General features: G+C 60.1%; 35 protein-coding genes and 1 pseudogene (1 of these 36 running past the window's edge). 20 read left to right on the top strand and 16 right to left on the bottom strand.

All coding sequences use genetic code 11. From position 1 onward, the window contains the following. Positions 1 to 80: 80 nt before the first annotated feature. The 8 genes from HMPREF2792_RS12510 to HMPREF2792_RS12475 all read right to left on the bottom strand — a co-directional run bounded on the left by HMPREF2792_RS12510 (position 81) and on the right by HMPREF2792_RS12475 (position 9,388). Entirely contained in the window at positions 81 to 875 is a 795-nt protein-coding gene (locus tag HMPREF2792_RS12510; protein ID WP_070534052.1) for a cytochrome c biogenesis CcdA family protein, read from the bottom strand. 81 nt (positions 876 to 956) lie between these two features. Continuing rightward, positions 957 to 1,826 (bottom strand): DsbA family protein, encoded by an 870-nt coding sequence (locus tag HMPREF2792_RS12505; protein WP_118781231.1) that lies wholly within the window; start codon positions 1,824 to 1,826, stop codon positions 957 to 959. A 176-nt stretch (positions 1,827 to 2,002) separates the two neighbouring features. Next, entirely contained in the window at positions 2,003 to 2,869 is an 867-nt protein-coding gene (gene rfbA, locus HMPREF2792_RS12500) for a glucose-1-phosphate thymidylyltransferase RfbA (RefSeq protein ID WP_070534049.1), read from the bottom strand. Between the two features lie 117 nt (positions 2,870 to 2,986). Continuing rightward, entirely contained in the window at positions 2,987 to 4,351 is a 1,365-nt protein-coding gene (locus tag HMPREF2792_RS12495) for a sugar nucleotide-binding protein (protein ID WP_070534046.1), read from the bottom strand. Positions 4,352 to 4,357: 6 nt separating this feature from the next. Continuing rightward, a complete protein-coding gene (rfbB, locus tag HMPREF2792_RS12490; protein ID WP_070534043.1) occupies positions 4,358 to 5,362 on the bottom strand; it encodes a dTDP-glucose 4,6-dehydratase in 1,005 nt (334 codons plus the stop codon). Between the two features lie 27 nt (positions 5,363 to 5,389). After that, on the bottom strand, positions 5,390 to 6,754 hold the full coding sequence (locus HMPREF2792_RS12485) for a M1 family metallopeptidase (RefSeq protein ID WP_070534038.1): 1,365 nt from the start codon (positions 6,752 to 6,754) through the stop codon (positions 5,390 to 5,392). Between the two features lie 80 nt (positions 6,755 to 6,834). Continuing rightward, positions 6,835 to 7,914 (bottom strand): alpha/beta hydrolase, encoded by a 1,080-nt coding sequence (locus HMPREF2792_RS12480; protein WP_070534034.1) that lies wholly within the window; start codon positions 7,912 to 7,914, stop codon positions 6,835 to 6,837. 37 nt (positions 7,915 to 7,951) lie between these two features. Next, on the bottom strand, positions 7,952 to 9,388 hold the full coding sequence (locus HMPREF2792_RS12475) for an alpha/beta hydrolase (RefSeq protein WP_070534031.1): 1,437 nt from the start codon (positions 9,386 to 9,388) through the stop codon (positions 7,952 to 7,954). 647 nt (positions 9,389 to 10,035) lie between these two features. On the opposite strand from HMPREF2792_RS12475, the gene lpdA reads away from it, so the two are divergent. Next, positions 10,036 to 11,448, top strand: a complete 1,413-nt coding sequence (gene lpdA, locus HMPREF2792_RS12470; protein ID WP_070534028.1) for a dihydrolipoyl dehydrogenase — start codon at positions 10,036 to 10,038, stop codon at positions 11,446 to 11,448. Between the two features lie 98 nt (positions 11,449 to 11,546). On the opposite strand, the gene ramB is transcribed toward lpdA, so the two are convergent. Beyond that, positions 11,547 to 12,953 (bottom strand): acetate metabolism transcriptional regulator RamB, encoded by a 1,407-nt coding sequence (gene ramB / locus HMPREF2792_RS12465; RefSeq protein ID WP_070534026.1) that lies wholly within the window; start codon positions 12,951 to 12,953, stop codon positions 11,547 to 11,549. Between the two features lie 401 nt (positions 12,954 to 13,354). Here ramB and HMPREF2792_RS12460 point away from each other — a divergent pair, with 401 nt between their 5' ends. The 10 genes and pseudogenes from HMPREF2792_RS12460 to HMPREF2792_RS12815 form a co-directional block, all read left to right on the top strand. Further along, positions 13,355 to 14,110, top strand: a complete 756-nt coding sequence (locus HMPREF2792_RS12460) for a succinate dehydrogenase cytochrome b subunit (RefSeq protein WP_070534023.1) — start codon at positions 13,355 to 13,357, stop codon at positions 14,108 to 14,110. A 15-nt stretch (positions 14,111 to 14,125) separates the two neighbouring features. Then, positions 14,126 to 16,147, top strand: coding sequence for a fumarate reductase/succinate dehydrogenase flavoprotein subunit (locus HMPREF2792_RS12455; protein WP_070521219.1), 2,022 nt, complete (start codon positions 14,126 to 14,128; stop codon positions 16,145 to 16,147). Then, positions 16,147 to 16,896, top strand: coding sequence for a succinate dehydrogenase/fumarate reductase iron-sulfur subunit (locus HMPREF2792_RS12450; RefSeq protein ID WP_070534020.1), 750 nt, complete (start codon positions 16,147 to 16,149; stop codon positions 16,894 to 16,896). Before HMPREF2792_RS12455 ends, HMPREF2792_RS12450 begins: the two co-directional genes overlap by 1 nt. 47 nt (positions 16,897 to 16,943) lie before the next feature. Next, entirely contained in the window at positions 16,944 to 17,315 is a 372-nt protein-coding gene (locus HMPREF2792_RS12445) for a hypothetical protein (protein ID WP_070534017.1), read from the top strand. Between the two features lie 346 nt (positions 17,316 to 17,661). Continuing rightward, a complete protein-coding gene (locus HMPREF2792_RS12440; RefSeq protein ID WP_070534014.1) occupies positions 17,662 to 18,810 on the top strand; it encodes a helix-turn-helix domain-containing protein in 1,149 nt (382 codons plus the stop codon). Positions 18,811 to 18,929: 119 nt separating this feature from the next. After that, a complete protein-coding gene (locus tag HMPREF2792_RS12435; protein ID WP_070534011.1) occupies positions 18,930 to 19,625 on the top strand; it encodes a CoA transferase subunit A in 696 nt (231 codons plus the stop codon). Positions 19,626 to 19,656: 31 nt separating this feature from the next. Next, positions 19,657 to 20,286 (top strand): 3-oxoacid CoA-transferase subunit B, encoded by a 630-nt coding sequence (locus HMPREF2792_RS12430; RefSeq protein ID WP_083306447.1) that lies wholly within the window; start codon positions 19,657 to 19,659, stop codon positions 20,284 to 20,286. After that, entirely contained in the window at positions 20,286 to 21,437 is a 1,152-nt protein-coding gene (locus HMPREF2792_RS12425) for a thiolase domain-containing protein (protein ID WP_070534007.1), read from the top strand. The genes HMPREF2792_RS12430 and HMPREF2792_RS12425 overlap by 1 nt, the downstream gene beginning before the upstream one ends. Positions 21,438 to 21,440: 3 nt before the next feature. Beyond that, entirely contained in the window at positions 21,441 to 21,671 is a 231-nt protein-coding gene (locus HMPREF2792_RS13500; RefSeq protein WP_083306445.1) for a Zn-ribbon domain-containing OB-fold protein, read from the top strand. A gap of 189 nt (positions 21,672 to 21,860) precedes the next feature. Continuing rightward, positions 21,861 to 23,243: pseudogene (locus tag HMPREF2792_RS12815) on the top strand (TIGR00366 family protein); the annotation flags it as partial. Between the two features lie 232 nt (positions 23,244 to 23,475). Here HMPREF2792_RS12815 and HMPREF2792_RS12415 read toward each other — a convergent pair. Further along, complete coding sequence (locus tag HMPREF2792_RS12415) at positions 23,476 to 24,096, bottom strand: TetR/AcrR family transcriptional regulator (RefSeq protein ID WP_158011607.1); 621 nt, start codon at positions 24,094 to 24,096, stop codon at positions 23,476 to 23,478. A 38-nt stretch (positions 24,097 to 24,134) separates the two neighbouring features. Here HMPREF2792_RS12415 and HMPREF2792_RS12410 point away from each other — a divergent pair, with 38 nt between their 5' ends. The 6 genes from HMPREF2792_RS12410 to HMPREF2792_RS12385 all read left to right on the top strand — a co-directional run bounded on the left by HMPREF2792_RS12410 (position 24,135) and on the right by HMPREF2792_RS12385 (position 28,238). Continuing rightward, complete coding sequence (locus tag HMPREF2792_RS12410) at positions 24,135 to 24,839, top strand: ABC transporter ATP-binding protein (protein ID WP_070534003.1); 705 nt, start codon at positions 24,135 to 24,137, stop codon at positions 24,837 to 24,839. Beyond that, on the top strand, positions 24,836 to 25,576 hold the full coding sequence (locus HMPREF2792_RS12405; protein ID WP_070534001.1) for an ABC transporter permease: 741 nt from the start codon (positions 24,836 to 24,838) through the stop codon (positions 25,574 to 25,576). The genes HMPREF2792_RS12410 and HMPREF2792_RS12405 overlap by 4 nt, the downstream gene beginning before the upstream one ends. 113 nt (positions 25,577 to 25,689) lie before the next feature. Beyond that, positions 25,690 to 27,024 carry a DUF445 domain-containing protein gene (locus HMPREF2792_RS12400; RefSeq protein WP_070533995.1) on the top strand — a complete coding sequence of 445 codons (1,335 nt, stop codon included), beginning with the start codon at positions 25,690 to 25,692 and terminating at the stop codon, positions 27,022 to 27,024. Positions 27,025 to 27,039: 15 nt separating this feature from the next. Continuing rightward, on the top strand, positions 27,040 to 27,483 hold the full coding sequence (locus HMPREF2792_RS12395) for a CGLAU_01105 family protein (RefSeq protein WP_070533993.1): 444 nt from the start codon (positions 27,040 to 27,042) through the stop codon (positions 27,481 to 27,483). Positions 27,484 to 27,486: 3 nt separating this feature from the next. Next, positions 27,487 to 27,777, top strand: a complete 291-nt coding sequence (locus HMPREF2792_RS12390) for a DUF2516 family protein (protein WP_070533990.1) — start codon at positions 27,487 to 27,489, stop codon at positions 27,775 to 27,777. Then, positions 27,777 to 28,238, top strand: a complete 462-nt coding sequence (locus tag HMPREF2792_RS12385) for a deoxyribose-phosphate aldolase (protein ID WP_070533987.1) — start codon at positions 27,777 to 27,779, stop codon at positions 28,236 to 28,238. Before HMPREF2792_RS12390 ends, HMPREF2792_RS12385 begins: the two co-directional genes overlap by 1 nt. Positions 28,239 to 28,241: 3 nt before the next feature. Here the strand turns inward: HMPREF2792_RS12385 and HMPREF2792_RS12380 are convergent, their stop codons facing one another. The 3 genes from HMPREF2792_RS12380 to HMPREF2792_RS12370 are packed head-to-tail and all read right to left on the bottom strand — an operon-like array spanning position 28,242 to position 30,394. Continuing rightward, a complete protein-coding gene (locus HMPREF2792_RS12380) occupies positions 28,242 to 29,042 on the bottom strand; it encodes an LmeA family phospholipid-binding protein (protein WP_070533984.1) in 801 nt (266 codons plus the stop codon). A 23-nt stretch (positions 29,043 to 29,065) separates the two neighbouring features. Beyond that, entirely contained in the window at positions 29,066 to 29,875 is an 810-nt protein-coding gene (locus HMPREF2792_RS12375) for a class I SAM-dependent methyltransferase (protein ID WP_070533981.1), read from the bottom strand. Between the two features lie 27 nt (positions 29,876 to 29,902). Beyond that, the gene (locus HMPREF2792_RS12370; RefSeq protein ID WP_070533980.1) at positions 29,903 to 30,394 is read right to left on the bottom strand and encodes a DUF2505 domain-containing protein; all 492 of its coding nucleotides are present in this window, start codon (positions 30,392 to 30,394) and stop codon (positions 29,903 to 29,905) included. 24 nt (positions 30,395 to 30,418) lie between these two features. On the opposite strand from HMPREF2792_RS12370, the gene HMPREF2792_RS12365 reads away from it, so the two are divergent. Both HMPREF2792_RS12365 and HMPREF2792_RS12360 read left to right on the top strand, forming a co-directional pair. After that, positions 30,419 to 31,528, top strand: coding sequence for a UDP-N-acetylmuramate dehydrogenase (locus tag HMPREF2792_RS12365; protein WP_070533979.1), 1,110 nt, complete (start codon positions 30,419 to 30,421; stop codon positions 31,526 to 31,528). A 75-nt stretch (positions 31,529 to 31,603) separates the two neighbouring features. Continuing rightward, positions 31,604 to 31,801, top strand: a complete 198-nt coding sequence (locus HMPREF2792_RS12360; RefSeq protein ID WP_070533977.1) for a hypothetical protein — start codon at positions 31,604 to 31,606, stop codon at positions 31,799 to 31,801. 33 nt (positions 31,802 to 31,834) lie between these two features. On the opposite strand, the gene HMPREF2792_RS12355 is transcribed toward HMPREF2792_RS12360, so the two are convergent. Continuing rightward, positions 31,835 to 32,311, bottom strand: a complete 477-nt coding sequence (locus HMPREF2792_RS12355) for an S-ribosylhomocysteine lyase (RefSeq protein ID WP_070533976.1) — start codon at positions 32,309 to 32,311, stop codon at positions 31,835 to 31,837. Positions 32,312 to 32,395: 84 nt separating this feature from the next. Between HMPREF2792_RS12355 and HMPREF2792_RS12350 the strand changes: the two genes are divergently transcribed. Next, complete coding sequence (locus HMPREF2792_RS12350; protein WP_232748550.1) at positions 32,396 to 33,580, top strand: YihY/virulence factor BrkB family protein; 1,185 nt, start codon at positions 32,396 to 32,398, stop codon at positions 33,578 to 33,580. A gap of 75 nt (positions 33,581 to 33,655) precedes the next feature. Here HMPREF2792_RS12350 and HMPREF2792_RS12345 read toward each other — a convergent pair whose 3' ends face one another. After that, entirely contained in the window at positions 33,656 to 33,859 is a 204-nt protein-coding gene (locus HMPREF2792_RS12345; RefSeq protein WP_070533974.1) for a hypothetical protein, read from the bottom strand. 164 nt (positions 33,860 to 34,023) lie between these two features. Continuing rightward, positions 34,024 to 40,486, bottom strand: the 3' portion of a protein-coding gene (locus HMPREF2792_RS12340; protein WP_070533973.1) for a type I polyketide synthase. It continues 2,450 nt past the right edge of the window; the window shows 6,463 of its 8,913 coding nt (coding positions 2,451–8,913); its start codon lies beyond the right edge, outside the window; it ends in the stop codon at positions 34,024 to 34,026.

The following is a 40,486-nucleotide window of genomic DNA, read 5'->3' as shown; positions in this document are numbered from 1 at the left end:
CCAAAAAGCCACTAGACATCCCGTCCAAAAACCTCCTGGACTCCGCGTCCAAAAAGTCCCTAGACATCACAAGCTTAGCTCTAGGCCGGCGTGCGGGAGGCCTTTACTCCTGCCACCACCGTGGCGGCGAGTGAAAGCCCGAACCAGACCCACGCATCCGCCACGCCCGCGCTGAAGGCGCGGGCTTTTTCTTGCACCGCGAACTGCGCATCTGTGCTTAAGGCCGCGGGTAGTGTTGCGCTGCCGTAGCTCAAGATAAACAGCACGCCGATGAGCACGAAGAATGCGCCCGATACGAGGGAGAGGGTATTCGTGCGCACGGGGCCCAGAGTGACTTCGCGTCCGCGAAGCCACGACCACGAACCCACATCGAGGCGCTCCCACAGCGCAGCCAGCACAAAGAGCGGCGCGGCCATGCCCGCGGCATAAGCTACCATGATGAGCCCGCCGTAGAGCGCGCTTCCCGACGCAGCGGCCGTGGTGAGGACAGCGCCCAGGAGTGGGCCCGCGCAAAAGCCGGCGAAGCCATAAACCGCGCCGAGCAGAAACACTTTGCCCCGTGCTTTGCCGGACAGGGCATCCATGCCGGGGATGCGGAAGCCACCGCCCAGGGCGGTAAAGATTCCCAGCGCAATGATGATCCAGCCCGCCACCGTGATGACCTGGCTACGATACTGCGCCAGCACGGCGGCCAGGCCCATGCCGATGGGTACGAGCGTGGTACACAGACCCAAAAAGAAGACCAAAGTCTTGAACAGCAGCTGGCGCTGCGAATCGAAGGCATAGGCAAAGAAGGCCGGCACTAACAGCGCTGAACAGGGGCTGATCAAGGTCAGCACGCCGGCGATAACGGCGCCGAAGATTCCGATGCTCACAGGCTCACCCCCACTGCATAACCGCCCAATAAGGCGGTCACAATAACCAGCGCGATGAAGACCCACACGATCAGCGGTGGTTTAGGCATTGGCCGCCTTTCCCAGCTGCTCTTGGATGATCTGTTCAAAAGCCTCGGGCGGCTGCGCACCACCGACGAACTGATCTCCGACCACGAATGCCGGGGTGCCCGTAATGCCGATCTGGGAGGCATAGCTGGTGGCCGTTTCAACGACCTCAGTGTAGGTATCATCCGTGGCCTGCTGGCGGAACTTATCCAGGTCCGCAACGCCCGCCTTCTTGGCAAACTTCATGAAGTCCTCGATGCCGAATTCCGGGTGGCCACTGATGTCCTTGCTGGCGGCATAGAGCTCGTGCTTGAACTCCTGGAACTTACCCTGCGCCGCGGCCGCGCGCCCAGCCTTGGCGGCCTCGATGGCGGCGGGGCCGTTTACAGGGTAGTCATTCCACTCGATGCGTACCAGGCCCTTTTCCACGTACTTCTTAAGGATATCCGGCTCGGTGACATTGGCGTGGCGGGAGCAGAACGGGCACTCGAAATCGGAGAACTCCGAAATCACCACGGGCGCATCCACCGCACCCACGGCGAAAGGATCGTTCTCCTTTTTGCGGTGTACCACCGTGATATCCCTAGACATGGTGTCACCGCCGGGCCCGAACATCATCGGGTCACCCTTCCCATCGGAGAACTTCGTGCCGGGCGTGGCCTTGGCGGCATCTTTCGCCAGGTCTTCGGCTGTCGCCGTGCTCGTTGCGGTCTCCTGCGCTGCGGGAGTGCTTTCATCGCCGGAAGAGGTGCGCTCTGCAAGCAGGAAGCCAATGATGACGGCCAAGATAACAACGATCACCAACAATCCCCATGCCACGGGGCTGATGGTGGATAGCGCTGATTTCTTCGAATCACTGGTGGGGCGAGAGGATGAACTAGGCATGCGATTACCTTAACGCGTTTAGACCCGTTTGGGTGAGGCGGCTCCTGATACAGGGCAGGGATGCTTAAGGACGTCCTGAAACTAGGCGGGGAGGCTTAAGCACGTACGGATCGATCAAATAAGGCCTCAGATTCCGTTGGTTTTCGGACCTTATTTGATCGATATGTACCTCGGTCTCAGCCCTCTTGGGCAGCGGCGAGAAGATAACGGCCATAGCCGGACTTCAGGAGGGGCTCTGCCAGCTCCGTGAGTGCCGCGGCATCGATGAAGCCTTCCGCAAAGGCTGCGACCTCCGGCGAACCAATGACGGTGCCGGTACGCTTCTGCATCACCTCGACGTAGGCCGAAGCCTCACTCATGGAGTCCACCGTGCCGGTATCCAGCCAGACATCACCGCGCTGCATGCGCTTGACGCGTAGCCGCCCGCGGCGCAGGTACTCCTCGTTGACGGCGGTGATCTCTAGTTCCCCGCGCGCGCTGGGCGTGATGGACTTGGCAATCTCCACCACGGAATTGTCATAGAAGTACAAGCCGACCACAGCGTGGTTGGACTTGGGCGCGGCGGGCTTTTCCTCGATGGATAGAGCCTGGCCTGCGGAGTCAAAGTCCACAACGCCATAGCGCTGCGGATCGGAGACCTCGTAGGCAAAGATGATGCCGCCGTCTGGGCGGTGGCATTCGTTCAGCGCGGTGGAGAAGCCGTGGCCGTCAAAGATGTTGTCACCCAGGACAAGGGCCACGTCATCCTCGGCGATGAAGTCTTCGGCGATGAGGAAGGCCTGGGCCAAGCCTTCGGGGCGCGGCTGCACCGCATAGTGCAGCATGAGGCCGAGCTGGGAGCCATCGCCAAGCAGGCGTTGGAAGGCGGCCTGGTCTTCTGGGGTGGTGATGATGAGGATCTCGCGTATGCCGGCCTGGATCAGGGTGGTCAGGGGATAGTAGACCATCGGCTTGTCATAGATGGGCATGAGCTGCTTCGAGATGCCCTTGGTGATGGGGTAGAGGCGGGTTCCAGAACCGCCTGCGAGAATGATGCCCTTCATGGGCTTTAAGCTTAACGGAGGGGGCTCGCGCCGGGGTGCGGCGGCGCGGGCTGGCGAGCATAACACTTAACTTCCCACATAACATAACACGTGGGAAGTTAAGTGTTATGTTGAGTGTTATGCCGGGTAAAGTCCCAGGTAGAGCGCCAAAGCGGCCCGCCAATTCATCGGCTTAAAGCCGGTGGCTTCAATCTTGGACAGATCGAAGGTGGACTCCTTCGGGCGGGGAGCCTCGGGCCCGGCGATCTCGCGGTACTGCTCGGTGCTCACCGGCGTGACATCCGCAGGGTCCTGGCCCACGCCGGTGAAGACGGCCATGGCAATTTCATCGCGTCCCACCGCATCACCGGAGTTGGAGATGTTGTACACGCCGTACTCGGCTTCGGTCTTGAGCAGGTGGATAATGCCCTTGGCCAGGTCCTCGGCAAAGGTGGGGCGCCCGCGCTGATCGTGGATGACGGAGGGCTTGACCCCCTTATTCGCCAGCGAGCGCATCGTGGACATGAAGTTGGCACCATCGCCGAAGACCCACGAGGTGCGGATGACATAGTGGCGCGGGGCGGTCTGCGCGGCGGTATCGCCCGCGGCTTTCGACGCCCCATAGGCCGACAGCGGGGAAGGCATTTCTTCCTCGGAGTGGACCTCGTTAGAACCATCGAAGATGTAGTCGCTGGACACGTGCACCAAGGTCAGGTTATTCTCCGCCGCAATGCGCGCGAGCTTCGCCGGTGCGGAAGCGTTGACCGCCCAGGCCGCGGCGCGATCGTCCTCCGCGCCGTTGACATCGTTGTACGCTGCGCAGTTGATGATGGCGGAGTACTGCTTCCACGGGCGTGCAGGCGGGTTGGTGATATCGAAATCCTCGTGCCCACAGAACTCCACCGCACCCAAGCCAGCGGAAGGCAGGAACTTCTTTAATGCGCGGCCCAGTTGCCCGTTGGCCCCGGTGACCAGGATGCGGCGAGGGGGCATGGGGGAGACGTCGGCAAGCGCGGGGTGCTCCTTGTCCTTATCTGAGAACTCCGTCGGATCCAGCGGCCAGTCCACCATGTCCAGGTTGACGCAGGTGTATTCCGCATCCGGGGACCAGTGGTCATTGACCAGGTAGGAGTAGGCGCAGGCCTCCAGCGCCTGGAAACCGTTGGCCACGCCGCGCGGCACGAAGACCGCCACGTCCTCGCACAGCTCGTGGGTCACCAGCTGCCCGAAGGTGGCAGAGCCCTCACGCAGATCGCACCACGCGCCGAAGGCCCGGCCGGAGGCCACGGAGACCAGCTTGTCCCAGGGCTCCGCGTGCAGCCCGCGCGTAACCCCCTTCTCCGCATTGAAGGAGACGTTGTTCTGCACCGGCTGGAAGTCCGGTAGCCCGGCCGCCACCATCTTTTCGCGCTGCCAGTTCTCCTTGAACCAGCCGCGGTTATCCCCGTGGACGTCGAGCTGAACAATGAGCAGGCCCTCGATGGCCGTTGACTGCACCTTCATGGCTATTTATTGTCCTTGCTTCGCGTAGTTGGCTTCGACTTCTTCCTTGCCCGCGCGCCACCACTCCTCGTGGGCGCGGTACCACTCAATGGTGGCGGCCAGGCCCTCCCGCAGATCCGTGTAGCGCGGGGCCCAGCCCAGCTCGCGGCGCAGCTTGCTGGCATCCATGGCGTAGCGCTGGTCATGGCCCGGGCGGTCCGCCACGTGCTCGAAACGCGCCCGGCCATTATCCGTCGCCCCCATGAGCTCACAGATCATCTCGATGACCTGGCGGTTATTCGTATCCTCCTGGTCGGCGCCGATGTTATAGGTCTCCCCAAGGCGCCCGCGGTCCAGGATGGCGAGCACCGCCTCATTGTGGTCATCCACGTGAATCCAATCGCGCACCTGCTCGCCGGTGCCATAAAGCTTCGCCGGCTGGCCTAGAAGCAGGTTGGTGATCTGCCGCGGAATGAACTTCTCAATGTGCTGGTAGGGGCCGTAATTATTGGAGCAATTCGAAATGGTTGCCCGCAGCCCAAAACTGCGCACCCACGCGCGCACCAGGTGGTCCGAACCGGCCTTCGTGGCCGAATAGGGCGAAGACGGGTTATAGGGAGTTTCCTCCGTGAAGTAGGTATCGGCGCCGATCTCCAGGTCCCCAAAAACCTCATCGGTGGAGACATGATGGAGGCGCACATCGTGGCGGCGGCAGGCCTCCAGCAGCACGAAGGTGCCCATGATGTTTGTGTGGAGGAAGGGCGAAGGATCCCGTAGGGAGTTGTCATTATGGGATTCCGCCGCGAAGTGCACCACGGTATCGGCGTGCGCTACGAGCTTGTCGACGACCCCCTCATCCGCCACGTCTCCCACCACGAGCTCGGCGTCCACGCCGTCGAGGTTGGCGCGGTTGCCCGCGTAGGTGAGCTTATCCAGGACGGTGATCTCCACCTCCGGGCGCTGCTGGGCCACGAGCCGCACGAAGTTTGCACCAATAAAGCCGGCGCCGCCGGTAACAAGCAGTCTGCGCATGGTCTCCCAGTTTAGAGCATGCCCTGTTTAGGCGACTGTGGGGAAATGAGGCAGCGCCGGTTGATCCAGCCACTGTGCCACGAGCTTGTCGACGTCACCCGGGTTCTCAGCAACCTTGCGCATGCGGCTGATGAGGTCCTCCGGGGTCACGACCGAGTGCTGCGCTGCGGTGAGGTAGTCCCGCACCGTGGCAAAGAAGGCCTCATCGCCTACGAGGCAGCGCAGCGCGTGGACGGTCAGAGCGCCGCGCTTGTAGACGCGGTCATCAAACATATCGCGCGTACCAGGATCACTGAGCACGATGTCCTGCTTCTTGCGGGCCAGCACCTGATAGTGCGAGCGCGCCGATTCATGTGCTGGGCGGCCATGCGCATGCTCGAACCACAGCCACTCGCAGTAGCAGGCGAAACCTTCGTTGAGCCAGATATCCTTCCACTCCGAAAGGCCCACGGAGTTGCCGAACCACTGGTGGGAGAGCTCGTGCGCGATGAGCCGCTCGAAGACGTGATCGCCCTTGACGTGGTTGGAGCCGAAGATGGACAGGCCCTGGGCTTCGAGGGGGATTTCCAGCTCATCGTCGGTGATGACTACTTGGTAGTCGGAGAAGGGGTAGTGGCCAAAGAGTGCGGAGTAGAAATCCACCATCTCCTGCTGCTGGGCAAATTCTTCGAGTACTACCTGCTTGAGGCGGGCCGGTGCCCACGCACGGACGTTGGGGCCGAGGGGAATGTCGATGTATTCGCCGACCTGGACCGTGGCCAAATAGGTGGCCATGGGGTGCTTGACGCGGTAGTGCCAGCGCGTCATGGATCCGCCCGCGCGGCGGCGAGAGACCAGCTTGCCGTTGGAGATGACAACGAAAGGATCATCCGCGGTGATGCGAATATCGTAGGTGGCCTTTGCCGACGGGGTGTCATCACAGGGGAACCAGCTGGGCGCGCCGTTGGGCTGGCTGGCCACCAGCGAGCCTGACTCTGTTTCTTCCCACCCGATGTCACCCCACGGCGTGCGCAGCGGGCGGGGTGCTCCGCCATACCGAATGCAAAGCTCAAACTCTTGGCCTTCCGCGATTACGTCGGCAAAGTTTAGGCGCAGCTTTCCGCCGGATAGGCGGAATTTGGCCACGCGCGGCGCGTGCTTCGCCGTGATGCGGCGAGCCACCATGGCGCCGCCGAGGTCGAGGGTGAGCTTGTCTAGGTCCTCCAGCGCACGAATATGGAGCACGGCTTCACCCTGGAGCAGGTTGGGCTCCACGCGGTAGGTCAGATCCAAGTCATAGTGGGTGACCTCGAAGCCGAGGTTGAAATCCACCCCCGTGTAGCTATCTCGAGTGAGTGCGGCGCGGTCGCGAGCGGCTGAGATATGCGAAAGGGCGGTGGAAAGCAGCTTCATAATGCCGCTATCCTACCGCCCTTGTCCGGCTTGTCCGAAGCCAGGGGAGCGCGCACGGTGTGACGTGCGCGGCTTGCTGTTTAGGAGTTGAAGGCTTCCTCAAAGGTAGGCCAGGACTTCACCAAGTCCTCGCGCCAGCCCGGCCAGGAGTGCGTACCCACATTGCGGAAGTTGTAGTTTGCCGGAATGTTCTGCTGATCCAGCTTTGCCTTGAGCATGTGGGTGCAGTGGTTCACGGCCGCCTCGATGACGCCGCCTTCTACCTGCAACTGAGCCGAGCCCAGATAAGCAGCCGCCGGGTTGTATCCCTTGTTGATGTAATAAGACGGCGTATCCTGCTCACCCGCGAAGCCCGATGCAGAGGAGATGTACAGCTTGGTGCCGCGCAGCTTCTCGGAGTTCATCAGGGCGTCGTTGTAGCGGTTGTAGGCAGAGCCCATCGGGCCCCACATCTGCTCCGGCTGGCCGCCACCGCGGTTGACGGTGAGGCGCAGGAACTCATACTCGGTGGGGTAGGCGGTTGCGGCACAACCGGCGAAGGAACCGACCGCGTCATAGAAGCCCTGATTGTGCTGGGCTAGCAGCAGCGAGGACGTCGCGGACATGGACATGCCGGCGATGGCACGCTTATTGCTTGCGTTCAGACGCTCCTCCAGCGGGCCAGGCAGCTCCTTGGTCAGGAAGGTCTCCCACTTCTGCGGGCCCTTGAGGTACTTGCCGTTAGGCTCTTCCAGCCAGTCGGTGTAGTAGGAGAAGGCACCTGCCTGCGGAACCACAACGTTGACGTCCTTGTTCGCGTAGAAATCCACGACATCGGACATGTACAGCCAGTCGGAATCCTGCTCGGCGGAACCAGCGCCGTTGAGCAGGTAGACCGTCGGGCGGTCCGGGTTCTTGGCCGGGATGACAGCCAGCGGAATGGCGCGGCCGTTCATCGCCGGCGACGTAGCCTCCAGCTTGAGAACGCGGGCATCATCCTTGTAGTGGTCATACCACTTCTGGCTCTCCACCTCCGGGGTGACCTGCAGGTCCGAGATCGTGGATAGGGCAGTGTCACCCGCAACCTGCTGCGGTGTGATGGTGGCAGCACCTGCAACGGGGCTGACCAGCGCGGCTGCGCTGAGCGCGCCGGCGGCGAGGAGAGAGCTAAGACGCTTCATTACGTTCCTTATTCAACAATTGGTACGGCGATTGAGCTTACTGCTCGGTCACCGCAGGATCTTCTGGCAGGGAATCAGCGAGGCCTTCGGTGTCTGCTTCCGCCTCCGCCTTTTTCGCATCCTGACTATCGGCATCGGCGGCCTTTTCGTTAGCGTCCGAATCCGCATCTGCTGAATACGCAGTCGCTACAGGCTCAGCTGGATCGACGGGAAGGCCAAAGGCGCGTGCGTAGGTAGGCCAGGAGGAGTTGACGTCATCCAACCATCCCGGCCAGGAGTGGGTACCGGTGTTGCGCAGGTTAAAGACCGCGTCGACGCCCTCGCGCTCCATCTTTGCCTTCAGGTCATGGGTGCAGGCGTTCATGGCTGCTTCGATTACGCCGCCCTCAACCACGAGGGTGGAGGAGGACTTGAAGGCCTGGGACGAGCCCAAGGCATCAATCTTGGACGAGCCCAAGTCAGTTGCCCCAGCCAAACCAGAGTTGGCGGAAACATAGACCTTGGAGTTGCCCATGTTGTTCTTCGTGGCGTTGATGAGGCCATCGTTGTAGCGGTTGTAGTCACCGCCCATCGGTCCCCACATCTGCTCGGTGCTTCCGCCACCGCGGTTCACCGTGAGCTGCGAGTAGAAGTTCGGCAGCGGCGTCGAGGTAGCAGCGCAACCGGAGTAGGAGCCGATGGCATCGTAGAAGTTCGGGTTGTGCTGGGCCAGTACCAGCGAGGAGGTAGCGGACATGGACATGCCGGCAATGCCGCGCTTGCCGTTGCCGTTAATGTGCTTCTCCAGCGGGCCAGGAAGCTCCTTGGTTAGGAAGGTCTCCCACTTCTGCGGGCCCTTGAGGTAGCTGCGGTCCGGGGTGGTCAGCCAGTCGGTGTAATAGGAGAAAGCGCCCGCCTGCGGGATGACAACGTTGACGTTACGGTTGGCGTAATAGTGAACGAGGTCCTGAGTCTTCTCCGTCTTCGGATCAAGGTCCTTGGCCACGGTGGAGACAATCCAGTCCATTCCCTGCTCGGCGCCGCCGGCACCGTTGAGCAAGTAGAGGGTAGGGCGGGAAGCATCAAAGGTGCCATCCGGGGTGATCACCGCGAGGGGAACGTCGCGGTTATCCATTGCAGGAGCGGTGGCCTTGATGGTCTTAACGATGTGGCGATAATCCCAGTACTTGAAGACGTAGCCCATCCACTTTTTGTCATCCGGGATTTTCTTGATATCGACGTTTTTAAAGGTGACCTGCTTGTCGAAGGAAGCCTCATACTGTTCGCGGGACGGCGATGGGTTGCCGGCCTCATCCTTGGGCAGGTACTCCTCGAGTTCGGTGTAAAGGTCGAGCTCGGAAATATCGGACGGTGTAGCCTCACCGCTGATTTGATCCGGTTTAACGTCGGATGCGCTGGCGATAGGGGAAACGACGGCGCCGAGGGCTAAGGCGGAGGCCGCCGCAAGCGTCGTGAGAGAGCGCGCAGTCTTCATGGAATCTCGCTTTCTAAGTGATGAGCGGAAGTGTAGGGGCAAGTTTAAAAGATGCTCCGGACAAACCACCCTTGACGTGGGCAAAAGTGCTGATAGATGGGTAATTCAGCACCCCCGAAGATAAGGGTAGTCAGATTAAACATACCAAGTTATAAAAGTGAATGGTGGTATTGAAGTGAAAACCGTGTCATAATCTTTCCGCGCCTATTCGTGGGCTATGTAACGTAACGGCCGTCTCCTTCGTTAGTGGGGCTAGGTACCGTGACCGCTTTTGGCGGCGACCGTCCTGCATCGTCGTGGCCTCGCTAGAGGACGCTGCATGAAGCCGTACGCGCCGCTAGAACAACAACAGAAAGAAGAAGAATGAACTTTTTTGACACCATCCTCGTTTCCATCAACCAGGTGCTGGGCCAGATCGCTCACTCTGGCTCCTCCACCTCCTCGAAGGCTGCCCTGGACTGGGGCCTGTTCTAAATAATTTGTTGAGGGCTGTGCCCTCGTTTTCTTTCCCTTAATCCCCTTCTTGGGGGTTAAGGGTTTATTTTTGCCCGAAGGTGTTGAAAGCATCCTGACTGCTATGCGCTGTCCAGCGGGTGCAGGGCGGGGGTGGTGGGACAGCGAGCATAAAGTTACGTATCCTGTAGAACGTGACTAATGAACATTTTGACGTTGTAGTACTCGGCGCGGGCCCCGGCGGCTACGTGTCCGCCATCCGCGCTGCCCAGCTGGGCAAGAAGGTTGCCGTTATTGAGAAGCAGTACTGGGGTGGTGTCTGCCTCAACGTGGGCTGCATCCCGTCCAAGGCTCTTCTTAAGAACGCTGAGGTTGCACACACCTTCAACCATGAGGCTAAGGCCTTCGGTATTTCCGGCGATGTTTCTTTCGACTTCGGCGTTGCGCACAAGCGCTCCCGCAAGGTGTCGGAGGGCATCGTCAAGGGTGTGCACTACCTGATGAAGAAGAACGGCATTACGGAGATCAATGGCTTGGGCTCCTTCAAGGACGCCAAGACCATCGAGATTACTGAGGGCGATGACAAAGGTAAGACCATTACCTTTGATAACTGCATTATCGCCACCGGCTCCGTCGTTCGTTCCCTTCCGGGCGTGGAAATCGGCGGCAACATCGTGTCCTTCGAGGAGCAGATCCTCAACGATGAGGCTCCGGATTCCATGGTGATCGTTGGCGCAGGCGCCATCGGCATGGAGTTTGCTTACGTTCTGGCCAACTACGGCGTGGACGTGACCATCGTGGAGTTCATGGACCGCGTCCTGCCGAACGAGGATAAGGATGTCTCCAAGGCCATCGCCAAGGAATACAAGAAGCTCGGCGTGAAGCTCCTGACCGGCTACAAGACCACCGCCATCAAGGACAACGGCGACAATGTCACCGTTGAGGTCGAGTCCAAGGACGGCTCCAAGACCGATACGCTGACCGTGGACCGCTGCATGGTCTCCATTGGCTTCGCCCCGCGCACCGAGGGCTTCGGCCTGGAGAACACCGGTGTCGAGCTCACCGAGCGCGGTGCCATCGCCATCGATGACTACATGCGCACCAATGTGGAGGGCATCTACGCCATTGGCGACGTCACCGCGAAGCTGCAGCTCGCACACGTGGCTGAGGCACAGGGTGTCGTGGCCGCTGAGGTCATCGCCGGCGCTGAGACCCAGCTGTTGGGTGACTACATGAACATGCCACGCGCCACCTTCTGCAACCCGCAGGTTGCCTCCTTCGGCTACACCGAGGAGCAGGCTCGTGAGAAGTTCGCTGACCGCGACATTAAGGTCGCTACCTTCCCATTCTCCGCTAACGGCAAGGCGGCCGGCCTGAATGAGACCGCGGGCTTCGTCAAGCTTATTGCTGACGGCGAATTCGGTGAGCTCATCGGCGGCCACATGGTGGGCTCCAACGTTTCCGAGCTGCTGCCGGAGCTGACCCTGGCGCAGCGCTTCGACCTCACCGCTGAGGAAATCGGACGCAACATTCATACCCACCCGACGCTGTCTGAGGCTATGAAGGAAGCTGCCGAGGGTATCGGCGGCCACATGATTAACCTCTAAGGCCAAGGCGAGAAGCCAAAACAAGAACGCTCCCCCTCAATCCCGGCAAAGGGATTGAGGGGGAGCGTTGGTTTTAGCGCCGTAACGCTACTGGCTCATTAGTACGGTGCGACGGCTGAACGGTGGGCGTCGACCACCAGCTCTTCATTAATGGCCGGGAAGGCGCGTTGAGCACAATTCTGGCGAGGACAAGTACGGCAGCCGGCGCCGATGGGGGTTGCGGCAGAAAGGGCATCGAGGTTGAGGCCTTGGGCATAGACCGTGCGGCTGGCGTGGCGCGCCTCGCAGCCCAAGCCGATAGAGAAGAGTTTATTGGTATCGCCGAAACGGCCCTGGGGGTAGCTCACCGTCCGTGAAATCCAGAGGTAGTTGCGGCCATCCGGCATCTGCGCCAGCTGACGCGAGATGGTGTTGGGGCGGGTGAAGGACTCATACACGTTCCATAGCGGGCACGTACCACCGGAATTGGAAAAGTGCACGCCCGTGGCCGATTGGCGCTTGGACATGTTGCCGGCGCGATCAACCCTCACGAAAGTAAAGGGGATTCCGCGCTTGTTGGGGCGCTGCAGCGTGGAGAGGCGCGAGGCAATTGTCTCGTAGCCCACGCCAAAGACGTTGCAGAGGTACTCCACGTCATACCCGGATTGCTCGGCCTCACTATGGATGAGGCTGTAGGGGAGCAGTGTGGCGGCGGCGTAGTAGTTGGCGATTCCACGCTTGGCCAGGTTGATGGAGGCGTCCGAGGTGAAGGGTTCTTCGTCCACGAGGGCGTCGATTAGCGCGCCCGCCTCGAGGAAACCCAACTCTGCCGCCATACGGAAGGCGCGCTGGCCCACGCTCAGGCGGCTGGCAAGGCGAAGGGTGCCACTCTCCTTGTCGAAGCGATGCAGGGTGCCATCCATCCGATCGGTCGTGAGAATCTCCACGCCGTGTTTGGAAGTGAGCCGCTCATTAAGCGCCTGTTCAATGTCGCGAATGTGGAAGGGGATGACGTTGAGCTCCGAGGCAGTTTCTTCTGCGTGGATATCCAACTCGTCGAGATAGTTCTGCCGGGCATAAAAGAAGTCCCGCACTTCGTCGTGAGGCATGGACAGTGCCTGGTTCCCGTCCGAGCGTCGGGTATCGGTGGCGAGCGAGAGCTTGTCACGAATATTGCGGTAGCGGCGGTGGATATCCACGAGCGTGCGGGCAACGGTGGGGTGGTTGTAGACCAATTCGGACAATTCCTGAAGCTCCACGGGGGAGGGGCAGATTTCCTGGTCTTGGACGACATCCTGGATTTCCGCAAGCAGGCGTGAATCATCATCGCGGGAGAAGAACGTGGCATCCACACCAAAGGCTTCAGTGATTTTCAGCAAGACCGGGACGGTAAGGGGGCGCACGTCATGCTCAATCTGATTGACGTAGCTAGCTGAAAGCCCCAGCGTAGCGGCGAGAGTAGCTTGGCTGAGATCACGTTCGCGGCGCAGCTGGCGCAGGCGCGAACCCACGTATGTCTTGCTCATGTGAGCTAGGTTACCTAGTGCCTTTCGGTCATAACAATTGTTTTGCAAGGAATGTGTGAAGTATTTTAACTCCGCTGCGAAGTGGGGGTGCTGGCGGGGTGCCGAGCGGGCGATAGGGGTGTATACCAAGCGAAAGTTTGACACCTAAAGGGGTAGGATCGTCACTCAGGCCACACCCTGTGACAAAAGTCTCATCCGTGAAATGTTTTCGCAAGGTCAATATTGCGTAAAAGGAAGTGATCAAGGTAGAGCGGTCAAAGAGGTGTGGTGCCTAAGGTGATCCTTGCCTTAACTCGTTTAAATACGGGGACCATAGGAGGGGGAGGGGGTATGCAAAGCAAAGATATAACTAGTGGTCAGCGCAAAGGTCTGCGTAAGGTAAGGGCGACAATGGAGGTGTCATGTCTGTAAAAAATCCTGACCGTGAAGCCCTCGCTCACGGCCGTATTACTAATGAAACGATTCGTCCTAAGCCAGGAATTCCGTCCTGGGCTTTGAAACTGACGATGGCAATTACCGGTCTGTTCTTCGCGCTCTTCGTTGTGGGACACATGGCCGGCAACCTGAAGCTTTACTTGCCGGCTCACGACGGCCAGGAAGCACTCGATGCCTACGGCGCTTACCTACGTAATCTTGGTGCGCCACTGATCCCGAGCGGTCACGCACTGTGGATCATTCGCATCGTCCTGCTGGCCTGCGTGATCGCTCACATTTACGGCGCTTTTGCTTTGACCGCTCGCTCGAAGGCATCCCGCGGCAAGTTCAAGCGCACGAACCTGATGGGCGGCATGGATTCCTTTGCCACCAAGAGCATGCTGGTTACTGGCGTCGTGCTTCTCCTGTTCATCATCTTCCACCTTCTGGACCTGACGATTGGTGTCCAGCCGGTTGCAGCAGAAGCTTTTGCTCACGGTGCCGTTAAGGCCAACATGATCGCAACCTTCTCGCGCTGGCCGGTGACCATCGTCTACATCGTCGCCATGCTCTGCCTCTTCCTGCACCTGACCCACGGTATCCGCCTTGCGGCTTCTGACCTGGGCATCACCGGTGCAAAGTGGCGCGAGGTTTTTGTTGTCCTGGCGTACATCGTCCCGGCCGTCGTGTGCCTGGCAAACATTGTTATGCCGTTGTCCGTCGCCCTGGGCTGGGTCAGCTAAAGGAGTTTTGAACCCATGACTAACGCGAACACTGAACTCAAGCGCGAGCACCCTGACTTCTCGCACCCGCAGTCCATCGTCCCGGGCGTTAAGCCGGGCCGCATCCTGGAGTCCCACGAGCCGCACGGTGTCCCGATGAAGGACATGTGGAGCTACCAGAAGGACCACATGGAGCTCGTCTCCCCGCTGAACCGCCGCAAGTTCGAGATCATCGTTGTCGGTACCGGCCTGTCCGCTGGTTCCGCCGCCGCTGCTCTCGGCGAGCTGGGCTACAAGGTCAAGGTCTTCACCTACCACGATTCACCGCGCCGTGCGCACTCCATTGCTGCGCAGGGTGGTGTGAACTCCTCCCGCCACAAGAAGGTGGATAACGACTCCGCTTACCGCCATACCAAGGACACCGTTAAGGGTGGTGACTACCGCTGCCGCGAGTCCGACTGCTGGCGCTTGGCTTATGAGTCCATCCGCGTCATCGACCACATGAACGCCATCGGCGCTCCGTTCGCTCGCGAGTACGGCGGCACCCTGGCTACCCGTTCCTTCGGTGGCGTGCAGGTCTCCCGTACCTACTACACCCGTGGCCAAACAGGCCAGCAGCTGCAGCTGTCCACCACGTCTGCGCTCTACCGCCAGATTGGTCTGGGCAACGTGGAGCTCTTCGCTCACCACGACCTGCAGGACATCATTACCTACACCGACGGCGGCAAGAAGCGCGCCGGCGGCATCGTGACCCGTAACCTCATCACCGGCGAGCTCAAGGCCTTCACCGGCCACGCAGTCATCCTCGGTACCGGCGGTTATGGCAACGTCTACCACATGTCCACGCTGGCCAAGAACTCGAACGCTGGTGCCATGATGCGTGCGTACGAGAACGGTGCTTACCTGGCTTCCCCGGCATTCATTCAGTTCCACCCGACTGGCCTGCCGGTCAACTCCGAGTGGCAGTCCAAGACCATCCTCATGTCCGAGTCGCTGCGTAACGACGGCCGCATCTGGTCTCCGATCAAGGAGAAGGATGACCGTCCTGCCAACGAGATTCCGGAAGAGGAGCGCGATTACTTCCTGGAGCGCCGCTACCCGGCCTTCGGTAACCTCGTCCCGCGTGACGTGGCTTCCCGCGCCATCTCCCAGCAGATCAACAAGGGTCTGGGCGTTGGTCCGCTGCACAACTCCGTGTACCTGGACTTCCGCGACGCCATCGAGCGCCTGGGCAAGGACAAGATCCGCGAGCGCTACTCCAACCTCATCGAAATGTACGAAGAGGCTATTGGTGAGTCCGCTTATGAGACCCCGATGCGTATCGCTCCGACCTGCCACTTCACCATGGGCGGCCTGTGGACGGACTTCAATGAGATGACCACCATCGACGGCCTCTTCGCCGCCGGTGAGTGCTCCTGGACGTACCACGGTGCGAACCGCCTGGGTGCTAACTCCCTGCTGTCCGCTTCCGTCGACGGCTGGTTCACCCTGCCGTTCACCATCCCGAACTACCTGGCCCACCACCTGGGTGAGGCCAAGCTGGCTGAGGACTCGGCAGAGGCCAACGAGACTGTTGCTCGCGCACAGGCTCGCATCGACCGCCTCATGTCCATCCAGGGTCAGGATCCGCACGGCCCGGCGTACTACCACCGCCAGCTGGGTGACATCCTCTACTGGGGTTGTGGCGTGTCCCGTAACGTCGAGGACCTCAAGGTTGCCATCGAGAAGGTTCGCGCACTGCGCAAGGAATTCTGGGCTAACGTGCGCATTACTGGCGACGCCAATGACATGAACCAGGTTCTCGAGTACGGTCTGCGCGTTGCTGACTACATCGACCTGGGCGAGCTCATGTGCATCGACGCTCTCGACCGCGACGAGTCCTGTGGTGCTCACTTCCGTGATGACCACCTCTCCGAGGACGGCGAGGCCGAGCGTGATGACGAGAACTGGTGCTTCGTCTCCGCATGGGAGCCGGGCGCTGCTGAGGGCGAGTTCATCCGCCACGCCGAGCCGCTGTACTTTGATTCGATCCCGCTGATGACAAGGAACTACAAGTAATGAAACTGACACTTGAGATCTGGCGTCAAGCCGGACCGACGCAAGAAGGCAAGTTTGAAACCGTGCAGGTTGACGACGCCGCCGAGCAGATGTCCATCTTGGAGTTGCTCGACCACGTCAACGACGGCCTCATCGAGGCCGGCAAGGAGCCGTTCGCATTCGCTTCCGACTGCCGTGAGGGCATCTGTGGTACCTGTGGCCTTCTGGTCAACGGTCGCCCGCACGGCCCAGGCCAGAACACCCCGGCCTGCCAGCAGCGCCTGTTCCAGTTCAAGGACGGCGACACCATCAAGCTGGAGCCTTTCCGCTCCGCTGCCTACCCGGTGATCAAGGACATGATCGTGGACCGCTCCAAGCTGGACCACGTCATGGAGCAGGGCGGCTACGTGTCCATGGATGCGGGTACCGCTCCGGATGCTGACACCCTGCACATCAACCACGAGACCTCCGAGTACGCCCTGGATCACGCTGCCTGCATCGGCTGCGGTGCCTGCGTGGCATCCTGCCCGAACGGTGCTGCTCACCTGTTCACCGGTGCCAAGCTGGTTCACCTCTCCCTCATGCCGCTGGGCAAGGAAGAGCGTGGCCGCCGCGCACGCAACATGGTGGACGATCTGGAGCAGAACTTCGGCCACTGCTCGCTCTACGGCGAGTGCGCTGATGTGTGCCCGGCTGGTGTGCCGCTGACCGCGGTTTCCGCGGTTACCCGCGAACGTGCACGTGCTGCTTTCCGCGGCAAGGACGACTAAGCTATAGTCATTCACAGGATTAACAGGAACGAGAGAAAGTTTCAGCCATGAGCGACCTCAACCCGGCAGTAGCTGATCACCACAGCGAGACCTACCCGGAGTTCTCCGGCAAGATCCAGGACTCCTACATCGAGGGCTACGAGCCCGTATCCTACGGTGCACCGCACTCTTCGTTGCTGCGCACCTCCACCTGGGTGGGCATGGGCCTGATTCTCTCGCTCCTGCCGGCAGCCGGCATCCTCATTTGGGGCCTCGGTACGTGGCTCTACCCGGATGGCACCGCTGGTGCTGACTACCAAATCAACATCATCGTCGGCGCTATCGCGCTCGTCGTTGTTGCCATCCTGGCAGTCGGCTCCGTCCACTTCGGCCGCCGCTACTACCGCCAGTACCGCAAGGAAACCGGCCGCATCAACTAGGCACCTCCTAGGACGTTGAACGCCTAAGTTTCTGTACTGACACCACCACAACCCCCACCTCCAAACACACATGGGAGCCCATGTGCGGAGGTGGGGTTGTTGGCATTGGTGGAAGGGGACAGAGCAACAGGCAATGCACACGAGATGGCTTCCAGACGGGAAGCTCAATTTTTTGTGTATGGGGTGGCCTGACGAGGGCCGTCTTTTGGGATGAGAGCACTGGTTTTCAACCCGCAGTTCTCGAAAATCCTAAAAAGGAAAGGCAGATTGCTCTGCGGTGTTGGTACAGCGTGTGCTGTTTCTGTAATCGTCCAAATCGATAGAAAACGATGACTAGATTTGAGACATGGATTCTACACAAGGGTTCGACCCTATTCTTGTTTCCCTTGAAACGCAGCGAAAAAGTCTAAAAATCCAAACGTCGGAAGAAATATATCGGAACTTTAGCGCCTATGAGGGAGTGCCTCTTGACAGCTTGACACTATCGGTTGATAGCAATCTCGATTGGTCGTTGCGAGCACTTGAGCGGGGGTATGCCCCGACTGCCGAAGAAATGGATTCTGCAGAGGAAGTTACTTCACTGCGGTTTGAGCAAGGCGTCTCTTTTGGCGAAGTTATTCTTGCCTTTCGGGTGTCGATCAGAAGAATTCATGAGGCTTACGTTGCGTTAGGGGCGCAAGTACTGCCAAGGAGTCTCTTTGCAAGTGGTTCACGAATCCTATGGCAAGTTGGCGATGCCTTTCTCCTTAGATCGGCGACAACGTTTCACGAGTTGGAGATTAGCAAAGCCCAAAGGGATGCCGAAGAACGGGCGCATTCCCTCCGGGCCGTGCTTTCAGGGGCTTTCGATGAGGAGGATCTCGAGAGGGTTGGCTTCAACAAAGCACAGCGATATGCCGCTGTGAGGATGTACGGAGATGGCAATGCCTCAGTGCTTCGGCGAATTATAGGAGCATCTGCAGGGCGTGGCTCTGTCGGTGAGTTTGGTGCGGAGAGATTTCCAGTTCTTGTTGATGGGAATGAATGCGTGGGTGTAATTCCAGAAGCTGCTGAACCACTTCCTGAATGCTCGCTGGCGATAGGAAGCCTTGTCGAAGTTCAGCGTCTTTGTGAATCGGATGCTATTGCTAAAAAGGTAATGGACGTTAAGGATGCGTTCGGAATTGATTCCAATCTTGATGTGGAGACAGCAGGTTGGAGACTTGCATTTCTTGAGACAAAAGAGTTGGCTTCGCTCTATCGGCCTGTCTTTGTAGAACCGGTCATATTAAAATCGAGGAATGCGACTGAAATATTAGAGACAGTCAGTGTCTGGTTAAAGAACAGTATGAATTATGCAGTATCAGCGAGAATTCTTCATCTGCACTCAAATACTGTTCGGTATCGAGTCGATAAGTTCATGAGTCTAACTGGATTTCAGGCTGCTCATTTTGACAGTGTTTTTGGGGCGCTGTGGGCGATCCAAGCAGAACTTGTAGAGCTGCGACATTCATAGAATTTGTGAAAATCTACAAAGATTCGCGCCAACTTCATAATTGAGACTATAGTCACCTGTAATATTCCCCTGTACTCTAGGTCACATTGAATGTTGGTTTGATGACAGGAGGCTAGGCAGTGGCTAACAAGTGCACTGATGTGCGGGAGGCTTTCGAGGCTGCTCTTTTTGATGGGGCAACAATAGCTGTCGGTGGCTTTGGTACATGCGGTTTGCCGCTAGATTTGATTGAGATAGTCAGATCCTCGAAGGTTAGAGAGCTTACCGTTGTTTCTAACAATCTCTCAATTGATGGAGTGGGGTTGGGTTGCCTCCTGGAGGAGGGACAAGTCTCGAGGGTTAAGGCAAGTTATATCGGCGAGAACAAACTCTTTATGGAGAAGTATCTCTCTGGTGAAATCGACCTTGAATTTGTTCCGCAAGGAACTCTTGCTGAGCGAATGCGCGCTGGTGGTTCGGGGATTGCGGGTTTCTACACGAAGACCGGAGTAGGAACAGAAATCGGGGAGGGAAAAGAAACGCGTGAATTTGACGGGGAAACGTTCCTTTTTGAAACCGCGATCAAGGCCGATTTTGGGCTCGTTCGAGCCTATGAGGCTGACCGTTCAGGAAACCTCAGGTACAGGCTGACCGCCAGGAATTTCAATCCGCTTGTGGCGATGTGTGGAAAGACAACATTCGCAGAAGCAGAGAATATCGTCGCAAAAGGTGAATTGGGTCCTGATGATATCCATACTCCCGGGGTGTTTGTCGATCATCTTTTGCAAGCCGAAACTCCTTCGGTCATCGAGCACGTTGTGAACTCAGCCGGATAGATGAGGAGAAAAAATGTGGACTAGAAATGAGATGGCCCAGGTAGCAGCAAAGGAGCTTAGGGACGGTGACTATGTAAATCTTGGGATTGGAGTTCCCACTCTAATCGCCAACAATTTGCCTGAAGGGGTAAATGTTGTGCTCCAAAGCGAAAACGGAATTCTCGGAATGGGGCCGCATCCGGCGCCTGGAGACGAAGACCCGGATCTAATTAACGCTGGTAAGCAAACAATTACTTTTGTTCCAGGGACTTCCATCTTCGATTCGTCGGTGTCGTTTTCAATGATCCGTTCCGGACGTATGGCTGCTGCATTTCTTGGGGCTTTAGAAGTGAGTCAAACGGGGGATCTGGCGAACTGGAAGATTCCAGGAAAGATGATCAAAGGCATGGGGGGTGCAATGGATTTGGTTTCTGGAGCTCGTCGCGTGGTCGTTTTGATGGACCACCTAACCAAAAAAGGAGAACCAAAGCTGCTTAAGGAATGCACGCTTCCAGTCACAGGACGAAGCGTGGTTAACCGAGTGATTACCAATCTAGGAGACTTCGAGATCATCGACTCAACCCTTATTCTTCGCGCTTTAGCCCCGGGGGTCAGCGAAGAGGAAATCCGCGAGAACACTAGCGCGGATTTTGAAATAGATCTCCGAGGAGACATGGTCTAATGAAGAACGTTTATGTTTGTGGAATTGGTGAAACACTCTTAGGAAAATTTCCAGATAGGTCCTCGAGGGAGCTAATTCAGGAAGCAGGAACCAAAGCAATTCAAGACGCCGGAATCGGTATCGATGAAATTGAAGCAGTATACGTCGGGAATTTTGCCGGTGGGCAGTTGATGAACCAGGGGCATCTGGGAGCCTTGGTCGCCGAGGAGCTCGGAATCTACGGTGTCCCTAGTATGCGGGTTGAAGCTGCCTGTGCGTCAGGCGGTTTAGCTTATCTCCAAGGAGTGCACGCTATCCAGGCAGGCCTCTACGAGACAGTCCTAGTCGGCGGCGTTGAAAGGATGACGCACCAGACAACCCCCACAGTTACTAAAGCACTTGCATCGGCTATGGACGTTGATCTGGAAGCTGCCTCGGGTCTCTCCTTTCCTGGAGCTTTTGGTCTTATTGCACAGCGATACTTTTATGAGCATCGCAATGTCAAAGAGGAAATGGCGATGGCGTCGGTCAACTCTCATGCGAATGCCTCGTTGAACCCGCATGCGCAGATGCGCAAAGAAGTCAGTATTGAGCAAGTCTTAGAAGCGCCACTTGTCGCGGATCCCATTGGACTGTACGACTGTTCGCTTATAACTGATGGGGCAGCGTTCCTAGTGCTCTCTTCGAAACCGATTAGAGGGAGTCAGTGTGTAAAAGTGGCTGGAATTGGTCATGGTGGTGATGCATTAACTTTAGGGGCTAAGAAATCTATTACTAGCTTTGCTGCAACTAAGCGGGCCGCTGGTAAAGCATATGAGCAAGCAAAGCTTGCGCCCAAAGATATTGATTTGGCAGAAGTGCATGATTGTTTCAGCATTACCCAGATAATCAACATGGAGGATCTTGGATTCGCTGAAGTCGGAAAGGGGGGTGATGCGATCCGTTCTGGGGATATAAGCAGGGGTGGACGAATTCCCATCAATACTAGTGGAGGTCTTAAGGCAAAGGGGCACCCGATTGGTGCGACGGGCATCTGCCAAGTTGTTGAGGTTGTAACCCAGTTGCGTGGAGATGCTGACGAACGTCAGGTTTCAAACGCCTCTGTAGGACTGACCCACAATATTGGAGGGACTGCAGCTACATGCGTTGTATCAATTCTCAGGGGAGTGTGAAGCGTGGAAGGAAGAATTAAGACTTTTACAGTAATTCGCACTGCTCCAGAGGGGTTTGAGGATCGAGTTCCCTATTGCGTTGCTCTTATAGAGACTGCCACGGGAACCGAATGTGTTCGCCTGGAAGGTTTCAACGATGATGTTGAAATATACGTAGGGATGCCGGTTGAAGGCACTGGCGAAGATGGACAATTCAGGATTGCAAGCCGTAGTAACCAAGAAAAAGATGGCTGAGGCTTCGTAAGACTTCTGGTTACGAAGAAAACCTGGCTAAACGCGTTTCGAAAACATCGATCATAATTTATCCAGCAAGGAGGTGGAAGAGATGTCTTCCGATTCAGCTAACCGCTCTCTTCCTAAGAGTGCCCTTCGGGGTGGCGAAGGAAATAAGCGCGGCGGTGACCAAAAGAGTTTTCGCGAAAATATATCGCCTGGTTTATCAAATGGATGCCAGAGTCGTTTGTTATCTGTCTGTCTCTTACGATACTGGTCGCATTGCTGGCCTACTTTTTAACGGACACTCCTCTGTTGTCTACAGATCCTGAAAAGGTCTCACTCGTCTCAGCTTGGGCTGACTCTTTTTGGAACCTTTTGGCATTTACAATGCAGATGACAGTTTTGCTTGCGTCAGGCAGTGCAGTTGCTTCATCGCCTCCCGCTCAGAAAGTTCTGTCTTCGATAGCCAAGATTCCTAAAACCCGTGTCCAAGCGATTGTTCTGGGATCAGTAGTCGCTGGTGGCTTGGGATTCATCCACTGGGGATTGGGAATGATGGCTGCAATCGTTCTTGGTAAGGAAATTCTTGCGCAAGCACGACGACGCAAGATGGGAATTCATCCGCCTGTAATGGTTGCGGCTCTTTTTATGGCATTCTTGCCATCAAGCTCTGGCATCTCTGGCGCGGCTGTTCTATATGCTGCAACGCCGGGATATCTAAAGGATTTGGTTCCGGAGGAGTACAAGGAGCAAACACCAGAATCCCTAGGCATGACTGAGACTATTCTCCGTCTAGATTTCTTCATACTTCTTGCAGTTTGCTTGGCTGTCACGATTGTTTATGCGATCTTGATGCACCCTAAAGAGGAATCGCAAATCGAACCGATTGATGATGAGTTACTTGACGAGATTGAAAAAGGTCAAGAGAAAGTCATCGTGAAACGGAATACGCCTGCAGAAAAAGTTAACGGTTCGCGTTGGATAATGTACTTTATCGGAATTGTTGGATTTGCTTATAGCGTTTGGTCGCTAATTTCGAAGGGAATTGCAGGATTAGACTTAAACTCTTTCAACTTCCTCTTTGTGACATTGGGCATGCTGCTTTGTGCGCAACATGGGCCAGAATATTATGCGAGTCTGATTAAAAAGGGAATTGACGGAACTTGGGGATTCATTCTTCAGTTCCCGTTCTATGCCGGAATTTTTGGCTTGATTAGCGCAACGGGTCTTGGTGTGGTGATCACCGATTTCTTCACGAGCATTTCGACTGAAAACACTTGGCCGGTAATCGCATTTCTGTATTCTGGGTTGTTGAATATTGCAGTTCCTTCAGGTGGCTCAAAGTTCGTTATCGAGGCTCCTTACATGGTCCCGACAACTTTGGATCTTGGTGCTGACTTGGGTCTAGTGTTGCAGGCGTATCAAATGGGTGATGCGACAACGAATCTTCTAATTCCCTTCTTTGCTCTACCCTATTTGGCCAACTTCAAAATGAAATTTAGCCAAGTCGTCAGTTACACGTTGCCGGCAGTTCTCACCGTAATAGTTATTTCTTGTATCTATTTCTACGTTCGAGCTGCATTTGGGTAGTGCTGTGGCCGCTCTTGACGATGTCCCCATTTATCTCGATTGAGAGGTTAAACGCGGGGCGGTTGCTCAAGGAGCAGAATGCTTTACTTTAGTTGAGCGGAATAGTCCTCGGCAGGCTGGTTTTCAAAAGGCTAGAAATCGATCTTAGTGGTGGCGGCTATTGGGCGTGCCTGAAACCTCATTCTGGATGGTGTCTTGGGGCAAAGGGTGAACTTTATGATGTGCGGGTGGCCTAGGCGAGTGCACCTCTGAGTAGGCGTTCGACGCACACTCTGAACTCGTGCGGGGATAGCTCAGTGTGGGGGCGACTTTGGAGTATGTAGCGCGATGTTAGGGCGCCGAGTAATACCGTCGACATGCCGATGACTGCCTCGTGGGAACTGGCGGACAGGGCGCGGGGTGATTCTGAGCGGAGCTCCTGTAGGAGCTTTTCTGCCTCGTGGAAGATTTCGTGTTCCACGTAGTCGGTCACTAGCGTCTGTGTTTCTTGGTCTTCAAAAGCCAGGCGCAGTGTGCTGGTCACGGTGCGTTGGAATGGTGGGGACTCGCAGAATGCAACGAATGCATGCGACAGGAGCCGGGGGAGGTTGGAGACGGTGATTCCAGGAGTGTCGCGTACCCGCTTGAAAACTGCAGCCGGACTAAAGCCATCGAGGAGGGACTCGTTGAAGAGGTTCTCCTTCGAGCCAAAGTAATAATTCACCAAGGAATGATCCACGCCGGCATTTTGTGCAATTTCCCGGAGGGTAGTGGCTTTGTAGCCTTGCTCAGTAAAACTCTTCCTAGCTGCGTTAATGATGTCTTCGCGGGCCTGCGATTTGCCACGCGGGCGTCCGCGTCTTTTATTAACCACGTTCGACATTGTAGCTGTGTGCGAGGAGCATTCAAGATATGAACAGAACACAGAGTAAAGACATCGCTGTGTCGATGGAGCGGGCATCGGCCCGAATCATCAAAGACGCAAGCTTTGAGATTCCTCGTGGCTCCATGACCGCGCTCGTGGGGCCTTCGGGCTCAGGAAAGACCACGCTGATACGCATGATCGTTGGCACCCAGGCCAATGTGAGTGGAGACGTGACGGTGCTGGGGCTGCCGGCCGGTCATCCGGATTTGCGGTCCCGGGTTTCGTACGCGACCCAAGCCGCGAGCACCTTTGAAGACCTGACCGTTAGCGAGAACCTGGACTATGTTCGTCGCATTTACGGGCTCTCAAAAGAGCGTCAGGATGAGATTCTTGTGAGGCTCGAACTGCACGATCATGCCAGCAAGCTCTGCGGGCACTTGAGCGGCGGACAGCGAAGCCGCGTCAGCCTAGCAATGGCGTTGCTGCCCAACCCGGAGCTTGTTGTATTAGATGAGCCGACTGTTGGCCTCGACCCTTTGCTGCGCCAACGGCTATGGGATTTGTTCAATGAGCTCAGCCAGGAAGGGACGTCACTGATCATCTCCAGCCACATCCTCGACGAAGCGGATCGCTGCGATGACGTCCTCTTTGTCAGGGAAGGCCGCGTAATGCACGGCACGCGAAACGAGATTCTGGCTCAGGCCGGAGCGTCCTCGATGGAAGAAGCATTTGTGGCGGTGATGGAGCGATGAGAACGACGATGGTTGTTGCACGGCGCGTGTTGACGCAGTTGCGGCGGGATCCGCGAACCCTAGTGTTTATCTTCGCCGTTCCCTCCCTACTGATGGCGCTACTGTATTGGATTCTCCTCGATACGCCACTATTCGGCCGCATAGCTCATGCCATCTTCGCGTTGTTCCCATTCCTCGTGATGTTCCTCGTGGCTTCTATTACCACGCTTCGGGAACGCCGCTCCGGAACCTTGGAGCGCACACTGACCATGCCTGTATCCCGTGGCTCCTTCATCGGGGGATATGCACTGGCATTCGGCCTGCTCTCGTTGGTCCAGACTCTCATCACGGTCGCCGTGTGCGTGATGTGGTTGGGTGTTGAGGTCGACGGTTCGGTACCGGCCTTCTTCGCCATCGCGCTGCTCGACGCTTTAGTTGGTACCGCCGCGGGCTTAACTGCCTCGGCGTTCGCGCGCACGGAGTTCCAAGTGGTGCAGTTCGTCCCGGCAGTTGTTGTCCCCCAGTTTCTTCTCTGCGGACTCATTGTTCCGCGCGAAAGTATGCCCCAGGTCCTCGAAGTAATTTCCCTCGGCATGCCGGTCACCTACGCGGTGGATGCGATGCAAGCCTTTGGAGGAGCGGCCGAGCTTCATTCATTCCCAGAGGGAAATATCACCATTGATGCTGTCGTGCTCTTGGCATTCTGCGTGGTGCTGCTCGGTATCGCATCGCTCAGCCTTCAACGTAGAACGCCGTAAAACTGCACGGAGCAGGGCTGGCAGCGATAGCTTATCGAGCGTGTCCGGTGGGAGCACTAGTGTTATAGAACGAAGCTTCACTCCGTCTTCGAAACACTAAGGAGAACCAACCCATGACGCACCGCGCGGACGCAGGGCTTGAGCCGGCTCGGGAAACGTCGGCGTCGCAGACGTCGTTTGTGCCGCAGCCAGGAAACCAGGAGGCGCGCCGGGCGGACCTGCGCCGCTGGAAGGCGATTGCGCTGTCCTTCCTGATTGGTGCGGCGGTGATCTTTTTGGGGTGTTCGTGGTGGCAGGCGTCGGCAAGCGGGGCTCCCGTCTGGGTGGGCTACGTGCGCGCGGCGGCGGAGGCAGGAATGGTCGGTGGATTGGCGGACTGGTTCGCCGTGACCGCGCTGTTCCGCCGGCCGATGAGGCTGCCCATCCCGCACACCGCGCTCATCCCCAACAACAAGGACCGCGTGGGCGATGCGCTCAAGGACTTCGTGGAGGAGAACTTCCTCACCGCGGATGCGCTCAGCGCCAAGGTGCGGGAGGCGGAGCTACCGCTGTGGCTGGCGCGCCAGGGCGTGGAGCCTGGGCGGGCGGAGGAGGTCTCCGCGTGGATTGGTGAGCGCGCCGCCAGCGTGGTCGCGGACCTAGACCCGGCGGAGGCAGAGCAATTCATCCGCACCCAGGTCATGGACCGTCTGGCAGAACCCGAGTGGGGCCCGCCGCTGGGCCGTCTGTTGGAGGGCTATATCGCGGAAGGCAAGGCGCGGCCGTTGGAGGATGACCTCATTGACTGGGCGCACGGAAAGATCCTCGGGATGGAATCCACGGTGGTCACCGCCATCGATGAGCGCATGCCCGGCTGGGCGCTGCGCTTTGCCCGCGAGATGGTGGGGGAGAAGGTCTACGCCGAGCTCGTGGAGTTCGCCGATGAGGTTCGCCGCAACGGCAACCACGAGGCCCGCCTGGCCATTCGCCGTAACCTGTCCAAGCTGGCCTCGGACCTGCAGTGGGATGAGGATATGCGCGGGCGCATCGAGGGAATCAAGCAGGAAATGCTGGCCTCCGATCAGGCGCAGAAGGCCCCGGCGGCAATGTGGGCGACGGTCTCCTCCACGCTTATTGAGCAGCTCACTGACCCGGAGTCCTTCCTGCGCCAGAAGATGACCGCCAAGGTGAAAGAAATGGCGCACCGGCTGCTGGAGGATTCGGAGTTCCTGGCCCAGGCCAATGCGTTCGTGGACAAGGTCGCGCGCTACGCGGTGGAGAAGTTCGCACCGGAGATCATCGCGATTATCCCGGAGACCATTAAGCGCTGGGATGCTCAGGAGGCTTCCGAGAACATCGAGCTCATGGTGGGCAAGGACCTGCAGTTCATTCGCCTCAACGGCACGGTCGTGGGTGCACTGGCTGGGTTGGTTATCTACACTGTTAATCATCTGCTTTTTGGCGTCTAACAAGGAGTGACGACCATGTCCGTATTTGACTCAATCAAGAATGCCGGTTCCTCTGCTTTTGATGTGGCCAAGGATTTTGGTGGCCGTTTCAAGGAAGAGCGCCAGAACCAGGCCCAGAACGCGCAGGCGGAACGCATTGCCCGCGCCGCTGATGCGGCGGGCATGGGTGATGGCACCGCGAAGGAAGAGTCCTTCTTTGACCGCGTGACCTCCACGGCCAAGAACATCGGGGAGTCTGTGTCCTCCGCTGCACGCGAGACCCGCAATTCGGAGTCCTTCGTGAAGGCTCGTGAGGATTTCAACACCGCCTTCACCGAGACCCGTGAGGGGGTTCAGGGCGCTATCAACAACGCCAAGGAGCAGCGCGCGGCGGGCCAGCAGCCGCAGAGCCCGCGCAACCCCTATGCAGCAAAGCCGAACGACGATGTCATCGACGGCGAAGTCGTTGACGAGAACTAATTAATGCACACTTTTCTAGATATTATTTCGTCGATACCGCAGTACATTTTTATGGCGGTATCCCTTTTTGCCCTCATCGGTGCCGTCCTAGCGGCGATGACGCGGGAGGATGCCTTCCGCGCCGGTGACCGCCAGAACAAATGGGTATGGGTCGGGCTGCTCGTCGGCTCCGCCCTGGTGATGAACCTGCCGCTGTATTTTGTTAGCTGGATTGGTGCCATCATCACCGGTATCTACTGGTTCGATGTGCGCCCGCAGCTTAAGGCCATCATCAACGGCGATTATTCCTACTAATGCTGAACCTACTTGAGGCCTCCCTGGAGGAGGTGCGGACCCAATCCGCGGGGCAGCAGCGAGTGCTTGTCTCCCCGCACCATGTGCTTGCCGCCGAGGGCGCCGAGCACGTCATTGCCGTTGCCGGCTATCCCACCGGGCGCCACCACTCTTTGGTGAAGGCGGCGGAGGCGCGGCTGGCCGTGCAATCAGGCGCCGCAGAGGTGTGGGTTGCGGTGGATGCACTGCTTGGCGACGCCACCTCGCTCCTCTCCGAGCTCGTCACCCTCCGCGAGGCCTGCCCGCTGCCCGTGCGTTTGGGGCTTATTCTTCCCGAAGACTCGCGCTTGCCGCTGACAGAAATAGCCCGCCTGGCGGAGCAGGCGGGCTATCAATCCCTTGTTGATCCGGGGTCCGTCGTTTCAGACGACGAAGACCTAGACACGCAGCTCACCGTAGAGAGCCTGCGCCCTAATTCTTAAGCCTTAGTTGGCCGGTGCCGATTCCGGTGCTGGTGCCGTGGCGGAATCGAGCTCACTCATCGGGACGTCGTGGCCAACGAGAGTCAGCGTGAGCTCGCCGGCGCCGACGTCCACGGACTCAAAGGTGAGCTTTTGCCCCGCGAGTTGTTCCTCCATGCCTTCGGCCAAGGCATTCGAAATCGCGGAGGTCGCCTGCTCCGGCAGGTCGAAGCCGAAGAGCGATGCTTCCTTCGCATCGATGGCGAGCTTGCCGTCGCGAGCCTCCGGCTTGAGCGAGAGCGTGGCCAAGCCGCCGGCGAATTCCACCTCGAGGTCATCCTCGGCATCGTTGGCGGTAATTGCGGTCACCACGAGGTTGCCCAAGGCATCATAGCCAGACTGCTCAGCAATGGCCTTCTGGAAGCTGGCAAGCAGGAACTGATCCGGGACCGTCGTCGAGGCCCGCAGAGTGCCCGCGACCGGCTCCTGGGACAGCGTCATGTCTTCGACGTGGACATCAGCGGCCGGTTGGCCAGCGATGTTGGTGCCATCAATCTTCAGCGTGGACGGGGTCTTCATATCCATCTGCGGAATCTTGCCGTTGAGCATGCCAAAGACCATGGGGCTAGCACCGAAGCTCACCTCCGGTTCCTCGGAGGTCTCCACGCCCTGTTCCTTGGCGGACTGGGTGAATTGGCTCTTCATCTGTGAACCCAAGAACCAGCGCAGGCCGAGCTCAGCTACCAAGATGATGAGCAGGAGTACCACGAGTACGCCAATGAAGATTTTCCAGGCCGTCGAGGCGGAAGATTTAGAAGAAGCCATGACTACTAGTGTGGCGCACCGGCTTAAAGATGGCCAACTACCAGGTTCCAATCCACTGTGAGCACGTTATCCCGCAGGCGGCGGTGTACCGGATCGATGGGAACTGTCTGCCGGAGTTCTTCGCGCGCCATGCGCCAGCGCACTCGCGGGCCATAAGGAGACCAGCCGGCGGCGCGGTCCCAGGCGGCGTCGGCCGCCTGCAAGAGCTCGTGGATCGGCTCGCCCGGCACGTTGCGGTGGATGAGGATTTTGGGCAAGCGCTCCGCGATATCGCTGGGGCGCGCAACGTCGAAGGGATCCCAGGCGAGGGTTAGGGTGCGTGGGCCGGAGGCGTCGAGAAGCACCCAGGCAGCCCTGCGCCCCAGCTCGTCGCAGGTTCCCTCCACGAAGAAGCCGCCCGGTGCCAAGCGCGAGGTCACCGTCTCCCAGGCCTTCTCTACCTGGTTCACGTCGTACTGGCGCAGCACGTTGAAGGCCCGCACCAGCTGCGGGTGGTAGCCGGCCAGCTCGAAGCCTCCGAGCTCAAAGGCCACGCCATCGCGAGGCGGCAGGACGCGCTCGGGGGAAATCTCCAGACCCGTCACCCGGGTGTGAGGATTGACGTTGCGCAGCCACCCGGCCCACTCCACCGTGGTGGTGTGGGAGGCGCCGTAGCCGACGTCGAGAGCCAGCGGCTTACTCGTGGAGCGCAGCAGCGAGGAGATTTCCGGGTGCGCCACCATCCACCGATCGCAGCGGCGCAGGCGGTTGGGATTAGTGGTGCCGCGGGTAACAACGCCAAAAGGCCGACCAGCGCTTTCCTGAGCCTTCAGGTTATGCGCGTGATCGGCCATGGCAACAACTGCGTTGTAGAGAGCTGTTTAGAGGTTGTTGGAGATCCACTCTTCGGTGAGCTTGCCCTCGTTGGTGTAGAGCTCCTGCAGAGCCTCAGCGACCTTCGGTTCGATGGCAGCGCCCATCATCGGGATGTTGACGGAAACCTCGGTGACGTAATCCAGAGCAGTTGACTCGCCCTGGCCCTTGTAGGTGATGTCGCCCTTGAAATCGACCGGGGTGCCCTTGACGTCAGCGGTGAAGGAGACGGACATCTGCTCATCGACAACCTCGCCGATGGTCACGGTGCGCTTTTCCTTGAGGTCCTGGGAGACCATGGCGCGGACGGCCTCCGGGAGGAGGGAGGTCGGAAGAATCTCGTAGAGCACGGCGGTGTTGCCGGTGAACTCGTGCACGGTACCCGGTTCCGGGGACAGCTTGGCCACGATGAAGTCCCAGTACTCCTGAGTGGTCAGTGCCTTGTGCACCTTATCGATGGGCTGGTTGATGATAACGGTGTTTTCGCTACGGGTTGACATGAGTTACAGACTACCTTGGTAGACGTGCTAGATAAATTCATGACTCTCGCTGAACTAGACGGTGTCACTCTCGATTCCGAGACCACCTTTGCCGATCTCACCACTCTGCGCATTGGCGGCACCCCGCTGGTGACGGTGCGGTGCGCCAGTGCTGAGTCGGCGGTTGCGGCCTTGGCCGCGCTTGACGACGCCTCCCAGGACTACCTCGTCGTCGGCGGCGGCTCCAACCTGGTCGTGGCAGAAGGCCAGCTCGACGTCGTGGTTGTCATCCTCGACTTTGAGGACATCGATGCCTCCGTGGCGGATGGACTTGTCCGTGCTGATGCGGGCGCGGTGTGGGATGACGTCGTGGCTTTGTCCGTGGACTGCGGCCTGGGCGGCATCGAGTGCCTATCCGGGATTCCGGGCAATGCGGGTGCCGTGCCGGTGCAGAATGTCGGCGCCTATGGTGCGGAGACCTCCGACGTCCTCACGCAGGTTTATCTCTACGAGCGCGCTACCCAGACCGCGACGTGGGTGCCGGCCGCGGACCTGGAGTTGGCCTATCGCTACTCCAACCTGAAGTTCACCGGGCGCGGCGTGGTGCTGGCCGTCGAGCTGCAGCTGACTACCGACGGCCTGTCGAGGCCCCTGCGCTTTGGCCAGCTCACCCAGAACCCCGGTGAGCGCCGCCCCGTGGCCGACGTCCGTGAGGACGTGCTGAAGCTGCGCCGCGGCAAGGGCATGGTGCTTGACCCAGAAGATCACGACACGTGGTCGGCCGGTTCCTTTTTCACCAACCCCATCGTCGAGCCCGAGCTTGCCGATTCCATCCAGGAAGCCGTCCGCGCCGCCCGTGGCGACGCGGATGCCGACCGCATGCCGCGCCATGCGGTGGGTGAAGGAGGAGAAGGAAAGGAAAAACTCTCCGCCGCGTGGCTCATCGAGCGCGCCGGCTTTGCCAAGGGCTACCCGGGTGAAGAGTCGGGTGCGAAGGCAACCTTGTCCACCAAGCACACCCTGGCGCTGACCAACCGCGGTGAGGCCACTGCGGACGATATCGTTGCGCTGGCCCGCGACATCCGCGCCGGGGTTCAGAAGGCCTTCGGCGTGACGCTGGAGCCGGAGCCCATCTGGCTAGGGGTAGAAATATAAGTGCGAAATATTTAAAATAGCGTTGAATTACTAGTTCGCCGCAGGCAGTCACTAGCCGCCTGGAAAGGACCTCGCATGTACATCCCCAAAGACGTACTCTTTGCCATCCTCCTCTTTGCTTCGAGCCTTCTCTGCGTGGCGGCGATCCTATTGATCCCTGGACTGTTCGCGGAGTTCAGCGCAGCACGTTGCACCTTGATGGCGAGTGTTTTGGGGCTTGGCGTCGCCGGGCTGTTCGTCGCCCGTACCCAGATCCGACGCCTCGAGTCCTAGGACGGATAGGCCCCGCCCCGATGTCATGGCCATTTAGGCCATGACGTTGAGCCACTCTTCCTTGGCCGCGAGGAAGTTGCGTGCGGCCTCCTGTGCACCCTCGAGTGAGTGGTGGGCGCCCCAGCCGCACTGCACCTCGTTGGCGGCGGGAACCTCAGTGGCATTGAGGATGTCATTGAGTGCGCCCTCGACAGCGCGGAGCAGCTCATCCTGCTCCATGCCGTTGGTGATGGCGTAGAAGCCGGTACGGCAGCCCATCGGGGCAAAACCAATGAGCTTGTCGGTGTAGTTGCGCATAAAGTTGGCCATCATGTGCTCGACCGAGTGCAGTGCTTCGGTACCGAGGTGCTCTTTGTTGGGCTGGCAGAAGCGCAGGTCATACTTGATAATCTCGACCCCGCCGCCCAGGTCGGTGCGGTCGGCGACGCGGATATAGGGGGCGGCGACAAGCCGGTGATCGAGTTCGAAGGACTTTACGTTGATCTTGTTCTCGGTGTTCTTCTCAGTCATGCCTTCCCAGTGTAACCACGGCTCTGGCTGTGGCCAGAGTGTCCTTCCCCTGAATGCGGGCTGTGCCGCATACGCTGGTCAGATATGAGCGAAGAGGAGATTGACGGCAACGCTATGTCGGCCGAGGAGCCGGAGACAATCGTGCCGTTTAAAGGCCCGACCGTCCTGGAGGTCCAGGGCCACGATGAAGAACACAACCCCCTCGCCAAAGGTAATCGCCTGCGCAAGGAGAGCTGGGGGCTGGTCATCCGCCGCACGTGGAATGACTTCTTCCACGATGCCTTCATGGACCGCGCCGCCGGGATGACCTACTTCACGCTCATGGCTTTTGCACCAACGGTGCTGGCCGCCTACTCCATTGCCACGCTCATCTTCTCCTCCCGCCAAGCAGAAGTGGAGCAACTGACCTCAGAGCTCATCGAACAGTACGTCCCCGGTTCGCTTTCTGAGCAAGCCCATACGGTCGTCGGCACGATCATCGGCTCCAGCGCGCAGGGCACGTTGGCTCTGATCATCTCCCTGGCCATTTCGCTGTTTTCTGCCTCGGCGTATGTGCGGGCCTTCTCGCGGACAGCCAATACCGTGTACGGCCGGGTGGAGGGCCGCGGCATCATCCGCACGTGGGCGCTGATGTGGGGGCTGACAGCAGTCATCGTGGTCGGCGCGGTCATCGTGCTTTTTGCCAACTTGCTGCGTGATGCAGTTCTTAATGAGGGGCTGATTCCGCTTGCTCGCAACGTAGGACTAGAAGATGCCGCCACGTACCTGGTGCGAATCTTTCTCCCAGTGTGGAACTGGCTGCGCTTCCCAGTCACCGTGGTTGTGGTGCTCACGCTCATCGCGGTGCTCTATCACTTTGGCCCCAACGTGCGGCCCGGGCGCTTTAGGTGGATTACCTACGGTTCCATCGTGGCGCTCGTGGGCACGGTTGTGTCCTGGGGTTTGGTGGGTCTCTACCTGAAGTACCTTGCTGCGGCCAGCGCCTATGGTGCGCTGAGTACCGTCATGGCGGTCTTCGTGGCAATGTGGCTGATGAACACAGTGCTCATCCTTGGCATCAAGATTGATGCTGAGGTGCTGCGCGCTAAGGAGCTGCAGCTGGGATTGCACTCCGAGCGTTTCATCCAAGCCCCGCCGCGCGCCGAGAACTCATCCCAAGCCCAGGCCCGCGCCCAGGAGAGCTTGGAGCAGAGGGCGCGTGAGATTTCAGATAACGCGCGGCAGGTGCAGGACGAGCAGGCGGAGGAATCAGAGGAAGAACGCGCCTAGATGCCAAAACCTTGCCCCCGCGTTGCATGGATCGGCGATAAGTTTGGCAGATAGGGCAGTTGTGAAGCCGGGCGGTTACTGCACAGACTCTTCTGGAACCCGGCGTTGGCCCGCGGCCTTTTCTTGCCTGCGCTTGTCAATCAGTGCTGAGATAAGGAATCCAAACCCCATTACCGTTGTGGCCCTGGTTGACCACTCGTAGTCAGCGGAGAGCCACCCGATAAGGGAAATGACGCTGAGTGAGCCGACAGCTGTCATGAGGAATTTTTCAATATCCATGCTTCGTCCTCTGGTTCGTGGAAGTCTCGCATTTAGGTAAACGGTGTCTTATGCGAAAACTATCACGAGGCGAGGGGCGCAGGCAGAAAAAGAAGCCGAGGAGGCCCGCTTCTTAGCGGACTTCCTCGGCTTGTTCTTAGGGCTTGCTGTTAGGGGCTAGCGCCTTAGGCGGAGGGGTAGGTGCCGTCTTCGGTGAGGCGCGCGGAGTCGTCGAGAAGCATGGCAATCTCGGCGGCCTTGGCGTCGCGTGCCGGGAGGCGGCGGCCCTCGATGACCTCGAAGAGCGGGGCGCGGCCCAGCATGCCGGCCTCGAAGTGGGCGCGGCCAGCACGCAGGCGCTGCTCGGCCCGCTCACGCCACTGGGCGGCGGCATCCGCCCCGCGCTGCTGGGACACGGCCTGCTCGAACACGCCTGGGTGGGCGTAGACGATGAGCGCGCTGACATGGCCGAAACCAAGCGAGGTCAGTGCCGCGGCCTTCACGCTGTGGCCCGCCGCAGCGAGGTCCAGCGGGGAGCGCAGCCACACCAGGTTCGGCGCCTTCGGGGCGATGAGCGGGTCGACGCAGTCCAGGGACACATTCGCCGGGATGCGGTGCGTGCGGAAGACATCGATGATGCCGCCAGTCTGGAAGAGCGCGGCACCCGCCTTGGAGTGGCCGGTGAGCGTCTTCTGGGAGATGACGAACATCGGCTGGTCCTCATCGCGGCCAATCGCCGGCCACAGCAGGGAGTGCAGCTCCGACTCGTTGGGGTCGTTGGCGTTGGTGGAGGTGTCGTGCTTGGACAGGACGCTGACGTCGTTTGGCGTCAGGCCCAGACCGCGCAGCGAGCGCGCCAGGCGGGAGTTCTCCCGGCCGCGGCCAGCGCCCAGCGCGCCCAGGCCCGGGGCCGGGATGGAGGTGTGGGCGCCGTCGCCATAGGAGGCAGCGTGCGCGACCACCGCGAGCACCGGCAGTCCTAAGTCGGCTGCTAGTGAGGCGCGAACTAGCAGGACCGTGCCGCCGCCTTCGCCTTCGAGGAAGCCGCCGCGGCGGCGGTCGTTGGCGCGGGAGATGAAGCGATCATCGATTCCCTTGGCGGTCATCTTCGCGGTCTCCGCGGTGGCGTTCATGTCACCGAAGCCCTGGAGGGATTCCACCTGGACATCGTCGATGCCACCGGCCACGACCACGTCGGCCTTGCCCAGGGCAATCTTGTCCACGGCCTCCTCAATCGACACCGCCGCGGTAGCGCAGGCGCCGATGGGGTGAATCATGGAACCGTAGCCGCCCACCAGGGACTGCATGGTGTGCGCCGCGATGACGTTCGGCAGGGCTTCCTGCAGGATGTCGGACGGGCGCTCCTCGCCGAGGAAGCGGGTGACGAAGACCTTGTGCAGGGACTCCATGCCGCCGATACCGGTGCCCTGCGTAGTGGCCACCTGACCCGGGTGAATGGAGCGCAGCAGCTCTGCCGGGGAGAAGCCGGCCTGGGTGAAGGCATCCACCGCGCTGACCAGGTTCCACACCGCCATACGGTCCAAGGAATCCAGCATGTGCTCCGGGATTCCCCACTTGGCGGCGTCGAAGTCATCCGGCATCTGCGCGGCGACGGTGCGGGTCAGCGTGGCCTTGCGCGGCACCTTGACGGTGGCACCCTGGCGGCGGGTGACCTGCCATTCGCCGTCCGCCTCGACGATGCTGACGAACTCCGGGTCCGCGTCCTGAATATCGCGGGCGGTGGCCTCCGAATCCACGGTGAAGGTGACGTCACGGTCGAGGAAGACAGTGGTCAGGTCGATGGAGCCGCGGTCGGTCAGGTGGTACTTATCCGTCAGCGTGCGCACACCGGAGCGTGCGACGACCTCATCGCGGAAGCGCTCGAAGACGTCCTCCTCGGCGATCTCTTCATCGCTCTCCACCACGAACCAGCCCGGGTGTGGATCCTCGCGCCATTCCACCAGCCCGGTCATCCACGCCAGCTCCAGCACACCGGCGGCGGTCAGCTCCGCGGAACCATCGCGTTGCAGACCAAACTCGGCCTCGAAGCGCGTGCGGCCGGAACCCCATGAGGAGACCTCGCCGATGCCGGCGATGACCACCATATCCTCCAGGTCCGTGGTGACCTGGCCAACTTCTTCCTCCAGGCCAGGCTGTACTGCCTGTACCTGGTTGGGCAGCGCGGTGATGGTCGCGGGGGCGTCCTTATCCTCGTGTGGAACTGCGTTAGCGGTTTCCGCACCGGCAGCAAGCTCGGTGAGGGAGAAGCCTTCCAAGCCGCCGGTGAGGTCCTTCTCCACCGGGGCATGCGCTGCTTGCGCGCGCGAGTCGGCGCTGGCCAGGTCCATGAGCTCGGTGGAAATCTCCTCTGGGCTCCACACCTTGATGCCGGCCTTCTCGGCGGCGGGCACCAGCCCATCGTTGCCGCCCATGAGGTGCGTGCCAGCCACCCAGCCGATCTTCGCCTGCGCCAGGGTGACACCCTGCGGCCAGCCGGCCTCGACCTTCCACTTGTTGAGGATGGCATCGAGTGCTGCCTTGACCTCGCCGTAGGCGCCGTCGCCGCCGAAGGTGCCGCGGTTGGGCGAGCCCGGCAGGACGACATGGCAGCGCTTGTCGACGTCCCCCTGGCTCAACCTTGCCAGCCCCGCGATGGTGCGCTCGACGGACCAGAGCAGCAGGCGGGCCTGCGTCTCGGTCGTTCCGGAGGCATCCGCCAGCGAGCCGGAGACACTCGGCGCGGCGAAGGGGAAGGCCAGCGTCGGGGTCAGCGCAGGCTTGAGAATCTTGACCTCGTTGCCCACGGACTCGCGCTGCTCAGTGCCGATCCAGTCGATGAGGGCGTCAATATCACGGAAGCTCGACAGGTTCGCCGGGACCAGCCACAGGGCGGAACCAGCAGCGCCGTGCTCGGCGTAGAGCGTGCGCGCGAACTCCTTGCGGGCTTGGCTCACCCGCGAGGCAGTCATGATGACCGTCGCGCCGCCTTCCAGCAGGCGCTCCACCAGCGCGGTGGCGATGGAACCAGGGGCAGCACCCGTGACCAGGGCGACCTCACCGGCGAACGCGCCGGGGGTGGTGTCCACGGCGGCCTGCGCGATGTCTCCGCGCTTCCACCAGCGGGCCTGGCGAGCTAGATCCTCGCCGGCACCGCGGAAGCTGTCCACCGGGTACTCGGCCTGGCCCAGCGCCACGCGGGCGAGGCGCTCGCGGGCGATGGCCCAGGAGTCGTCGAAAAGCACGGCCTTGTTCGCATCGAAGGAGGGCGTGACGGACTTGAGCCAGCCGGAGCCGAGCTCTGCCTCAACGGCATCGATGACGGTCGTATCAGGTGCCTCGATGAGCTCCGGCTCGGAGTCCAAACCCAGCTGGGAGAGCACCTGGCGGGCGACCGTAGCCAGCACGCCGTTCTCGCCGGTGACGGTCTCGGCGAAGGCATCGAGCGCAGCGGAGTCAATCACGGCACCGCCACCGGCACCACCGGCGGCAGCGCCCTTGGAGACGGACGCGCCGTGGGTAGCGGCGACGGCCTGGACGGCGGCGTCGATAAGCTCATGCGCCGCGGACTTCGAGGTGGCACTCGCCGGCACGGTGCTCAGCGAGCCGCCGCGCACCGAGTCCTCCTCGCGGGAGCCGAGCAGGATCTCCGCCTCGACGTGGGAAACCCAGGATTCGGGCAGTCCCCAGGTGCCGGTGACGTAGTCCGCCACGGCGGTGGGCTTGAGGCCCGCAGCTCCGAAGAGCTGGCGCAGGCGCGCGCCGACGGCCTCACCCAGCACCGGGCCGAACGCGGAGTAGCCCGGGGCGGCGGTGGCGACCTTCTCGCGCAGCGTAGCCACGTCGGCATCGGCGGCGCCATCGATGGCCGGCACGCCGATTTCCGCGGACATGTCCATGAGCAGCTGGTTGCGGCGCGAGGATACGCCGTTGGTCAGCTCCTCCACGGTGTCGGAGTCCGTGATCTGGTCCACGCGAATCTTGTTCTGGAAGGCGAAGAGCACCATGATTGCCTCAGCCGCGCCAAAGCGCAGCTCGGGGGCGTCGCTCGCAGTTGCGGCGGTAGGTGCAGGAGTCGGTGCAGTCGGCGCTGCCTCAGCCGGAGTCTCGGTTGGTGCTTCGCTCGCCTGCGGTGCCTCTTCGGCGTCGGATTCCGCAGCCGGTGCGGCGGCGGGGGCTTCGGAGACGTCGGCAAGCATGACCTGCTCTTGGTCGCGCTCCACGTTGAGCACGCGGATGGTGCCTTCCGGGATTCCGGCGACGGCTAGCGAGCGGGTGGCCAGGTTGGTCAGCGTCGGGGAAGAAGCCAGGCCGACCTCGATGATCTGATCGACCTTGCCAAAGAGGAGCTCCTGGGTCTCAATCCAGCGCACAGGTGAGGCGAACTGCCAGGACAGCAGCTCAATGAGCAGCAGGCGGGCGAGCTCGTGCTCGGAGAGGTCCTCCACCTCCAGCCCATCCAGCTTGCCGGAGGGTGCCAGCGGGGCCACGGCGTCGACGAAGTCCTGGGTGAGCTCGAAGGGGCGGGCCACCAGGTTCGGGATATAGCGTCCCACCAGGGCATCGAGGTCCAGCTCCTGCGGCAGGAGCTCGTCGAGTTTTTCGGCGAAGGCCGGAACACCCTCGCGCAGCACGCGGGAGTGGAAAGGAACGTCGATGCCCGGGACCATGACGGCTGCGCGCGGGGCGATGGCATTGGCCTTGTCCACCAGGGCCTTGAGCCCCTTCTTGGTGCCGGCGATGGAGTACTGCTGGCCGCAGATGTTGTAGTTAACAATCTCCAGGAACTCGCCGGTGGCTGCGGCGACCTCAGCCACCCAGGCGTCGACGTTGTCGGCATCAATGCCGGCCATGTTCGGGCGCAGTGCCGCCATGGCGTATTCGGAGTTACCCTCCGCATCGCGCGGGACCAGGCTGCCCATGGCGGAGCCGCGGGAGTAGACGATGTCGATGACACCCTCGAGGTCGAAGATATTCGCCAACGAGGCCAGGGCGGTGTACTCGCCCAGGGAGTGGCCGGCGAAGTAGGAGGTCGGGGCCAGGGCGTCCTCGGCGCGCAGGCGCTCGGTCTGGGCATAGGCCACCACAGCCAGGGCCACCTGCGTGAACTGGGTCAGGTGCAGTACGCCCTGCGGGTGGCGGAAGGTGGTGCCGCGAACGGTGAGTTCCGTCGGGTTCTCATCGATGATCTTCTGGATGCTAAAGCCCAGGTTCTCGCGGGTATGCGCATCAGCACGGCGCCACGCTTCGCGCGCTGCCGGGGAGGCCTGGCGGTCGCCCTTGCCCATTCCTTCGGCCTGGATGCCCTGGCCGGGGTAGACATACGCCGTGGTCGGCGCGGCAAGCAGGGCCTGGCCGCGGGAGACCACCTCGCCCTCGATGCGGCAGGTGACCTCGAGGGCCTGGTGGATGCCCTTGCGGCCGACGCGTTCGACGGTGACCTCGATGTCATCACCCAGTTGCACCATGCCGTACATGGAATAGGTCCAGCCCACCACGCGGCCGTGGCGTCCGGCCACTTGCTGCGCGGCGGCCGAGAGCCACATGCCATGCACCAGCGGTGCCTGCAGGTTCACCAGCTGGGCTGCGTTATAAGAGGTGTGGATCGGGTTATAGTCGCCGGAGACCAGCGCGAAGGGCGTCATGTCCTGCGGGGCGGTGACGGTGGCGCGGTCGACGAAGGAGCGCGGCGTCGGCACCACCTTGGTGGCGGACTTACCGCCGCCCCACTCCGGCGCCTGGCTCGGTGCGGCGGTGCCGGTGGCGCGGCCGCGGATGGCAAAGCGGTGCATCTGCGTGGCCACGATGTCTTGGGAAGCGTGGTCCTTGAGCTCGAGCTCAACCGTGACGATGCGCCCGGAGACAGATTCCTCGATGGCGGTGCAGGAAGAGGTGACGTCGATCTGGCGGCCGTCGGCAAGCTGCTCCAGCGGTACGCGCACGTCGATGACGTGGTCCAGGTGCACCGCGTTGAGCAGGCCCTCGATGACCGGGTAACCATCCTCCAGGCGTCCGGAGCCGAGCGCGGCATAGATGGCCGGCCAGCAGGGGCCGACCAGAACATCCGGGGTGCCGGCCTTCTCGGCTGCGGCATCGCCGCAGGTCACCGCGCTGTGTGCGGAGAGCAGCGAAGCAGGGAAGTGGAAGGAGTAGCCGGACTCGACGGTGGGCATCTCCGTAATCTCATCGCCCTGCTCCGCGGTGGAGCCGACACCGGCCAGCCCCTCCAAGAGGGTGAAGACGGAGTTGGGTAGGCGCTCCTCGGAGACCACCGGGGAGCCACCCGTGGCTACATCTTCCGGCAGGTCCACTGGGACGGTGACCTCGCGAACGTAGAAGGGGCGCTGCTCCTCCGGCAGGTCATCCCAGTAGGAGTCCGCGGTGATGACGATCTCCCAGTTGCCCTCGGCATCCTGACGCAGGTCGAAGGCGTTCTCATCCATCTCATAAGCCGGGTTGGCCATGAGGTGGCCGTGCCACAGCAGGGTAGGAGAAGTACGCAGGAACTCGGCCTCATCGGCGGCGGAATTCAGGCGGGAGAAGGCCTTCTGCGGGGTCGAGCCCTGCTCCAGCAGCGCATCCGTGGTGGCCTGCTCGAAGCGGGCGAGCAACTCTGCCACCGGCTCGTTCTTCTTGGTAATGCCGGCCACG

This window comes from Corynebacterium sp. HMSC068H04 (assembly GCF_001811255.1).
GTDB lineage: Bacteria > Actinomycetota > Actinomycetes > Mycobacteriales > Mycobacteriaceae > Corynebacterium > Corynebacterium hesseae.
This window is presented reverse-complemented; position numbering and strand designations above follow the sequence as displayed.

What these genes read in the sequence shown, in the direction of transcription:
- HMPREF2792_RS12355 (WP_070533976.1), bottom strand. Translation starts at nt 32,311, where the DNA reads ATGACTGAGAAGAACACCGAGAACAAGATCAACGTAAAGTCCTTCGAA.
- HMPREF2792_RS12345 (WP_070533974.1), bottom strand. Translation starts at nt 33,859, where the DNA reads ATGGATATTGAAAAATTCCTCATGACAGCTGTCGGCTCACTCAGCGTC.
- HMPREF2792_RS12455 (WP_070521219.1), top strand. Translation starts at nt 14,126, where the DNA reads ATGACTAACGCGAACACTGAACTCAAGCGCGAGCACCCTGACTTCTCG.
- HMPREF2792_RS12385 (WP_070533987.1), top strand. Translation starts at nt 27,777, where the DNA reads ATGCTGAACCTACTTGAGGCCTCCCTGGAGGAGGTGCGGACCCAATCC.
- HMPREF2792_RS12505 (WP_118781231.1), bottom strand. Translation starts at nt 1,826, where the DNA reads ATGCCTAGTTCATCCTCTCGCCCCACCAGTGATTCGAAGAAATCAGCG.
- HMPREF2792_RS12350 (WP_232748550.1), top strand. Translation starts at nt 32,396, where the DNA reads ATGAGCGAAGAGGAGATTGACGGCAACGCTATGTCGGCCGAGGAGCCG.
- HMPREF2792_RS12430 (WP_083306447.1), top strand. Translation starts at nt 19,657, where the DNA reads ATGGCCCAGGTAGCAGCAAAGGAGCTTAGGGACGGTGACTATGTAAAT.
- HMPREF2792_RS12405 (WP_070534001.1), top strand. Translation starts at nt 24,836, where the DNA reads ATGAGAACGACGATGGTTGTTGCACGGCGCGTGTTGACGCAGTTGCGG.
- HMPREF2792_RS12475 (WP_070534031.1), bottom strand. Translation starts at nt 9,388, where the DNA reads ATGAAGACTGCGCGCTCTCTCACGACGCTTGCGGCGGCCTCCGCCTTA.
- HMPREF2792_RS12400 (WP_070533995.1), top strand. Translation starts at nt 25,690, where the DNA reads ATGACGCACCGCGCGGACGCAGGGCTTGAGCCGGCTCGGGAAACGTCG.
- ramB (WP_070534026.1), bottom strand. Translation starts at nt 12,953, where the DNA reads ATGAGCAAGACATACGTGGGTTCGCGCCTGCGCCAGCTGCGCCGCGAA.
- rfbB (WP_070534043.1), bottom strand. Translation starts at nt 5,362, where the DNA reads ATGCGCAGACTGCTTGTTACCGGCGGCGCCGGCTTTATTGGTGCAAAC.
- HMPREF2792_RS12375 (WP_070533981.1), bottom strand. Translation starts at nt 29,875, where the DNA reads ATGGCCGATCACGCGCATAACCTGAAGGCTCAGGAAAGCGCTGGTCGG.
- rfbA (WP_070534049.1), bottom strand. Translation starts at nt 2,869, where the DNA reads ATGAAGGGCATCATTCTCGCAGGCGGTTCTGGAACCCGCCTCTACCCC.
- HMPREF2792_RS12495 (WP_070534046.1), bottom strand. Translation starts at nt 4,351, where the DNA reads ATGAAGGTGCAGTCAACGGCCATCGAGGGCCTGCTCATTGTTCAGCTC.
- HMPREF2792_RS12370 (WP_070533980.1), bottom strand. Translation starts at nt 30,394, where the DNA reads ATGTCAACCCGTAGCGAAAACACCGTTATCATCAACCAGCCCATCGAT.
- HMPREF2792_RS12445 (WP_070534017.1), top strand. Translation starts at nt 16,944, where the DNA reads ATGAGCGACCTCAACCCGGCAGTAGCTGATCACCACAGCGAGACCTAC.
- HMPREF2792_RS12380 (WP_070533984.1), bottom strand. Translation starts at nt 29,042, where the DNA reads ATGGCTTCTTCTAAATCTTCCGCCTCGACGGCCTGGAAAATCTTCATT.
- HMPREF2792_RS12425 (WP_070534007.1), top strand. Translation starts at nt 20,286, where the DNA reads ATGAAGAACGTTTATGTTTGTGGAATTGGTGAAACACTCTTAGGAAAA.
- HMPREF2792_RS12450 (WP_070534020.1), top strand. Translation starts at nt 16,147, where the DNA reads ATGAAACTGACACTTGAGATCTGGCGTCAAGCCGGACCGACGCAAGAA.
- HMPREF2792_RS12460 (WP_070534023.1), top strand. Translation starts at nt 13,355, where the DNA reads ATGTCTGTAAAAAATCCTGACCGTGAAGCCCTCGCTCACGGCCGTATT.
- HMPREF2792_RS12480 (WP_070534034.1), bottom strand. Translation starts at nt 7,914, where the DNA reads ATGAAGCGTCTTAGCTCTCTCCTCGCCGCCGGCGCGCTCAGCGCAGCC.
- HMPREF2792_RS12360 (WP_070533977.1), top strand. Translation starts at nt 31,604, where the DNA reads ATGTACATCCCCAAAGACGTACTCTTTGCCATCCTCCTCTTTGCTTCG.
- HMPREF2792_RS12395 (WP_070533993.1), top strand. Translation starts at nt 27,040, where the DNA reads ATGTCCGTATTTGACTCAATCAAGAATGCCGGTTCCTCTGCTTTTGAT.
- HMPREF2792_RS12410 (WP_070534003.1), top strand. Translation starts at nt 24,135, where the DNA reads ATGAACAGAACACAGAGTAAAGACATCGCTGTGTCGATGGAGCGGGCA.
- HMPREF2792_RS12390 (WP_070533990.1), top strand. Translation starts at nt 27,487, where the DNA reads ATGCACACTTTTCTAGATATTATTTCGTCGATACCGCAGTACATTTTT.
- HMPREF2792_RS12440 (WP_070534014.1), top strand. Translation starts at nt 17,662, where the DNA reads ATGGATTCTACACAAGGGTTCGACCCTATTCTTGTTTCCCTTGAAACG.
- HMPREF2792_RS12485 (WP_070534038.1), bottom strand. Translation starts at nt 6,754, where the DNA reads ATGAAGCTGCTTTCCACCGCCCTTTCGCATATCTCAGCCGCTCGCGAC.